A 57,671-nucleotide genomic window follows, 5' to 3' on the forward strand; every position below is an offset into this window, starting at 1 on the left:
GGGTTCTCCGACGTTTGGTCAATGGGTCGGTGAAGAACTGAGTTTTGAAAATGGACGCATGCTACTCGTCCCGGCTGGATTTGCCCATGGGTTTATGACGTTGGAGCCGGACACCGAAATTGTGTATAAGTGTTCAGACACTTATGCGCCAGAAACCGAGGGGGCTGTTCACTGGAGCGACCCCGAAATCGGCATTGAATGGCCGCTAACATCAACCGAAACAAAGCTATCTGAAAAAGACGCGGCTGCGCTGCGCCTGTCAGAACAAGAATCCCCCTTTACTTTTGAGGACACCAAATGAAACTTTTGGTCACTGGAGGCGCCGGTTTTATTGGGTCTGCCGTTGTTCGTCGTGCCGTTGCCCAAGGTCATTCGGTAGTCAACGTAGATGCGTTGACGTATGCAGCTTGCCTCGACAATGTTGCGGTAGCGGCTGATGCGCCAGGCTATGCTTTCGAACACGCAGATATTCGTGACGCTTCGGCGATGGAGGCTGTGCTCAGGAAACATAAGCCTGACGCGATCATGCATCTGGCCGCCGAAAGCCATGTAGACCGCTCAATCGATGGTCCAGCTGCCTTTATCGACACCAATGTCACGGGCACTTACGTTCTACTAGAGGCCGCGCGCGCCTATTGGACCGACGCAGGCAAACCCGCAGACTTCCGTTTTCACCATATTTCGACCGATGAGGTCTTCGGATCTCTGGGGGAGACCGGTTTTTTCACCGAAGATAGCCCCTATCAACCAAACTCGCCCTATTCAGCATCAAAGGCGAGTTCGGACCACCTTGTACGCGCGTGGCACGAAACCTATGGCCTGCCGATCATTCTGACAAATTGCTCAAACAACTATGGTCCATATCAGTTTCCCGAAAAACTGATACCGGTCGTAGTCTTCAAGGCATTGTCCGGGCAGTCGATACCGATTTACGGCAACGGCGATAACATCCGCGACTGGCTGCATGTCGAGGACCATGCAGAGGCGCTGCTGCTTGTTCTGGAAAAAGCGGCCGTCGGTGCAAGCTACAACATTGGTGGCGAAAACGAGATGACAAATCTTGAACTCGTCAAAATGCTCTGCAGTATTCTGGACCGGCTTCGTCCGGCAGAGAAACCTTACTCAGAACAGATCACATTCGTAACTGATCGCCCGGGTCACGACCGCCGCTATGCGATTGATCCAACTCGAATTGTCGAAGACCTTGGCTGGCATCCGAACTATACTCCTGAGACAGGATTGGAACAGACCGTCCAGTGGTATCTGGACAACGAAGCCTGGCTGAATGCACTTCTAGCGCGGGATGGTGTTGGCGATCGCCTTGGTGTTGCCAAATGAAAATACTTGTCTTCGGTCGAAGCGGGCAGGTCGCCACAGAGTTGCGAGCGCAAGCGCCTGCGCGCGGCATCATAATAGAGGCGTTGGGGCGCGAGGACGCGGACCTTTCACACCCGAAAACATGCGCAGACCACATAAGCAAAACCAACGCGGATGTGGTTATCAACGCCGCTGCTTACACTGCGGTCGATAAGGCTGAAGACGAGAAAGATATCGCTCGGCGCGTTAACACTGATGCGCCCGGTTCTATGGCCCAAGCGGCGGCCGAACGTGGCATTCCGTTCATTCACATCTCGACGGATTATGTCTTTGATGGATCAGGGACGCTCGCACGAACTACAAACGACCCGACTAGCCCGCTTGGCGTATACGGTAGTACTAAACTGGAAGGCGAAGATAAGGTCGCGGCGGCCGGAGGCTGGCATGGAATTCTCCGTACAAGTTGGGTGTTCTCGGCGCATGGAAACAATTTCGTCAAGTCGATGCTTCGATTGGCGGAAACACGAAACCACGTAACCATAGTTGCCGATCAGGTTGGGGGCCCCACACCTGCAGCGGACATCGCAGCTACATTGCTTAGAATGGCCGAGGCAGGGTCCAGTGTGGAGGGTGGCCTGTTTCATTATGCAGGAAGCCCAGACGCAAGCTGGGCAGATTTCGCACGCGAGATTTTTTTACAGGCAGGCTTAGATATTTCGGTTGAAGATATCCCGACCAGCGCTTACCCGACGCCTGCCGCCCGCCCAAAAAATTCGCGGCTGGACTGTTCCCGGCTTGAAAAAACTTATGGGCTTCTTCGCCCTGACTGGAAAGCCGGGCTAACCAAGGTACTGAGGCAATTAGGTCAGACCCCAAAAGGCCAATTTTGAAAGGTTAACGCATGCAACGTAAGGGAATTATTCTTGCCGGAGGCTCTGGAACGCGGCTTTACCCGATTACGATGGCCGTGTCCAAACAGCTGCTACCAGTTTACGATAAGCCAATGATTTTCTACCCACTCAGTGTATTGATGTTGGCGCAGATCCGCGAAGTTGCAATCATCACAACACCACAGGACCAGGAGCAGTTCATTCGCCTCTTTGGTGATGGCAGTCAATATGGACTGTCACTGACGTGGATCGTGCAAGACTCTCCTGACGGGTTGGCGCAAGCTTATACACTGGCGGAAGATTTCCTCGCCGGCGCTCCTTCGGCATTGATCTTGGGAGACAATATCTTCTTCGGCCACGGTCTTCCAAGTCTGCTGGCCCAGGCAGATGCCAACAAGCAAGGCGGTACGGTTTTTGCATATCGCGTCGCCGACCCAGAGCGGTATGGCGTTGTTGCTTTTGAGGACCAAAAGGTTCGTCAGATTGTTGAAAAACCACAAAACCCGCCGTCAAACTACGCAGTCACCGGCCTTTACTTTCTTGATGGTGACGCGCCGGCGCGGGCTAAAGAAATCCAACCGTCTGAGCGCGGCGAGCTTGAGATTACTTCGCTTTTGCAAATGTACTTGGACGAAAACCTGCTCGATGTTCAGACTATGGGTCGGGGCTTCGCTTGGCTGGATACTGGGACACACGGCACTCTGCTGGAGGCAGGAAGCTTTGTAAGAACGCTGACAGAACGTCAGGGTATGCAAACCGGTAGCCTTGATGAGATCGCCTGGAGCAATGGATGGATCGATGATGCCGCTCTCGAGAAGCGCGCAAAACTGTTCGCAAAATCGACTTATGGCGCCTACCTTCATTCGCTTCTGAGCGATTAAAGCTAGCACCGAGTAAGTGCGCCTGACGATCCGGAATAAATTGCATCCAAGCTAGGGCCGTCACAAAGACATTCCGTCCGATCAGCCAGAACGTGAATCGAGTAAGCACTGGACCGAAACGGCCCGGCGCTCGCGCCTAAACTGGCGCGGTATAAAATGGTTTCAGGGCTTGTTTCGCTTCGAACGCGGCTAAAAAAACGCGCGCTGTGTCGAGGGCTTCGCGGATCGTGACGTCCATATCCAGATAACGGTAAGTACCCAAACGGCCAACAAAAGTTACCTTCTCTGTCTTGTCGGCCAGCGCAACATACTCACTCAGCAATGCTTTTTCTTTTACCTGACGGATCGGGTAATAGGGAATGTCATCCGGACCCGCCGCGCGGGAAAACTCGCGATAACAGACCGAGCCTTCGTGCGACTCCCACGGTGCAAAGTGCTTGTGCTCGGTGATCCGGGTAAAGGGCACCTCTTCCTCGCCATAGTTCATCACGGCGCAACCCTGATAGTCGCCGTCATAGGTGAACCGTTCGAAATCAAGGGTGCGGTATCCCAGGCGTCCAAGCTCATAGTCGAAATAGCCATCCAGCGGGCCTGAGTAGAACACATGATCGAAGCCATCCGCCATGTTGCGATCGAACATGGTGTTCAGCTTCACTGTGATCCCCGGGTGATCGAGGATGCCACCAATCATGTCGGTGTACCCGTTCTCGGGCATGCCTTGGAATTTATGGAAAAAGTAGTTGTCGTCGTAGTTGAACCGCACCGGCAAGCGTTTCAGGATCGACGCCGGCAGCTCGGACGGGTGGCAGCCCCATTGCTTGATCGTGTAGCCCTTGAAAAACGCCTCATACAGATCACGACCGACGAACCGCATCGCTTGTTCCTCGAAACTCTGCGGGTCGGCGATGGATGTATCAGCCTGTTCTTCGGTGATAAACGCGCGGGCCTCGTCCGGGCGCATGGTCTTGCCAAAGAACTGGTTGATCGTGTGCAGGTTCACCGGCAGCGAATAGACCTGCCCCCGCGAGGTGGTTTTGACCCGGTTCTTATAGGGCAGGAAGTTGGCGTATTGGTTCACATACTGCCAAACCTCTTCGTCATCCGTATGGAAGATATGTGGCCCGTACACATGGACCATGACGTCGGTATCGGCATCCCGTTCTGTGTGGCAATTTCCACCGATATGGTCACGGCTGTCGACCACGGTGACATCATGCCCTTGTTCCGCAAGTTGGCGACCGATCACAGCCCCAGACAATCCGGCCCCAACCATCAAAAACTGCATATCAGGGGCTTTCCTGTTTCATCGAAATCGTCGTCATGTCGAGCGGTTTGATCAGCTGACGGCGGGCAATCTTGAATATACCCGACCGCGCCTCGCTGGCACTGCGGAATTTCGGCAGGACCGACATCCATGCCCGGCACATATGCCACCCCAGCTGCAGACGACCCGAGATGGGTTGCCCTCCCTGCAGGATCGCGGCAAAGACGACCGGAACGGTACGCCGCGACAGATCAAACATCTGCTTCAGAACGGCTTCTTCCTCTTCCGAGCTGAGGTTGTTCGACTCGGCCATCGCAGCTTTCAGGTTCTTTCCGATCGGCCGCGTGTGGTGCATCGCGATCTCGTCCAGAATGGCAGTTCGAAACGCGCCAGCCTCGGCCCATCTGCACCAGATATAATCCAGGCCGTAGCCGCTCATGGTGCCCTGGAAAAGCGGCAGTGCTTTCTTCAGGATATCCTTGTGCAGGCACGGGGCCATGATCTCGATATAGTTCGTGTAGCGCAGTACGAAGCCCGGGCATTGGCTGAACACAAAATGCGAGAAATAGCTTTCGGGGGTCAGCGACGGTTGCGCAATACGCAGGCCGTGAACCTGCATGGCATCAAACAGCGCATTTACCGCCGTGGCGCTGATGTCCAGATCATCATCCGGCAGCCAATAGTAGTCATATTGATCCAGGTCACGATCCGCCAGGGTTTTGAACAACCCGTCCCATTTGCCGCCTTTTACCAGCACGGCCTCAACACCGGGTTCAGGTTCGAATGCCGCAAAAGCCTCGTCCGAGAAATAGCTGATCAGAAGATCGTAGCTACGATCTTCATAGGGGATTTCCTGCCACCGATGGTGCAATGACTTGTTGCCCGCACGGACAACCACAAGGCTATTCTTCATGCGCGGTTCCGAACCCGATTGCCGGCCTGCATCAGGGGGCCGAGCCCTTCGATCATGTCCGGGTTCAGCGGGTGGCTCAACCGTCCGTACGTGTACTTTGTCTGGTACATTAAGTTTCGAACGAACCTGGCCATGGGCGAGCCGGGTTTCATTTTACTGCGGCAGTGATCGATCGTGCTGTCTATCTCTTTGCGCTCTGCGACCATCTGCTCGGCAAGGGTGAGGATGGGCACATTGTGTTCCCAATAGAATTTTAGGTCGATGTCGATGGGACGCGCAATCGGGGCCTCAATCGCCAAAAGCCGAGCGGCAGCACGTCGGCCGATGATATAGCCCGTGGTTCTGGGTGGCAGACGGTCCGACAAGACAAGATCCTGATCTGCAATGGACTTAATGACCTGTCCGTTGTTTCCCGACACGCCGTCGATTTTGATCATGACGTCTTCGAAACATTCGCCACATTCAGCCAGTTCTTTGAAAAACGGCCTGGGATCTTGCACGAACGTCGCGTCATCTTCCAAAACAAGGCTGACGCAGTCGGAGGAGTCAGCAATATCCTGCCATATCTGACGATGTCCAAGGGTGCAGGCGACCTCGTTGCGGCTGAGCGGGCGTTTGAATTTAATCCGGTTCATGTCTGCGTCATACAGATGATGCAATTCGGAGTTGTTTAGCTGATCTCCGGCAATGGCGTCGCAAAATTCATGATTCAAGCCAAAGCGGGCAAATTCGCTTTCGCAGAAACGTCGCCGTTCAACATCTTTCGGCAAACTCAGAATGACAGCTTTAATCGACACTGTTCCATTACCAATAATACGTGCTTCGCGTTACTATGGGCCATATATACCAAGCACAAGGACAAAAAATCTATCCTTTTCCCCTGACGCGTCAAGGATTTCCTGCGGCAAAAAACCGCTGAATTTCAATCGTTACTCTCACGCTACAGTACTCAGCCCCAAAATATCAGCGGTTCCATTTTTCAAGCATATACATATCACAATGAAACCAAAAAGAAAAACGTTTGACCTGATCACTAGAGGTAACGCAAAAATCTGCCAGCACCTCAATCTATTCGTCAGAATTCGGGGATCACTCGTGACAAGAGGTATACACAAGACGCTATAAAGTTGTGCGGGCAACTTCGGGTTTTGACCTAAAAAACGCCACGTAGAGGCCAGGGCTCGGAAGCCCACGATACAACGCGTCACCTTGTCAAAAGAGAACATCAAAACCTTGCACATCGCAACGCTAACCCTTATCTGACGAGGCCCCTGCGCAACCTTGTGATTGGGCAACTCTGTCGCGTCAATTGATCTGCCCTTTAGGCAGGAATGATTATAGGTTATCTGAGCGAGCGCATGATTTCATGATCTGGAGAATGTAATGATTAAGCGTGCCTGGACCGAATGGCGATCAGGCTATATGGGCCGTCTCATTGGTGAGAGCTTTTTTGCCCAAGGTCATCTTTACGCCATTGCCATCGTCGCAATGATAGCTGTTGCTGCGACCACTGCAGGCTCTGCATTCATGATGGAGTACATCGTTGATGCGATGACCAGTCCGGAAATGCGCGACTGGGCTATTGCGATCGCGCTCGGAGTTGTTCTGCTATTTCTGTCCAAGGCGCTCGCATCCTACATCCAGTCTATATACCTGGCGCGCGCGGGCAACCGGATCGTTGCGATGCAACAAGACCGGGTTTATCGTAAACTACTGAGGCACGGTGTTTCGTTTTTTGCCGAGAATGAGTCTTCGGACCTGCTGATGCAAACGACAATGGGTGCTCAATCTGCCCGAACTCTTATTGACGTAATCGTCACCGGCTTCGTCCGAGACGCCTTGACCCTGGTGGGTCTTGTGATTGTCATGGTGTACCAGCAGCCCGTGCTGTCCATCATGTTTTTTGTTGTCGGACCCGTGGCCTTGCTAGGCGTGCGCTACCTGCTGAAAAGCGTGCGCTCGATCATGCAGCAAGAGTTCAAGTCGTTAGCAGAGATTATTCGTGTGCTGCAGGAAACCTCGGCCGGCATCAAAGTCATCAAAGTATTCTCTCTTGAGGATCGGATGATCAATCGTATGGAAACGGCCATCCTTAAAGTCGAAGAACGCTCGAATGATATTGCGCGGCTGCAGTCGATCGCCAGCCCGCTGATGGAGTTTCTGGCCGGGTTGGCTATAGCCGGCGTTCTGATCGTTAGCACTCTCGGGATTGCGGGTAGCGAACAGCCAACAGCTGGTCAGCTGATGTCCTTCATCACAGCACTGTTAATGGCCTATGAACCTGCAAAACGTTTGTCGAAAATGCGCGTTCAGATTGAAGCTGCTATGGTCGGTGTTGGCATGCTTTTCGGATTACTGGACCAAGAAGACACAATGCAAGAAGACCCTGATGCACGTGACCTGCTTGACGGGCCGGGTGAAATCGCACTCCGCGATGTAACCTTCGGGTACAAAGGATCGATTCCGGTAATCGAAAACATGAATGTAACATTCGAAGCAGGGAAAACCACTGCGCTGGTCGGCCAGTCAGGTGGGGGCAAGTCGACGATATTCGGCCTGATTATGCGATTCTATGACCCCGACGGTGGGAGTGTCGAAATCGACGGGCAGAATCTGAAGAACGCTAGCTATTCTTCGCTTAGGCGAAAGATCTCATATGTTGGCCAAGACACCTTCTTGTTTTCCGCAACTGTGATGGAAAACCTGCGTTGCACGGCGCCGGATGCAACGGACGAGCAGGTTATCGAAGCAGCGAAAGCTGCACATGCGCATGACTTCATCTGCGGGTTATCGGGTGGCTATGATACGCATGTCGGCGAGAACGGAACGTTCCTGTCAGGCGGCCAGAAACAACGCATAGCCATAGCCCGTGCAATTTTGCGCGATGCCGAGATTTTGTTGCTGGACGAAGCCACTAGCGCATTGGACGCTGAATCTGAGGCGCTGGTGAAGGCGGCGCTGGACACGCTGACACAGAACACGACCGTTATCGTGATTGCTCACCGCCTGTCGACAGTCCTTGAGGCTGACAAGATTATGGTTGTTCAGGATGGTGCCGTGGTCGAACAAGGAAACCTAGACGAACTGATGCAACTAGATGGTCAGTTCAAGAACCTTTTTAATCAGCAATTCAAGAAACGTAATGTTGATACCAAGGTGGCAGAATGACGAGACCATTTCCTATTTCTTTCTACCGCGGGGATTCTCATGATCGAGATGGGCGGCGTTCTTACTTGGCTTAGAGATAGTAAACAACTTTGCTCACCGGCAGGCTACGGTCAGGGCGCTTTGATATAGAACAGTCAGTACGATTCACGGTTTGAAAACGAGCAGTGAATATGTCTGACCGCTTCTGATTAACGGATGCGCAGATAGCGCTTCAAACCTTTCCTTTCTGAATCGCACGGAAAACATCGTGTCGATGATCGGCCCGTGTTAAGTGGAATTGTGTTTGTCAATCGCAATGGCTTAGGCTGCTGCGATGCGCCCGCCGCTTACTTGGCGCCGAAGGAATCGGAGTTGTCGCCACACGAGTAGGCCGATACGTTCACCGCTCAAGAGCGCTAACTTTTGTTGGAAACTACGATATATCGCACGCTCAATCCCATGACCTGATCACCAGCCCGCCCTTTATTTTTTAGGTCGTCGATGAGTTCCAGCACAAAACGAAAGCGATCAACCAAGTTTGGCAGACGGGCTTCACCTACATCCAGGTTCTGGACTGAGGCTGGTTCTATCTTAGTACGGTTCTAGACAAATACGACCGTTACATCGTTTATTGTCAGCTGTACACGAACATGCGTGCTGACGATGTCACCGACACGCAGGGCATGGCGTTAAAGGCATCCGACTGTGATCAAATCCACGTCGACCACAAGCCACGCACGTTCAGCGACAACGGCACAAGCTATGTCTCGGGGGATTTAGCAGAATGGCTGGAAGACAATAGCATTGGGCAATCTCGCTGCGCACCGTACGATCCGCAAACACAGGGCAAGATCGAACGATGGCATCAAACCTCAAAGAACCGCAACTTGCCGAAAAACTACTTCCTGCCGGGTGATCTTGAAGCGCAGATCAATACCTTCTTCGATCATTACAACCGCCAGCGCTTTAGCGAGAGCATTAACAACGTCACAACTGCCGACGTCTGCTTTGGGAGGGACAAAACTATTCTACTACAGCGGGAATGGATCAAAAAAGACAATTGAAACAAGGCGCTTGCATCACAGCCAAAGCGCCGATGATGTGGGCGAACTCCCGCAAGATGTATTTTTGGATCGTCATTATGTGGAGACGCAGGACGGCAGCCCACCATTGATTTTGGACCCTCGTTTGGGTCTTCTGTCAGCGCAGTGAAGGATCGAATCCAACCACGGTTGTGGAATGACGGCTCATTTCACCGGCATTGTGAAGTGCCGAAGAACTGCCGGGCGCGTTATTGAGTTGGCGCTAAACACAAACGCGACAAGCGTAGAATTTCCTTGGCCTTCGATGCTCTCGCCGTGTAAACGAGAAACCGCGGCAGCAACTAACCACGACAGGTCCAAATGAAAAATGATTCGCTTTACAACCTATACCTCGGACATGAGGGGAAGGTGAGCGACAAGTGGCATTCCTATCTCGATATCTATGAAGATCAGTTTGCGTCGCTTCGTGAGTCCCCTGTTCGTCTGCTTGAAATCGGAATTCAGAATGGCGGTTCACTTGAGATCTGGTCCCGTTATTTTTCAAACGGTTCGCTGTTCGTTGGATGTGATATCGATCCGAAATGCGCCGGTCTTCGTTACGATGACGATCGAATTCATGTGATCATTGGTGACGCGAATTCGGAAAAAACGCAGAACGAGATCCGCCAGATCTCGGATATGTACGATTTGATCGCGGATGACGGGTCACACAGATCGTCCGACATAATCACCACATTCTCCCGATATTTCGGCATGGTTCAACCCGGGGGGATCTATGTGATAGAAGACCTTCATTGCTCCTACTGGGAGACATGGCAGGGTGGTTTGAACTCGCCATATTCGGCGATGTCGTTTCTTCGGAGGCTGGCCGACGTGGTTAACGCGGAGCATTGGGGAGATGGTGGAGATATCCGGTCGCAACTGAAAGGGTTTGAACGCCAATGGAATCTGACGCTGGATGTGAACCACATCGCCCAGATCCAATCCGTTTCATTCTACAATTCCGTTTGCATCATTCGAAAAAGTGCCAGCGGACCGCCGCAGGTAGGCTCGCGTGTTGTGGCAGGCCAGGACCGTATGGTGGCGGACGACCCGCTCCTCCGATCTGGACAAGAGGTTGGCGCGATCAAACTTGATTTGGATAAGAAGCTTCTGGGCGAAGCTGCGGTGGTTGATCGGCCGCCATCATCCATGGGCGAGGGTGCCAATCCGTGGGGAGCCGGAGCAGAGCCGATGGAAGAGGTGGCTTCGGCAATAGGTGAGCTGCGGCTGGCTGGGCACGACCCTTTCACAACATCAGATTTGGTTTCAGCGATCATGGATGTGCGTGCACTCTACCCTGAAACGCAGAATCCGATTCCCCGCCTTCTCAATGACGTAACGATGCTACGGGAGCGTACCGAAGTTCAGGCAACGAAAATATCCGAACAACAACAGGTCCAGGATGAGTTAGTTGGTGATGCGAGCAAACTACGGGAGCTTGCCGAAGCTCAAAACAAGAAAATATCCGAATTGAGTCGGTCATTCGAGCGGATTGCCCGCAATCCATTGCTTGGCTTTTTTCTCTGGCTGAAATTCATAATTCTCTCAATTCTGACCCGCATTCCTTTCCTCTCAAGTTCGTTCCGTGAGAAAATGGGCAGGTCAGCCAAAAAAATAGCACCCCAACGCTTCAGGGCATACACAGAGACTGCAAACCAAGAATAAAAGAAAGTAATCAAGGCAAGGGTTGGAGTAACCGTCTTTAAGTGGAACCGACCGTGTAGTTTGAAGTCGTAGTCAACTTTTTCTTGAGGCTTTCTACAAGTCATTACGTTATCGGGTCTACATTGAAACTCTGATTGGCTAGGGCGATCGAGCTCAAGTACATCGACAAGTGCTATGGCTCGTTCCTTGCGCACAAGGATTTCGAATCTGACTGTTCGACGGGGCAAACGGATCGTGGTCGCGGGTCCCTCGGGTTCCCGCAAGTCTACGCTGATCCGCCCTATTAACCGGCTGGAGAAATTTCAGAAAGGGCAGATCTTCGTTGGCGGGGTCGAGCTGACGGATGACACCAAGTATTTCGTTTAGATCCGATTTGAGTTTGGAATGTGCTTTCCGCACCATAAACTGACTCCATACCTAACTATTCTGGAATACTAGACGCTGACTTCCATGTGGTCGCGCAGGGTCTAGCGCTCAGAGCGCTGTAGAAGTCGTCGTGCATTTTCTCAACAAAGTTCGCATCCCGGATCAGGCTGGCAAACATCCTGGCCAGTTGTCCAGTGACCAGCAACAACGCGCCGCCAAGGTACGTGCCTTGCGAATGAAACTCGTATCATGCTGCTTAACGAGCCCACTTGGCAACTTGACCTCGAAATGATCAAGGACGTGCTCAACACCGTGGTTGAACCGTCCAAGGAGCCCCCCCTGAAATCCGGACACTGATGTGTCAGATCCATGAGCAGTTCTCGGACCCTCCGTTCTTCGGGGTTCGGCAGGTGACCTGGCGGTTGATGCGCCTTATGGGACTGATGCCGATCTATTGGAAACCCAACACAGTAAGGCAACGAGGGGACATAAGGCCTATCCTTACTTGCTCCGCGGTATGCAGATGACCCTATCCAATCATGTTTGGGCGGCTGACATCACCTGTCTGCCAATGGGTATGGGGTTCTTGTATCAGCTCGCGATCATGGGCTAGCGCACCTACGAGTTGTAAGGCTGGCGCATCTCGAACACGTTGGAAGCTGACTTCTGCGTCTTGGCACTGAACGAGGCCATCCGAAGCGAAAATCAATTGACCCAGTGGCTTAGTCGGGCGGTATCGTCGAAAAATGGTAAGCCTATTGGAAAAAGTCAGCTAACATGATCTTTCAAGGCGAGGCGTTTTGGGCAAGTACAGCTCTCGACGCGTTTTTTGGGACACTTCTGGACTCTTGAGTTTTTGAACTAGAAGAGTGGTTATTTGAAAAAGTTAGCAGCACATCACGATCCTCTTGGTAGTTAGGCGGACTAAGGAGTGATACTATGACACCGGAGTATTTGGCAGTTCTAGAGCGGAAGCGCGGACGACTATTCTCAGACTGGAGTCCACTCGGTAAGCGTGGAGCAGAGATCGGACCACTCAATCGTCCAATCGTTAGGCGATCTGACAGCGATGTAATCTATGTCGATCACTGTTCGACAGATGAACTGCGCAAAAAATACTACAAAGAGGAAGATACCAAAGACTTGGAACATATCGACTTAGTTTGGCGTGATCAGCCTTTGAGGCAGATGCTTGGAGGTCGCCAACCTCTGGATTTCATCGTGGCCTCGCATGTGATAGAGCATGTTCCTGACCTCTGTGGCTGGCTTCATGAAATGCATGATTGCCTGGAAGTTGGGGGGGCGCTGTTACTGATAGTTCCAGATAAGCGCTTTACGTTCGACGTACATAGAGCCGTTTCCAATCCTCAAGAAGTAAGGGAAGCATATAAGGAACGGCGCAGGCGGCCAAGTAAGCGTTTGATTGCTGACCACTTTGCAAATGTGGTGAATGCAGACACATGGGGTCTCTGGGATGATTACACAAGCATAGATAGTCTGGAATATTGCCACCCTCCAGAATTCATCGACGAGGGCCTTAGGGCTTTTGAAAGGGGACAATATGTTGATGTCCACTGCTGGGTATTCACCCCTTGGCACTTTATGCGTTTGATGGGTCTCATTGTAAGTGAAACAGGCTTGTGTTTTGACTTACGCTACTTCCTGACTACGCAGGAGCACGATCTTGAGTTCTACGTTCAATTGGAGCGTACGAAGTCACCGACTACGAACTGGAGTTTTGAGGCAACTAGAGCAAGACGCGATGCGCTATGGCCCTCACAACCCAATGCCAGTCCACAACGCTTTCGAACTCCAAGATTCCTTCGTAGTCTACGAGCTTAAAAACGCGCCAACCGCTCTCATCGACAAATGGATGTACAGAGCTCTCCCCCTTGAAATACGGAAGCTGACGAAAGCTACAATTCGTTGTCTGCTGAACTTCGACAAAAAGGAGATCAGAGATGTCGAAACGGAAGAACCATTTGCCGGAATTCGAAGCGAAGGTTGCGCTTGAGACGCTGAAAGGTGAACAGACGTTTGCCGAGCTGGCGAGCCGGTTCATCGAGCGCGCCCGGGTGATCGTATTGCGTGGGCCGTTGAAGCCGCAAACTACCGAAACCAACAAACACAATATGCCCCAAAGCTGTTCCCAGTTGTCGTTCGACTGTCTGTATGCAGTGCGGCTTGTGCCAACCGCATAGCAAAGTAGATCCAGTGCCAAACTCTCTAGTTCACGGTTCGAAGGGAGCGGGCGACCTCCGCCGGGTCGAACTCAGGAACATTCGATGCGGGACGGATGATTTCTGATGGTGCCACGATCTTGCCGATCGGAGCGGACGCAGTCGCATGGTCCAATGCGTCAGCTATGCGATCAGGCGCGATAGAAGGCAAGCTGATGATGTTCGAATTACGTTCCGACATTGTCTTGTGGTCGTAGTCATTCGTGATCACCCGTGCACCGGCAATCGCCAGCTCAAGAGGGGGGTAACTCGGATGCGGGCTCATCATCAGTGACAGTCCAACGCCTGTTTCGCTCAGCAGAGCGGCGTAGTCCTCCAAGCTAAGTTTGCCGACGCAGGAGGCATTCTCCAGTTCGTCGATCATTTGCGGGGGAAACGGTTCGCCCGCAAAGACGATTCGCCAAGCGCAATTGGCACCCGGATCGCGTGCCTGCCAAATGCGCAGGCCCTCAACGAGAGCTGCAAAACAGTTTCGCGGCGTATTGGGGCGGCCATAAGCAAAAATCGTTTTGCTTTTCGGGATAGGCGTGAGACGAGAGGCGATCGCCTGATTAATCTCAAATGGCAGGCGTGAAACCGATGAAAAGCGATACTTTTCAGTCATGAAATTCGCAAGCTCTTCAGAGTTGATGATTGCGATCGTTTCTTCGCCTCGACCATAGGTCGCTTCAGCGCCGGCAAATGTGTCTCCCCACTGATAAAAGCCAGGTTCGTAGTCTTGTATCAGATAGACGAGCGGGGAACATTTTCCGAACATGCGACGTTGATCTGCCATCAGTCGAAAGGCGAGATCTGCGGTCCACCAGGCAGTTGAAAAAAAATAGTCGTTTTTCCGCAGCCTGATCGCATCATAGCGATCATTGCTGGTGGATATTACGGTGGCTCCCGAGGCAATATCGCTTGCCCGTACTCTTGGTACCGGACAGTCAACCAGTCCAGCGGCCGTTTCCAAAGAGGCTTTGTCGATTTCGGCTGAAGTGACGACGAAACGTATGTCTGCATCGTCCAATTCCTTATAGATCCGCATTGCCACCTTAAGCGCCGTCGAAATCCCGCCAAATGTATGCTCGGGTTTTAACGATGGAATCAGCACATTTAGCCTCGGGCGATCTGTTTGGTCCGGGACTGTCGCGGCAGGATAAACCTCCGGTACGGCATTAAAGTACTTTGATCCCTGTCGTTTGCTCCGGAGATTGAGCTTGGATATACGTTTCAGGAGTACGGAGAGTTCTGATGGGCGAACTGACATGGCGATTCCCGAAGCTAGGTCTGTTTTGTTTTCTGCTACAACCGGCACACTTGTGTATCCGAGACTTTCGGCGACATAAGTGAACGAACGCTCGATAGCGTGTGCAAGTGTTCCGTCCTCCTGACCCGCCTCGGTTGGAAAGTCATTTGGGCAAAAACCAAGATCCACTAGCGGACGCAAAACCTCCGATCGAGCCCAAAACATTGTGCCGGCTGGGAAATCTAGGACCTGGTCCGCAGTAATGCGAACGCCGATCTTTTCAAGCTGGTCGCGCGCAGCCGGAAAGTTGAATCCCCAGTTTAACCGACCTGCAATAGTCGTCGTATGAGCTGGATGAACGAGGCCGACGCCGTCTTGCCCCAGGATGGCAAGGTTGGATGCAATGATCTCTGCTGAGCCAACAAGGCTTTCGAAAAGGTATTCTCCCCAGTTGCTGAGTTCATGATCATGAGGGGATTTTTTTGTATGTAGGTGCAAAACGAAGTCAGCATGATCGAGATGCCGCGCGCAAGCGGCCAGAAACGGCATAACATCGCGCCCGCGGTTCTCATGAAGCTCTACGACGACGTTCATTCCTTCGCGGTCGGCAATGTCCGCTAATTGATCCACCTTTTGCTGCGTATCGGTGGTAAGCACAATTCGTGAATCGGTACCCAAAGGTTTCAATCTTTTGAGTAACTCCTTAGCAACGTCCACATAGAAACAGTGGACGATTGCAAGGACACGGGCTTGCGAGGACTCTGGAATGGCCGTATCTCCCAGCTCATGCGCCAAGGGCACTTTGAGAATGCCGCAGGTGCTCGGATGATGATTCCATGAAACCTGAACACCGTGCATGTCAAGCAACCCTGCGTGGGGCGACGTTGGTGTGGGCGGGACATTTCGCCTCAGTTCACTATCGTTGTTGGAACAACGGCGGCTTTCAATGTGTTTTTCAAGAAGACCGAGCACATCAATTGAAAGTACGCGCTTCAGGCGCGGGTCGTCGAAATCCAGGCCGCCCTCTGTAACAAGGGTCGCCTTCACGAACGGGAAACCGCGTTCGACCAGTTCTTCGAATCTGTGAACTGTAACGTTGCTCGGGTCATCAAGAAGATCCTGATCGTCAAAAACGGCTCCGACAGTCAGACCAAGCGCCGCAAAGTGGTCGGATAGGTGAATCTCGACCTCGTTAATCAAATCCCATTTCGAAGTGTATTCGGTCATGTCCGAAAGCAGATCGAACGCAGAGCCTTCCAATGCCCGGTTTCTAAGCGTGAAAAAGTAGCTTTGTTTATGCGGGCGCAACTCATTATTGTTTGTCATGAACAGCACGTCGTCAGCCCGTCCGTCAGACCGCACCAACAAATCACGTAACGCGTCAGCCGAGGTCGGAATGATGGAGTCGTTGGTAAAGCTCACTTCTTTGCAATTGCTCAATCCACCGATGGAGCGGACGGCGCAGGACCATGCTCCGAAATCGAACCCCCGATTCGGACGCGACAAAATGCAGACAAAACGGCTCAAATCTTGCTCGGTGCATTTGAACTCACCATCGGAGTTGGCAACAAGAACGACCGAGAAACCAGCCTCCCGATAACAGTCCACCTGGTAGCGATGGAGTTCAGAAAGGCGACTTTCAGCCGCGTACACCACGTAAATCAAAAGGCGCGCCTGTTTTGGGAACGGCTCTGCGTGAATCACATGATAGTCTGTATTGCTTGGCACAAGCGGTTCCGTGCTCTGTAAGCTGTCGAATACTCCCTCGATAAATGGCGCAAAGCGGGCCCGCGGCTTTCCTGATTTATGAAAAACCAAGCGCTTCGCGTACGGGCGTGCAGTTCTGCCATCAAAGAGCAGACTACGAACCCAGCCGCGTGGCTTGCCACTGGCATGAAATGCAAATCCAGACATGGTGACGAGACTTCTAAGGTTTAAATGAGATATGCATGTAAGAGGGTCGCGCGTGAACAATCGACAGCGCGAAAGTAGTATAAGCCGCCAGGGAACTCAACCCCACGATAACGTCCGAAGGGGCTACTATTTTAATCGCCAGGTTCGGCTACATTTGAGTTTTGAGGTTGCCATTGGGCAGTTGAAGCCTTTTTGCACCCAGTTAGTCTATTGGCTACCAATCGAAATTGCATTGCTCCGAATGACGATGATATGAACGGGCGCAATGTTCCAACACACTTGGGTCAGAAAAACCAATTAATCGCTGCGCACAAAAACTAACGAACGTTAGATTTGGACCTGATCCGCTGCTCACCATCCCAGCCTGCATCTCCGGTCGAAAGCAAAACAAGACGCCGGTCAAATACGACATGCGTAAAAGTATGCGGCGACACCGAATTGAGGTCATTTCCGCAGGCTGAAAACCTAGCGGCGAGTTACAACCCGATATGACAAGTACCCGAAGGGCATCCTGCCAGCAATCGCACTGGTCAATCTCGCAATTTACTGGGTATAAGTCCGGAACTTAGATCATTTTATATTGGAATGAAGCATATGGACACTAACTCAGGTAATGGCGAAACATCAGTCGACCAATCTCTGACATTCGACTATCATGGCTATGACGTGCCCATCAAATTGGCCGAGATGACGGGTGGGGGACCTGACACCTTTCCGCCGATCGCCGAGCATCATCAAAGACTTCTACGTCGCTGGATTAAACTCGTGCCCTCGGATCGGGTCTTGGAGTTAGGTTGTGGAATTGGTCGCGATGCTATTCCATTGGAAGAATACCTGACCACCGGAAGTTATACCGGGGTGGATGTTATCGCACCGTCTATCGAATGGCTGAACACTAACGTCGCGCCGCAGAATCCAAGGTTTACATTCCATCATTCAAACGTATCAGACGACCTTCACAACCCCGCAGGTAGCGAGACGGCAGAGAACATTAAGCTTCCGGCGAAAAACAACTCGATTGATAAGATTTTTTTATTTTCCGTTTTCACCCACATGTTTAAAAACGAAATCGAGCACTACTTAAGTGAGTTTCGTCGTATTCTGGCTCCCGGTGGTATGGTCTTCGCAACCGGTTTTACCTATACACCAGCCGTTTTAAATAAGGCACGCCAAACTGACCTCACCCCATGGCGTCTTGCGTTCGAACACGAAGTCGAAGACGGAGTCCGCATTAATTCGCCAGAGTCGCCACGCGGTGCAGTTGCCTTTAGAAACGACGTTTGGCGAGGCATCATGGAGTCGTCCGGGCTCGAGGTACAAGCTCATTTGAATGGCGGATGGTCAGGGTATTTTGACGACGCCGTTGACGGGCAGGACGTTGTTGTGCTTCGGATGCCACGCCGTTCCCTGGCAGAACGGATATTTCAACGAAAACGGCGAAAGTAGATCCGACGCAGAATTTAACCGACTAGATGAATAGTCTACTATCTCGGTTCACGCGTCCTTTTCTTCCATATCGACTGACGACGGGCAGAAGCTCTTGGCACTCGTCAGCCTTAAGGAACCCATCACGCTCCATCCTTTCGACGGTGTTACCTTGAACTTGACGCAGCTCATCCTGTCCCAGCCCGTGGTTGTAAATCTCGCTGGCGCGGCGTTCATCCTTAGACCAACCGCCCAGCTGCACGGCGTCCTCGTCATCAATGCCCGCCCTGTGTGCAATCGTACGCCAAGTGTACCTGATTGAAAATATGTCCAGCATTACGTTGTCTGTGGCCGGCCCAGAAAATCATCGCTAAGGCGGCTATCCCAACGATACTTCTCGAGGTCTCGGAGAAACGGAAACCTATCGAGCACTCTTGTTGTGTTTGCGCAATCGCCAGTTTTCGGAAGCCTTCCCAATCCGACTATGTGATTAACAACGCCCTTCACTTCTTCTCGATCCATTCCGTCGATAGCGTAGAGGTCTGCATCGGCTTCAATCTCTAGTCCAAATAAACCATGCAGCGTTGTCAACTGACATGCAGAGATGTCAATCTGAACGGTATCTTCGCCGTTAATCTGAATGGCATTTCTGACCTTCTTTGGAAGCCCTAGGTAGCCCCCTTTGCCCGTCTGAAACCTCCCCCTCGGTCCCATTCATAGCCGTCTTTCTTCCCGTCATTAAAAACACGGTACAGCACAGGAGGCGCACAATGGCTGTATTCCCATTCAGCCAAGAATCGATTTATTTCCCTGACCTTCTGTTCCAGCTGATCTGTGTACGGAGTCTCAGTGTACTTAATGCGGTCTCCCCTTGACTGCCTCATCAGCTTCGACGCCCTAAGATGAATTGGCTCTTCAGTTTTCCAATCCCTTCTGAAATGCAGTGCCATGCTTTCTGGAGTGATCCCACTTTCGGCAAGTTCTTTCAGAAGAAGCGGTGTAGCTCTAAGGCGTGATGCCCTAGCTTTGGTTGCTTTCTTTGAACGGTATGGCTGACCATCAAAGTCCTCCAGAACACTGTAGCCTTTAGCCACATCCATCAAACCCATTCGCGGCCAATAACTGTACAATGTTTCGTAGTGCCGACTCGTGGCCCTTGTGTTCCCGAAGCCCCGTCTATCGCTCAGACGCCAACACCAGCCCTCAGCATCTTGGTTCAATGACGCTTCCAAAAGGTCACCAACCAAAGCTGCTACCGTAGACCTTAGAGACTCCCTAGCCGCAGCTGTGGGCCTTCTACTCTTGGGCTCTTGGGCTTTCCCAAAATTAACTGTTTGCTCCAAAAGATCATCTACAGCCTCGGACACTGCCTCAAAATTCGGGATCAACCTTAAGGATACCATGTGGGCAGAATTGAGAACATTGAAGTTAAGTTCTGGTTTGGTCTCGGTCATTTTTTTCATTCCGCTCTACGTTTTTGCGGCGCGGGTCATTGGTACATGCATTTAGTCGTGCATCTTGTCAGGTGTTGTATTGGTAGACGTTGTGGATTGCCGTCTTTCTGCTTCCCTTTGAAGCATCTTCGACAGATGGTCATGCAGACCAGACAACTCATGTCCAAGACCGTACCCTTCGCCCACTCCATCACGTTTCCAGCCGCCTATTCGGTCAACAACGTCAGGTGGACAGTTGGTGTTTCTTAGGCGATCTCGCATAGAGTGCCGAAGACTGTGCAGAGTTTGTTTTTCACCTCTGAGGTTCTGGTCTTTGAGCCATTTGTTCAAAGTCGCGGACACAGAGTTGCTATTGAAGTCTCCGTTTTTGACAACTTTGGGAAAGACAAATTTGCCGTCTGCAGCGGCCACGGCCCGCCTGATTGCCCATAACGACACGCCACTTAGCGGAACCGCTCTTTTCGATGCCTTTGTCTTTAACCCCCTAACACTGTTGGGAGTGAGTTTTATATGCGGAGTTTCGGCTTCAAGGAAAACATCGTCGCGCAATAACCCAGCGATCTCCGCCAGCCTAGCAGCTGTGTCGCTGAGTGCAGCGATAACCCATCGTCGCTCGTCATCCACTTCCATGCAACGTTGCTGAATTGCCTACACTTCTTCCAGCGAAAAGGGTAACCTAGTTGGCTCCCTATCAGAGTCTATTTCAGGGATAACCAGATCTGAGAGTGGATTCTCCATACGAACTTTGAGCTCTCTGATCGCCGTATTGAATATTGGCCTAATCTGGTTCAGGTATCGCTTCACTGTGGCGGGTTTGACCGTCTTCAGCAATTCCTCCACGAAAGCATTACCGTGATCCCTGTCGTATCGGTTGATGGGGAGTTCACCGTTTATTTCAATGAACAACGCTACAGACCTATCAAACTGACTGTCTTCCGCGCGTTTAGGGTAGAAATACAGATGCTTGTCCTTGACCTCAGAAAAGTAAGGAGCTGATAAATCGTGCAGTTCCTCTGAGTCAGCATGATACAGTTCTGCTGCCATCCTTAGAGCGGGCGGAAGCCGTTCCGCTACGATACCCGGTGCGTATCCATCTTGGTCGCGAGACTCTTGAACAAGCTCATCAATAAAAACGGTCTGGCTCAAGGTCATACTTGGCATACTCGGCAGCTTGTCCCGGTTTCAAATCATGCTTTCGAAGGATTGCCATCGCTTCTTCTCGAAGCGCAAGTTCCCCACCCTCGTCTGACTTCAAGAAGCCCCATTCACGGTCTAACCTTTTTGTAATCTGTTGCGCCTTCCTTGCGGCCTCTGCTGGTTCCTTAGTTCCAAGGGACTCGAAATAAAATTCCTTCCCATTGTAATGAACCTGTAAGTCCCTTGGTATTCTGCGCCGGTAGTTCGCTCTACCTCCACGCCATTCAACATGTTTGATAGTCATTCTTATTGGACCGTATCTGAACCAGTTCTTCGACATGTGTCACCTATCGGGGTACAGGAAGCTTCTAAGGTATGGAAAGCACATACTTTTTTAGAATAGTCTGGCGACCCCGGCAGGATTCGAACCTGCAACCTGCCCCTTAGGAGGGGGCTGCTCTATCCAGTTGAGCCACGGGGCCGCGCAAGGCTCTCTGTAGCCGGGTTTTTCGGCCTTGTCATGGCCTTTGCGCGATGGTTGTAAATCTTACTCTGTTCACGCTACCATCGGGCAAAACAACATCGCAGGTGCCCCAGTGACAACAGAAACCAAACGCCCGCTTACCCTTCGTGATGTTTCGGAAGCGTCCGGAGTATCGGAAATGACGGTCAGTCGGGTTCTACGGAACAGGGGCGATGTTTCGGACGCCACGCGCACCCGCGTCTTGGCCGCCGCGAAAGAGCTGGGGTATGTGCCAAACAAAATCGCGGGCGCATTGGCATCCAGCCGGGTTAATCTGGTGGCGGTGATCATCCCCTCGCTGTCGAACATGGTCTTCCCCGAGGTTCTGACCGGCATTAACCAGGTGCTGGAAGACACCGAGCTGCAACCGGTTGTGGGCGTCACCGACTATATGCCGGAAAAAGAGGAAAAAGTACTGTACGAGATGCTCTCGTGGCGGCCGTCCGGAGTCATCATTGCAGGCCTGGAACACACCGAGGCCGCGCGCGCCATGCTGGATTCCGCGGGGATTCCGGTGGTCGAGATCATGGATACAGACGGCAAACCTGTGGACGCGATGGTCGGGATCTCTCATCGTCGTGCCGGGCGCGAAATGGCGCAGGCGATCCTGAAGGCGGGCTATGAGCATATCGGGTTCATGGGCACCAAAATGCCGCTGGATCACAGGGCGCGCAAACGGTTCGAAGGCTTCACCGAAGTTCTGGGCAAACACGGGGTCGAGATCGAGGATCGCGAATTCTACTCTGGCGGATCAGCTCTGGCCAAAGGGCGTGAGATGACTCAGACCATGCTGGAACGGTCGCCCGATCTGGATTTCCTCTATTACTCCAATGACATGATCGGTGCGGGTGGGCTGCTGTATCTGCTGGATCAGGGTATTGATGTGCCGGGGCAGATCGGCCTGGCCGGGTTCAATAACGTTGAACTTTTGCAAGGCCTGCCGCGCAAGCTGGCCACAATGGACGCCTGCAGGTTGGAGATCGGACGCACAGCCGCAGAGATCATCGCGGCGCAATTGGCTGATCCCAATGCCGAGGTCGACACACGTGTAACCCTGACCCCCAAGATCAGCTTTGGCGACACCCTAAAGCGGCGCTGAACACGTGGCGCTGCAACGGCTGGGCAACCGAACAGCTCGCGCGCTGTTCATGGATCGTCATGCATTGGCCGAGCCGCCATCGGGCGGCGCAAAAGGCGCGGAATTGCTGGACCTGATCCATCGTCTTGGCTTTGTGCAATTGGACAGCATCAACACGGTTGCGCGCGCCCATGACATGATCCTGTTTTCGCGGCGCCCATCCTATCGCGCAGGCAATCTCAAACGCTTGTACGAAAGCGACAGGGCACTGTTTGAACACTGGACCCATGACGCCGCTGTCATTCCGATGGCGTTTTATCCGCACTGGCATTTGCGGTTTCAGCGCGATGCAGATCTGCTGAAGTCCCGATGGAAAAACTGGCGCCGCGACGGGTTCGAGCAGCGATTTGCAACCGTTCTGCAACATATACGGGATCACGGGCCAGTATCCTCGTCCGATGTTGGCAAGGACGAGAAAAAGGGGTCCGGCGGCTGGTGGGACTGGCATCCGTCAAAAACGGCGCTGGAGTTTCTTTGGCGCTCGGGCGCACTGACGGTCATAGGGCGGCAAGGATTTCAAAAGCGCTATGATCTGACAGAGCGTGTGATCGAAACGAATCTTTGCCCGGGCAATATGCCCTGTGATGCCGAGGAGACAGTGGATTGGCTGTGCAACGCGGCGCTTGATCGGTTAGGGTTTGCAACCTCGGGCGAATTGGCTGCGTTTTGGGACACTGTCACGACAAGCGAGGCAAAATCTTGGTATGAACAGGGTCTAATCCAGGGAAAATTGGAAGAAATCGAGGTGATCTGCGCGGACGGCAAGCTGCGCAAAGTGATCGCTCGACCAACCATTTCCAAGGATGCAGGGGCTGCACCCCGTCCCCCAGGCCGCATTCGGATCCTTAGCCCATTTGATCCCATGCTGCGCGACCGCAACCGGGCCGAACGGTTGTTCGGCTTCCACTATCGCATCGAGGTTTTTGTACCCGCTGCAAAGCGCACCTACGGTTACTATGTGTTCCCGCTGCTTGAGGGCGACCGATTGATCGGGCGGATTGACATGAAAGCCAACCGGGATCGCGGGGTGTTACAAGTCAGCGCCTTATGGCCGGAACGATCCGTGCGCTGGTCCGATGCCAGAACCAAAAGGTTGCAGTCAGAGCTCGACCGAGTCCGACGATTTACCGGGCTGGACAACGTAGAATTTGCCTGCGATTGGTTGAAAGACCCTAAATAGGGTCTTTTTTCAGATCAAACTCAGGCTGATAGGCTGTAATCCGTCAATCCCGCCTTCCAGGACATCGCCCGCCAACACCGGGCCAACCCCAGCCGGTGTGCCAGTCAGGATCAGATCACCGGGCCGCAGGTGATAGTATCCAGACAAATGGCAAATGACCTCATCTATCTTCCAGATCAGCTCTTCCAGCGTCGCGTCCTGCCGCGTTTCCCCGTTCACGTTAAGATAAATGCGTTTATTGTCGTCCGGCGACCAATCTGCCGCGCGGGTCAACGGGGCCAGCACGGTGCCGTTTTCCAGATCCTTGCCCAGATCCCACGGGCGCTGTTTATTCCGTTCGCGGATTTGCAGGTCACGGCGCGTCATGTCCAGCGCACAACCGTAGCCATAAACCGCATCCAACGCCTCGGCACGCGTTGCACGGAAAACGGGTTTGCCGATCGCAACCGCCAGCTCCATCTCATGGTGAAAATTCTCTGTTCCCGGCGGATAAGGCACGGTTGCACCTGACAGAACCGCGTTCGGGGCAGATTTCGTAAAGTAGAAAGGCGCCTCACGATCGACCTCATTTCCCATTTCGGCCGCATGGGCCGCATAATTGCGGCCGACACAGAAAATGCGTCCCACTGGATACGTCGACAATTCACCCTCAACCGGGATCGAAATCGGGTCGGGTAAGGAAAACAGGTTGTCCGGCATCAAAGCCCCCTAACTGCAACTGGCAGCTTGTTTCTAAGTTGGCAGGGCCAGTTGAACAAGCCATGCAGGATCGCGCTGGACCTCACCTTCATGCGATCTGGACCTGTCGTCGGCTGTTCACAATTCAAAGTTTCGCCTTGGAAAGCTTTGGGCACGCGCTACCTTTGGTTGTATCATGGATCGCGCCAACATCGTTTAGACACTCATTCCCTGGCGAGAACCGAAATCCACCCGTCGCTGATCAGGCGATTTGCCTGCAGGCGGGTGCAACTGAATCAGAGAGCGACGGCCAAAAACCTGTACCCCCACACGGTCTTTGTGTCCGGATGTCCGCCTATTTTCAGGTGGCTGTTTCTCTGAGGTGTGAGCCGGATAAAGCCATCCGGCCACAGGCCAGACACGCAGTCCAGTCAAAGTCTGGCCACCCCGCCGGAGGATACCCATACTTCTCTGGCGGGGACAAAAGCCTTTGCATGCGCGACGTGCGATCAGGTCTTCAGATCATGCAGATCATTCAGCAGGTCCAGCAGCGCTTCGTGCCGATCCGGGCCTAGCTGGGTCTTGATCTCTTCAGCCAGGCGTAGTGTCACCTGCATGTTGTCCTGGATGATCTTTTGGCCTTTGGCCGTGATATCGATGATCTGACGACGCTTATCCTCGGGATGGACCCGGCGCCGGATCAAATCCTTGGCTTCCAGTTTTTGCAGAATGCGCGTCAGACTGGGCAGCAAAAGGCACGATCGATCCGCGATATGCGTTGGCTCTTGGGTGCCTTCTTCTTTCAGAACACGTAGAACGCGCCATTGCTGTTCCGTAACACCCGCATCAGCCAGCATATTTCGAATGGGCCCCATGACCCTTTCGCGCGCCCGCAGCAGTGCAATCGGCAATGAGCGGGACGTATTAGGCAGGTCTCTGGTCATAGTGGAATTTTTGCCCAAATCGAATCAAACTGCAACTGGCAAAGCATTTTATATATGATATCAAAGATTTAACTGTTTAGTATTCGACCTTTTTAGGCACAGCGCAGCATCTAGGCGCATCTCAAAATTAGTAAACAAAGCAATTAATATTGACGTTTTCTTCAGAATGACGATCACTGGACGCGCAAAGAAACTAAGTCCCGGTCCGATCCCGGGGTTGGCAGAAATCTGAGGGTTAAGATGAAGTGGGATGAGTTTTCGGATTGGGGCAAACGAATTGCCGAGTGGACGCAGGATTACCACCTGACTGTAGGTGACAAGCCCGTCCGCGCTCGGACTGAGCCGGGGGATATCCTCAACGCCCTGCCCGCGCGGCCACCCGAGCACGCACAGCCACTGGAGGACGTGTTTCAGGATTTCGAACAGATCGTGATGCCAGGGATCACTCACTGGCAACACCCAAGGTTCTTTGCCTATTTCAACTCGAACGCCTCAGCCCCATCGGTCCTGGCCGAATTTCTGGCCAGCGCCATCGCACCGCAATGTATGTTGTGGCAGACCTCACCAGCCGCGACCGAGATGGAAACGCGGATGATGGACTGGTTGCGCCACGCGCTGGATCTGCCCGAGGGTTTCGCTGGCGTTATTCAAGACTCCGCCTCGTCAGCGACATTGGCTGCTGTGCTAACGATGCGCGAGAAGGCGTTGAAATGGCAGGGAAATCAACAGGGTCTGTTTGGGCAAAAACCTCTGCGCGTCTATTGCTCGGCCGAAGTGCACACGTCGGTCGATCGTGCCATTTGGGTTGCGGGGATCGGGCAAGACAATCTGGTGCGGATTCCGATCAAGGGAGATTGGCGCGGGATGGATCCCGCAGCACTGGAGGCAGCGATCCAGGCCGATTTAGACTCTGGTTTACATCCGGCGGGCGTTATCCTTTGCGTTGGCGGAACAGGAACGGGTGCAACCGATCCTGTGGATGAATGTCTGAAGATCGCCCAGAAATACGGTCTTTATTCCCACGTGGATGCGGCCTGGGCCGGATCGGCCATGATTTGCCCGGAATACCGCCACTACTGGCCCGGCGTGGATCAGGCCGACAGCATCGTGTTCAACCCGCATAAGTGGCTGGGTGTGCAATTTGATTGCTGCGCGCATTTTCTGAAAGACCCCGATGATCTGGTGCAGACGCTGGCGATCAGCCCCGAATTCCTCAAGACCCACGGCAAGGATGGCATCATCAACTATTCGGAATGGTCGGTGCCTCTGGGTCGCCGGTTCCGGGCGCTCAAGCTATGGTTCGTGATCCGGGCATATGGGCTGGAAGGGTTGCGCCAACGGCTGCGCAACCACGTGAACTGGTCCGTGGCGCTGCATGACCGGTTGGCGGCAGAGGCGGATTTCGAAATCGTAACTCAGCCTATGTGGTCTTTGTGGACGTTCCGCTATGCGCCGGAAGGTCATGCGGATCTGGACGACTTGAACCTGCGTTTGGTAAACGCCATCAATGACGACGGCCGCATCTATTTGACGCAAACCCGCGTGGATGGCGATCTGGTGATCCGGTTCCAGGCCGGTCAGTTCGAAACCACCGAAGACGATGTCCGAATGGCCTATGACGTCATAACCGAAATCGCCCGCTCACTGACATAGACAGGAGGTCCGGCCATGCCAGTCCAGAAAAACAGTTTCAAACAGGCTCTAATACAGGGTGAACTGCAGATCGGCTGCTGGATGAGCTTTGCCGAATCCGTCACTGCAGAAATCATGGGCACCGCCGGGTTTGACTGGCTGGTCATTGACGGAGAACATGCGCCGAACGATATCCGATCAATACGTGATCAGCTGATGGCGTTGGCGGCCTGCGCCTCGCACCCGGTGGTGCGGGTTCCGGTTGGCGAAACCGCTTTGATCAAGATGGTGCTGGATGCCGGGGCGCAAACTGTTCTGGTACCGATGGTCGAAACTGCCGATCAGGCGCGACAGTTGGTTCGGGACTGCCGTTATCCCCCAACAGGTGTGCGCGGCGTAGGGGCCGGTGCGGCTCGGGCGACAATGTACGGCTCGATCCCGGAGTACATTCAATCTGCGGACGATCAAATCTGCCTTCTGGTGCAAGTGGAAAACCGCGCCGGGATGGCCGCACTGGATGATATCCTAAAGGTCGAAGGCGTCGACGGGGTGTTTATCGGCCCAGCGGATCTGTCCACCGACATGGGATATCAAGGAAACAGCGCAGCGCCGGAAGTGCGCGCTGTCATTGCGGACGCCATCACAAAGATCAGAGCCGCGGGCAAAGCCCCCGGCATACTGGGCACCAATGACGAGGCCAGCCAAGCCTATTATGAAATGGGCGCACAGTTTCTTGCGGTCGGCATTGATGTGATGTTGCTGGCGCAGGCATCCCGCGCGTTGGCGGCGAAATGGAAGGCGAAATAGCGCGTCAGGCGTACATGGTGGCGGCGGCCTGCGCATAGCCGCCCGAAGCCCCATCCACAAAGTGAACATGATCGTCGCGCGTCGCCGAGGGGACGATACATGTCATCATCGCCTCGTCCTGCGCATGCAGCCCATAACGGATCTTGCCCTGTCCGCGCGCCTGTTCGAGCATCATCCGGATTTGCGTCAACGTGGCAGCGTCACAATCCAGCGTCATTTTCAGCCCATCATCGAATTTTCGGTAATCGGCGTTGCGGCTGACCATGCGTTTGTAATGTTCAGGTTCAAACTTGCCCAACCGTTTTCCCGATGCGAACAACAAGGCAATCAAAAGATTCTGGCCCAGCAATTTCACCCGCTGCATCAACAAATTGCGCCCTGCCCGCGATACGCGGGCGTCCAGACCCACATCCGGCGGCGGCCAACTGATCGGTGGACCATTTTCTGGCACCGGATGCCCCGAACGCTCCAATTCTTCTGACGCCGACAGGACCGAACGGGCCAGATCCGCAAAGTCACTCTCGGTCGCATTTGCTGTGGGCTGAACCACGACCGAGACGATCTGACCATTGCGAGCCCTGCTGTTGGACCAACGGCAGGACAACCCGGTCAGGTCGGGCTGTGCCCCAGGGTCGGCAGGCGGCACAGTAAAGGTACCAGCCTTCATCTGTGCTTCGGCCCAGGCCAACCCGCCACCCGAAAACATGGCGTAATCCACCCCATCAGACGGCGCATAACGCGCGACCCGCAGGTCCTTTCCTGCCTTACGAATTTCGGCAACCGGAACCAACGCCGCGCGTAGCGAGATCGAGAATTCTTCTTCCGCCCAGCGCCTGAGGTCCGCCAATACCGTTTTGGCGGTGTCGATCTCACTTGCGGGCACGGCGAATCCGGCACCGTCGCCGCCAAAAACATAAGGGAACTCCTTGCCGTGAAGCGCGTTGATCATGGCCGAGATCACCGCCGCGCCGACCATATTCACCGTCTTGTAGCGCCCTTTTGCAATCTCACCGGTGGAGTCGACGATATCTGCCACGCCCAACGCCCAATCGCCCGGAACGGCAGAGAAACGCGCCGGGTCCACCAAACGGGTAAAGTCCCGCAACAGGGGAAGACTGTCATAGAACGCGGCCTGGGCGTCTTTCATTGGCACCTCGGATATTCGGTAAGGACAAGGATAGCCCGAATGTGATCACTGTCCGGCAAAATCAGTATAGCACACGCGCTTGTGTGTGGCACCGTGACGTGCCAAGCATTTCTTCGCCGGTTTGGGGGAGAGGGTTTTCATGAAGGCAGGTCTGGTGGTGTTGTGCCTGGGCTATGTGCTCAGCCAGTTCTTTCGCGCCTTTCTCGCGGTTCTCAGTGTTGATCTGGGGCGCGATATCGGGGCCACGCCCGAGGATCTGGCCTTTGCGTCAGGTCTTTGGTTTCTGATCTTTGCCGCCATGCAGTTGCCCGTAGGCTGGGCACTGGACCGAGTTGGACCGCGCCTGACGGCGGCGGTCTTGCTGCTGGTCGGTGGTGCCGGCGGAGCGGCATTGTTTGCCCTATCCAGCTCCCCTTTTCACATCGCCATCGCCATGGGGTTGATCGGGGTCGGCTGCTCACCGGTTTTGATGGCGTCTTACTATATCTTCGCCCGCGAATTCCCACCTGCCCGCTTCGCCACTTTGGCGGCTGTCATGCTGGGTGTCGGATCGGTCGGCAATCTGGTTGCCTCGTACCCTACTGCGCTGGCGGTCGAGTTGATGGGATGGCGCGCCACGATGGGAATGCTGGCCGTTTTTTCCGCCGCGATCGCGTTGGGCATCTGGTTCAGCGTACATGATCCCAAACGTGTCGAGACCGAACACAGGGGATCGGTGCTAGACCTGCTGAAAGAACCCGCCCTGTGGGCGATCTTGCCGCTGATGCTGGTGGCCTATGCCCCGTCGGCGGCAACGCGCGGCCTTTGGGCCGGGCCATACCTCAGCGATATCTTCGGCCTTAGCACCACCCAGATCGGGACAGCGACCTTGATCATGGGGGCGGCGATGATTGCAGGTACCTTTGCGTATGGGCCGCTCGATCGAATGCTGGGAACGCGAAAATGGGTGATCTTTGGCGGCAACGCGCTGGGCACAGTGGGGCTGGTTCTGATGTGCCTTTGGGTCGACAACGCAGTTTGGCTGGCGGTTGTCCTGATGGCAGCGATCGGGTTTCTGGGGGCCAGCTTCCCGGTCATCATGGCTCATGGCCGGGCATTTGTGCCGCCGCATCTGGTTGGGCGCGGCATGACCCTCCTGAACCTCTTCGGCATTGGCGGTGTAGGACTGGCGCAATTTGTTACCGGCCGCATCCACGCTGCCACGGTGGACATCAGCCCGACCGCGCCCTACACAGCGATATTCGGCTTTTTTGCGCTCACGCTGGCCATCGGCTGCGTGATCTATTTGTTCAGCCGCGACAGCGTCGACTAACGCTGGAACTGCCAGGAGTGTCCATGTCCGACCCGCGCGTCATTGCCCCCAACCTCAAACGCAGACTTTCGGGTGTGACCGCGACGATTGCCCGGTTGGTGCCGCTGCAAGTGCAATGGATCGACATCGCGGCCACCGGGCCGGGTCTGCCGGATGACATCCCACATATCCCGCTGGGCCGCCTGCCCTTTTTGTCGCGCAAAACACTGCGCGTCTGGCACGCGCGTCGCAATACCGAGATGCTGCTGGGCCTGATCCTGCGAAACGTTCTGCGGCTGCGGTTGAAGCTGCTGTTCACCAGCGCCTCGCAACGTGCGCATTCGGGTTACACCAAATGGCTGATCGACAAAATGGACGCGGTCGTCGCGACTTCGCGCAAAACCGCCGGGTATCTGGAGAGAGATGCGCAAGTCATCATGCATGGCATCAACTTGCAGGATTTCACACCGCCCGAAGACAAAGCTGCAGTTCGGGCGCGACTGGGGTTGCCAGATGGTCTATTGCTGGGCTGCTATGGCCGCATTCGTCACCAGAAGGGCACCGATGCCTTTGTCGACGCAATGATCGACCTGTGCGGCCGCTTCGACGACGTCCATGGCATCGTCATGGGCCGCGCCACGGAAAAGCACACGAGCTTCCTGACCGAATTGAAAGACAAGGTCGCCAAGGCGGGCCTGTCCGACCGCATTCTGTTCATGCCCGAGGTGACCGTCGATCAGATCGCCGAATGGTATCAGGTGCTGGACCTGTTCATTGCTCCGCAAAGGTGGGAAGGGTTCGGCCTGACGCCGCTGGAAGCAATGGCTTGCGGCGTGCCGGTTGTTGCCACGGATGTAGGCGCGTTCTCCGAGATCGTCACTGACCCGTCGCTGGGCCGCGTGGTCCAACCCGGTGATATACCCGCGCTTGCCGAAGCCGCCGCCGAAATGCTGTCCGACCTCGAATCCCTTGCCCGTTCCAGTATCACAGCCCGCACCCATGTCGAGCAGAATTTCGACATCAATGGTGAGGCAAAGACGCTTGTCGCGCTCTATGAACGCCTTTTGACCGACACCTGAGGCGATGCGCCACGTCAAATCGGTGTCATTGCGCGAAATAAACCCCGAAAACTCTTTTTTCTTTGCTGCAACGCGGCTATGAACGCGCGTCCTTAACATTGGAGACATGAAATGGGCTATCGCGTCGTAGTCGTCGGCGCCACGGGTAACGTGGGCCGCGAAATGCTGAACATTCTGGCTGAACGCCAGTTCCCCGTCGATGAACTTGCTGTTCTGGCAAGCCGTCGTTCGCTGGGCACCGAAGTAAGCTTTGGCGACACGACACTCACTACCAAGGATCTGGACACGTTCGATTTCACCGGCTGGGACATGGCGCTGTTTGCCGTGGGGTCCGAGGCGACCAAGGTCTACGCCCCCAAAGCGGCCAAAGCTGGCTGCGTGGTGATCGATAACTCGTCGCTCTATCGTTATGACCCGGACATTCCGCTGATCGTGCCGGAATGTAACCCGCAGGCGATCCACGACTACAAAAACAAGAACATCATCGCCAACCCCAACTGCTCGACCGCGCAGATGGTTGTCGCGCTGAAGCCGCTGCATGACCGCGCGCGCATCAAGCGCGTCGTCGTGTCGACCTATCAGTCGGTGTCTGGCGCCGGTAAGGAAGGCATGGACGAGCTGTGGGATCAGACCAAAGCGGTCTACAATCCCACCACGGACGTTCCGCCAAACAAGTTCCAGAAGCAGATCGCCTTCAACGTCATTCCGCAGATCGACGTGTTCATGGAAGACGGCTCGACCAAGGAAGAGTGGAAGATGGTTGTGGAAACCAAAAAGATCGTCGATCCGTCGATCAAGGTCACAGCCACCTGCGTCCGCGTTCCGGTCTTCGTCGGCCACTCTGAGGCCGTGAACATCGAGTTCGAGGAATTTCTGGACGAAGACGAAGCGCGCGACATCCTGCGCGAGGCCCCAGGCATCATGGTGATCGACAAGCGCGAACCCGGTGGCTACGTCTCGCCGATCGAATGCGCGGGCGATTTCGCAACATTCATCAGCCGCATTCGTCAGGACTCGACCATTGAGAACGGCATCAACCTGTGGTGCGTCTCGGACAACCTGCGCAAAGGTGCAGCGCTGAACGCAGTACAAATCGCCGAATTGCTGGGCCGTGAGGTTCTGAAAAAGGGCTAAGTTCCTTTTCAGCATTTAGCGAACAGAGAATTTAAGCCTCGCCTTTCCCGGCGGGGCTTTTTTTGTCTGATGTCGTGCGACAATTGTTTGCCTACTTTCTGCAGTCCTTTGCCATTTACTTGGCCAAATCTGCAGCCCACTTTGCAATCAAGCTTGATATGCAGTAAAATTACTGCATATTGATTTCGATGACAGATAATCACCTCGATCTTATTTTCAAAGCTCTCTCCGACAGCACGCGCCGCCGCATCATCGACCATCTGAGCAAACAAACGGCTCAGTCATTGTTCGAGGTATGCGCGGCATCGGTTGCAGACGACGGCATCGCTTTGTCCCGCCAGACGGTTTCCCAGCATCTCACCGTTTTGGAGAAGGCTGGTTTGATCGAGACCACATGGAGGGGGCGGACGAAAGCCCATTCGCTAATCGTCAACGAAGATCATATCGCCGCGGCATCATGGCTCATGAAATACAAACAGAAGGGATAGAAAAATGAAAATCTATGTGACCAACGTTTTTGTCGACGACCAAGACAAGGCAGAAAAATTCTATACTGATACTCTCGGCTTCACAGTTAAGAACAATATCCCGTTGGGTGAAAATCGTTGGCTGACAGTGGTGTCAAGCGAAGAACCCGAAGGAACAGAGTTGTTGCTTGAACCAAGCGACCACCCTGCTGTGAAACCTTATAAAGAAGCACTTGTGTCTGACGGTATCCCTGCACATTCGTTTCAGGTGGAAGACCTGGATGAAGAAAGGAAAAGACTGGGCGATCTTGGCGTAGAGTTCACTGTTGAGCCAATGGATGCCGGACCGGTTCGCATGGCGATTTTTGACGATACCTGTGGGAACCTCATTCAATTGATCCAGATGATGGACGCTGCCCAATAATAAACGTCAAATTTGTCACCATGATCTCCTTCCGAACGGCATCTAAAAGCCGTTCGGTTAAATCGCAGTATCCGGCAGAATCGACTCGAACAAAAATAAGAGCTTCTGCCAATCACCCCTGCTGCTCAACCAATGCCTTGAGGTTTGTCAGACCGCGCTCGTAATCTCCGCCGACCCAGCTATCCATCATCAGACCCATCCAGCGCGACATTGGGTTCATGCCAAGATCGGACTCGAACCCCCATATCACCTGAGTCTGATCACCCTCGGGCGTCAGGTCGAAAGAGGCCGATGCTTGCCCCATCGGACCAAAATCCAGCGCCGTTTTAACCGTCTGGTCCTGAACGCTTTCGACGATTTCTTGCGAACCGGTGCCCACCTGCGGGTTCTCTGATGTCCAGTTCAGAGTATTGCCGACACCTGCCTCGGGGCCTGAATAAGACAGCTGGGTTTCCGGATCGCGCGACAGCCAGGGCGACCATTGTTCGGTTTCCTGCATCGAGTTTACGTAAGGAAAGATCGCGCTGGCGGGTGCGTCGATCGTGATGCTGCGGGACAGTTCGGCCTTGCCGGGCAAAAGGTAAGATACGCCAACCAGAACCAGAATGAGAACAAGCAGAATGACAAGAATACGTTTGATGAATCGCATGGCGCGCTCCTGATCCGAAAAATTTGTGTCAATCATAACAAAAAATGGCGCGAAATCAGAGACCTGATCCGCGCCATTCGAATTCTTCAGATGTCGGGTCGCTTAGACAACCACGAATTTCTTCTCGGCAGGGTCATAACATTGCAACCCACCTTCACCGATGTCGGTCCACAGCCCATGCAAGCTCAGCGAGCCGTCATCTACCGCAGAGGAAACGAAGGGAAAGGTCATCAAGTTCTCCAGCGATGCCACGACTGCCTGCCGTTCAAACTGCCGCGCCTGATCGACGCTGTCTTCAACATCGGCAACCAATTCATATCTCGGTTTCAGGATATCCATCCAGCGGCCAACGAAGCTTTCTTTTGCTTCCAGTTGCGGGGCTTTGCCCTTGCACATGTCGATGCAGCCCTGAACGCCGCCGCATTGCGAGTGGCCCAGAACGATCAGGTGCGCGACTTTCAGCGCCGTAACCGCGTATTCGATTGCCGCACTGGTGCCGTGGTGATCGCCATCAGGGGCGTAAGGCGGCACAAGGTTGGCGATGTTGCGGTGAATAAAGAACTCGCCCTGATCAGCGCCGAAGATCGATGTTACGTGAACCCGGCTGTCACAGCATGAAATCACCATCGCACGCGGGCGCTGTCCCTCGGTCGCCAGGCGGCGATACCAGACCTGATTTTCTGAATAGGTGGTGGCTTTCCATCCGTGATACCGCTTGACCAGATAGGTCGGCAGAGGTTTGGCTAAGTCCATTCTCATGTCCCCGTTCTTGTATCTGCCGGCTGCTGTAACCTGAATTCGCAGAAAATTCGACCCATTTTCCAGCATCGACGCAAGGTTTTGCAAAGGATTCTACCGTCAATGTCCAGCTATGCCGTGGGGGCGTAGAGAATTGGGGTAGATGTGGTGGATAAAATAGTCACGCTTGAACAAAAGGAAACCGTTCGGCTGGATACGGACCGCTTGAACGGGCTGTATCACCAATTGGGCGACAAGAATGCATTGGATGTTTTGTGCCGTACGGTCGAGGAATTGGCCGTGCGCCTGTCAAACTGCGAGCGATTTTGGCGTCAGCGCGACTGGGCCGGGCTGCGCAAATGCGCCCGGTCACTGGTGGCCATTGCCGAACAGATTGGCATGACGGCGCTGGCCCGAGTCGCCGGTGATGTGGCGCAATCGGTGGATGTTGGGGATGCGGTCGCGACGGGGGCCACCCTGTCGCGCCTGATCCGTGTAGGTGAGAAATCGCTGACCGTAATCTGGGATCAGCAGGATCTTTCCCTCTGACGGGGCTTGCGGACGGATTGTGGGCGGCTAGGCTGGGCACAAATCGAACCAGCCGAGATGTCCATGACCCTGTCCTTCGCTTCGCCGTCCGAACCCTCTGTACCGCTGCATGTCATTTCGCAACCCGATCTTGACGATTGGTTGAAAGACCAGCCAAGCCACATCGCATCGTGGGTCGAGGCCAATGGATTCACCGGGGCCATGGGACAGGCACTGCTGATCCCGCAATCAGATGGTGCGCCCGAAATGGCATTGGCGGGTTACGGAAATAGCAGCAAGCGCGCGCGCAAACGGTTCCCGTTGGCAGCGGCGGCCGAAGCCTTACGGAAGGGAACCTATCACATCGCATCAGGTGTGCCCGCTGATGCGATAAGCAACGAGTGCCTTGGTTGGTTGCTCACAGGATATGCCTTTAACCGTTACGCCAATCAATCACCTGCCAAGGCGCGACTCATTGCACCCGAAGGTGTTGATGCCGCGCGGATTGAGGCGCTAGCCAGTGCCGAGGCGCTGACCCGCGATTTGGTCAACACACCGGCCTCGGACATGGGACCGGATCAGCTGCAGGCCGCGGCCGAGGATTTGACGCAGGAATTCGGCGCGTCCTGTTCGGTAATCAAAGGCGACGCCCTGCTGGACCAGAATTTCCCGCTGATTCACACGGTCGGACGCGCCGCCGCGCAAACACCGCGCTTGATCGAGATGACATGGGGCAACACCGGGCCCAAACTGACCCTTGTCGGCAAAGGTGTGTGCTTTGACACTGGCGGACTGAATCTGAAGCCAGGGAATTCGATGTCCCTGATGAAAAAGGACATGGGCGGCGCGGCCAATGTGCTGGGACTGGCGCGGATGATCATGGCACTAAAGCTGCCTGTACAACTGCGCGTGCTGATCCCGGCGGTCGAGAACTCGGTGTCCGGCAACGCGTTCCGGCCGGGCGACATCCTGACCTCGCGCAAAGGTCTGACGGTGGAGATTAACAACACCGACGCCGAAGGGCGGCTGGTTCTGGCCGACGCATTGGCGCTGGCGGATGAGGGTGAACCTGACCTGATCATCTCGATGGCGACGTTGACCGGTGCCGCGCGCGTGGCGGTTGGTCCCGATCTGGCGCCCTTTTACACCGATGACGATGGCGCGGCAGACGCGCTGGCCAACGCTGGTCGGCAATCGGCCGACCCTGTCTGGCGGATGCCTTTCCATGAACCCTATGAGGCGATGATCGAACCCGGCATTGCTGATTTGGACAATGCTCCATTAGGTGGGTTCGCAGGCTCGATCACCGCGGCCCTGTTCCTGCGCCGCTTTGTGGGTGACAGCCGCTATATGCATTTCGACATCTATTCCTGGCAGCCCAGCAAAGCCCCCGGACGCAGCAAGGGCGGTCTGGGCCAAGGGCCGCGTGCCGTGCTGACCGCCCTGCCCGAGATTCTGAACCTATGACCCGCCTGCGCGTCATAAAGCCGGTTGTTGATTTGTTGCGCAGCCCGAATGGCCCAAGGGATCGGCAGCTGTTGTTTGGCGACCCGGTAGATGTTGTTGACGATACCGATGGGTGGAGCCGGATCACCTCGGTCAAGGATGGCTATCCCGGTTGGGTCAGGTCCGATCAACTGGGGCCTGAGGCGCAACAGACCCACTGGGTCACCGCGCCCGCGACACATGCCTATCAACAGCCCGACATGAAAAGCCAGGACCGCGTATCGCTGAGTTTTGGCAGCAAATTATGCGTGCTGTCGGAACAGAATAGATTTCTGGAAACTGAACTGGGGTTCATTCCAGCGATTCACGCCAAACTCAGAGCAACGCACCTGACCGACCCCGTAGCGGTGGCCGAGCTATTTCTGGGCACGCCCTATCTTTGGGGGGGAAACAGTTGCTTCGGTATTGATTGTTCTGGGTTGGTTCAGGCCGGTTTACTGGCCTGCGGCATACCCTGCCCCGGTGATAGCAGTGATCAGGAACGCGAACTGGGTACGGCGCTGCCCGCCGGGACTGAACCAAAGCGCGGGGATCTGTTGTTCTGGAAAGGCCACGTGGCATGGGTCTATGGCGAGAACATGCTGCTTCACGCCAACGCCTACCACATGGATGTGACGTTCGAGCCGATGGATCAAGCAATCACACGGATTCTGGAGCAGGGCGACGGGCCAGTAACAGCCCACAAAAGGCTCTAATCAAGGTCGACAGATCGGATCAGCTTGCGTTCTAACACGCGCAGCACGGTGCGCAGGTCATGGCCTCGCTTCAGGATCCGCCCGTCCATGCCGATCACTGAATACATCCCCTGTTTGGATCGCAGACGAGGGTGTTTTTCAACCCGGTAGATCGGATGCTCTGCCGTGCGTCTGAAAATGGAAAAAACCGCCATATCGCGCAGGTTGGAAATACCATAGTCGCGCCATTCTCCGGCGGCGACCATCTTGCCATAGACGGACAGGATATGTGACATCTCGCGCCGGTCGAACGCGACGGGCATCTGGGCCGAGTTTGCAGAAAACCGGCTGGGAGGCTGCATGTTCATACCCTCAGCCTTGCCGGAAAACGCATTTGAATCAAGTCCGGTGCCAACAGGTGTGGTAATTTTGAATCGTTTCGCCTTACCGTCGCCCAACTTGTCGACAGATTAGAATCACCGGCAAAAGCCCAACGGCCAGGATCACAAGCGAGGGTACCGCTGCCCCCTCCAACCGTTCGTCCGAGGCCAGACGATAGGCCTGGACCGCAAGCGTATCAAAGTTGAATGGGCGCATGATCAGGGTCGCGGGCAGCTCTTTCATCACGTCCACAAACACGATCAACAAGGCCGTCAGCAATGAGGGTGTCAGGATTGGCAAATGCACACGGCGCAAGGTGCCCAGCGGCGATTGGCCCAAAGACCGGGACGCAGCATCCATATTGGCGTGCACTGTGCTCTGCCCACCCTCATACGCGCTGAGCGCTGCCGCCAGAAAGCGCACCATGTAAGCTGCCACCAGCAACCAGATCGAACCCGTCACCAGCAGGCCGGTCGAGACGTCGAACGTCTGGCGCATCCACGAATCCAGCGCGTTGTCGAATCTGGCGAAGGGTACCATCAGGCCAACAGCGATCACGCCGCCGGGCACCGCATAGCCCAACCGCGCCAGATAGCCTGTGGTCGATGATCCTCGACCCGGACGAAGGCGCTGAAAGAACCCAACACAGATCGCGGCGCAGACCGTAACTACGGCGGCCACTCCTGCAAGTGTCAGCGAGTTTTGAATGAACCCGATATATCGCCGAGACAGCAGGTTTTGTTCCGAGGTCAGGCCCATCTGGATCAAGATAAATACCGGCAGCAAGAACCCCAGTACCACCGGAATAGCGCACAAGGTTATGGCTGCTGCGGATTGCCAGCCCTTAAGCTGCGCCGAAGGCAGGGACGCATGGCTTTTGCCTGCCTGATAGTACTTTGCCTTGCCGCGCTGCGTCCGCTCGGCCACGGCCATGACCAGCGCAAAGCCCAGCAGGCACAAGGCCAACTGCGCCGCAGCCGCTCGGTCGCCGATCGAGAACCAGCTTGTGTAGATGCCCGTGGCGAATGTCTGAACGCCGAAATAGGCGACCGTGCCGAAATCAGCGATGGTTTCCATGATGGCCAGCAGGACACCCCCGGCAATGGCTGGACGAGCCATCGGCAGCGAGACATGCCAGAATGCCAACCACGGGCTTTTGCCCAGCGCACGGGCGGCCAGAAAAGCGGTGGCACTTTGCTGCAGAAACGCGGCCCGCGCCAGCAGATAGACATAAGGGTAGAGCACTAGGATCAGCATCACCGCCGCGCCCTCGGTCGAGCGGATTTCCGGGAACCAATAGTCGCGCGGCCCCCAACCTGTCACGTCGCGCAGCGTGGTCTGCACGATACCGGGGTGATCCAGAATGAACGTATAGGCATAAGCCAGAACATAGGCCGGAAAAGCCAACGGCAGCACCAGTGCAATTTCCAGAAAACGCACACCGGGAAAGCGTGTCATCGTCACCAGCCACGCCGCGCCTACCCCGATAGAGAACGTGCCGATAGCCACCAAAACGACAAGGATCACGGTTGTCAGTGCATACCCGGGTAAAACCGTCTCGAACAGATGTGAGACCGTATCCGTACCCCCCGTCACCGCCGCCAGAACAACCGCAACCATCGGCAGAAGACAAGCGGCTGCTACCATATAGGCCACAGTGGCCACCAACCGGGTGCCCAGCGCGCCGCGATTGCGTTTCCCGTGTTCTGAATAGTCGATTTCGGCCATGGACCCGGATTGTGACTGGCGTTGGCTATTGATCAGCCTTTAATCGACCAAAAAGCTAAGAAACACCAGTGCAGGAAAAACAAATCTGCGGCACATACTGCCGCAGACATGGCTCGGGGTTATTCGTAAACGCGCTGATCCTCGATCACCAACCCGTCCTTCGGCAGTGATCCGGGGGTTACAACCTCGATTGCGCCTTTCAGTTTCAGCACCTCGACCACGGACTTGGCATAGGCCATGTCGTCTCCGCTTGCGCTTTCGATCTGAACGGTCATCGTGTCCATCTCACCCTGACGGGCGGCGATGACGCGGGCTTTGACGATTTCCTCGTGCTTATCGACCAATGCTGCCACCTGTTCTGGGCGGACGAACATGCCCTTGATCTTGGTGGTCTGGTCCGCGCGACCCATCCAACCCTTGATCCGAAGGTTGGTCCGCCCACAGGGTGAAACACCCGGCATGATCGCGGACAGATCACCCGTGGCAAAGCGGATCAGCGGGTAATCGGGGTTCAAAGAGGTCACCACAACCTCACCCACCTCACCCGGCTCTACCGGTGTTCCGGTGCCAGGGGTGACAACCTCGATGATGACATGTTCGTCGATGATCATCCCTTCCATCGCGGCGCTTTCATAGGCGATGTTGCCCAGATCGGCCGTGGCATAGCATTGCAGGCAGGAAATCCCCCGATCGGCATAGTCCTGACGCAACGATGGGAACAGCGCGCCGCCGCCCACGACAGCCTTTGAGAAGTTCAAGGCCACGCCCATCTCATCCGCCTTGTCCAGAATGACCTTCAGATAGTCCGGTGTGCCCGCATAGGACGTGCAGCCTACATCGCGCGCTGCTGTCACCTGCAATTCGGTCTGGCCAGTACCGGCTGGCAGCACAGCTGCCCCTACTGCGCGTGCGCCGCTTTCAAAAATCATACCCGCTGGCGTCAGGTGATAGCCGAAACAGTTCTGAACGATATCGCCGGGCCCAACTCCGGCGGCGTTCAGGAAACGCCCCATGCGCCACCAATCATGATCCGTGCTGCCAGGTTCATAGATTGGACCAGGAGACTGGAACACATGATGGAAATGCCGGGCCGGTTTGACGGTAAATCCGCCGAATGGCGGACGCGACGCCTGTGCTTGCGCCAGATCGGATTTTCGCAATACCGGCAGTTTCACCAGATCATCGGCTGAAATCACCGCGCTGGTATCCGCATCCGCCAGATGCGCAGCAAAGCCCGGTGCGGACAAGGCGCGGTCAATCTGAGTACGCAGCGCCTGCGCCTGATCAGCGGAGCGTTCATCGGCTGATCGGGTTTCGAGAGCGTCGAAATAGGTCATCGCCAGATCCTCCATTCGCTTACAACCACCTCTTGCGGCGGCGGTAAGACCGCACGTCACGGAAGCTTTTGCGGCCTTCGTCGGACATGCCCAGATAGAATTCTTTCACGTCCGGATTTTCACGCAGATCGGCGGCGGGGCCGTCCATCACAACACGCCCGGATTCCAGAATATAGCCGTAATGCGCAAACCTTAGAGCCACATTGGTGTTCTGTTCGGCCAACAGGAAAGAAACACCTTCTTTCTCGTTCAGGTCCTTCACGATACCGAAAATCTCTTCGACCAGCTGCGGCGCCAGACCCATCGAGGGTTCGTCCAGCAGGATCGTCTCGGGCCGCGACATCAAAGCCCGACCCATTGCAACCATCTGTTGCTCACCACCCGAGGTGTAGCCTGCCTGCGACCGGCGGCGTTCCTTCAGACGGGGAAAATATGTGTAGACCAGTTCAAGGTCCTGCTGGATGGCGGCCTTGCCATCCTTGCGGGTATAGGCCCCGGTCAGCAGGTTTTCTTCAACCGTCAGGTGTTCAAAACAATGGCGGCCTTCCATCACCTGGATGACGCCCTTTTCCACCAGATCGGCAGGATCGCTTTCATGCACGCTGGAGCCGCGATATTCGATCGTACCTTTAGTGACTTCACCGCGTTCCGAATGCAAAAGGTTCGACACCGCCTTGAGCGTTGTCGTCTTACCCGCGCCATTGCCGCCCAGCAGGGCCGTGATACCGCCCTTGGGCACAGTCAGGCTGACGCCTTTCAGAACGAGGATCACGTGATTATAGATCACCTCGATATTGTTGACCTCAAGCAGGGTTTCCGACTTGGTGTCAGTGGTTTGTGCCGCATCCAGCATCTGCGCGTGTCCTTAAGCGAGTGTGGGGTTCGGGACGGCGGTCTGCCGCCGCCCCGGGTTGTTCAAAGCGCTGTATCAGCAACGCCCTTCAATGTTGTTTTCTGCTGCATAAGCCGCAGAATCTTCATCGATTAGCGCGCCGATCACTTCACCATCGGTCTGCTTGAAGTCCGAGATCAGCGTCCAGGTCTTGTTTGCTGCATCCCACTGCGTCACACCCACAAGGGCGTCACCGCCATGGTTTTCGCAGGAGACCGAGAAGGTCGGACCGAAGTTTGCCAGGCCCAGTTCGGCCATCTTCTCTTCGGTCATCTCCAGTGCTTCCATACCGGCACGCATCTCAGACGGGGTGATTTCCGCATTGCCGGAGATTTCCTGGGCTTTCTTGATGGCTTCGGCAGCCAGAACAGCCGCATAGAGACCACGGTTATACAGAACAGTGCCTACCTGATCACCCGCACCAGCAGCCTTACCCGCATCGACAACGTGTTTCTGTAGATCGTCAAAGACCGGGAAATCCGTGCCAACGTTGTGGAAGGTAAGTGCCTTATAGCCATTGGCGGCTTCGCCCGCTGGCAGCACATCGTTCTCCGAACCGGACCACCAGATACCGATGAAGTTTTCCATTGGGAACCGGATATTGGCGGCCTCTTGTACCGCAACCTGGTTCATCACGCCCCAGCCCCACATCAGGACATAGTCGGGACGATCACGGCGGATTTGCAGCCACTGCGACTTCTGTTCCTGACCCGGGTGATCGACCGGCAGGGCGACCAGTTCAAAACCGTGCTTCTTGGACAGCTCTTCCAGTGTGCGGATCGGCTCCTTACCATAGGCCGAGTTGTGGTAGACCAGCGCGATTTTCTTGCCGCTCAGATCACCACCGTTCTCCTCAAGCAGATAGTTTACCGCACCCGAGGCCCCGTCCCAGTAGTTGGCGGGATAGTTGAAGGTGTGGCTAAACACATCGCCATTCTTGGCCGAGGTCCGGCCATAACCCATCGTGTGCAGCGGAATGTCGTCTGCGGTGACTTTTGGGATCAGCTGATAGGTGATGCCAGTCGACAGCGGTTGATACACCAAAGCGCCTTCGCCCTTGGTGGCTTCATAGCATTCCACACCTTTTTCGGTGTTGTAGCCGGTTTCGCATTCGACCATCCGGATCGGAACACCGCCGATGCCGCCATCGCGCTCGTTCAGCAGGGTGAAATAGTCGTTATAGCCATCCGAGAACGGAATGCCGCCAGCGGCGTAAGGCCCGGTACGATAGCTCAGATCGGGGATCACAAGATCCGCCAGAGCGGGTCCTGCAGCCATCAGGGCGCTCAGCGCCGCGGTTGCCAGTTTCAATTTCATCGGGTGTCTCCTCCCTTGGTTAGTCCGATGTTGCGTTCGGGCTTGTGCCGCCCGTTTTTTCATTGGGCCGACCCCTTAGTGCGGGAACGGCCATAGTCTCAGTTTCTCTTTCGCCACGCGCCACAGTTGTGCCAGCCCGTGCGGTTCCAAGATCAGGAACATGATGATCAGCGCGCCGACGATCACCAGCTGCAGATGTGCCACGATATCCGTGGGCCAGCCCAGAACGTCGACGCCCACCACTTTCAGGACCACCGGCAGCAGAACAAGGAAAGCGGCACCGGCGAACGATCCGAAAATGGACCCTAACCCTCCGATAATAATCATGAACAGGACTAGGAACGATTTCTGGATACCGAATACTTCGCCGACCTCGACCGCACCAAGATAGACAGCAAAGAATAGCGCGCCCGCGATGCCGATAAAGAACGAGCTGACGGCAAAGGCGCTCATCTTGGCCTTTAGCGGGTTCACCCCAATGATCTCGGCCGCGATGTCCATGTCACGGATCGCCATCCATGTCCGGCCCGTCGTGCCGCGCGTCAAGTTGCGCGCGATCAGGGCGCTGACGGCCAGGAAAATCAGGCAGAACAGATAGGTGGCCCATGCCGGTGCATTCGGGCCTGTGATGATGATGCCGAACACATCCCTTTCCGGCGCGTTGATCTGACCCGAGGCCGAATAGTTGTAGAACCAAGGCACCCGGTTAAAGAGCCACACAAGGAAGAACTGCGCCGCCAGCGTGGCCACGGCGAGATAGAACCCCTTGATCCGCAGGCTCGGCAGGCCAAACAGCACCCCGACAATGGCCGTTATGCCGCCGGCAAGAATGACATGAATGAACATGCTGACATCCGGGAAAGAGGTCATAAGCTTGTAGCAGGCATAGGCACCCACAGCCATGAAGCCACCGGTACCCAAGGATACCTGCCCGCAATACCCCACAAGAATGTTCAACCCGATCGCCGCAATGGCATAAATCAAAAAGGGCAGTAACAGCGCATTGGCCCAGTAGTCATTGATGACGAACGGGATGATCCCAAACGCCACCGCCAAAACCACATAATACCGATACCGGTCGAACTTGATCGGAAAGGTCTGGCTGTCATCTGTGTAGGAGGTTTTGAAATCCCCGGCCTCACGATAAAACATGTCTTACTTTCCCCATTCTTCTTGCGCCCGGTTGCGGGCCTCGGCGTTCAGCTGCTTGGAGCCTTTTGCATATCCGCTCGCCTCTGAGGCGCGCACCAGTTTCATGTAAGCCAGGATGCCCATGGCGAGCCCGGCAAAAGCCAGAATTGCTGCAATCACCAACTGACCTTCGGTTAAATCATCCGAAGTGAGCGCGATGTAGCCAAAAGCCCAGAACCCGGCCCACGCGATCACGTTGATGATGGCGATCAGCTTGGTCACGTCCTACACCCTCTCAATGATCTTCTCACCGAACAGGCCCTGCGGCCGGAACACGAGGAAGATCAGCGCCAGAACATAAGCGAACCAGTTCTCGGTCGCGCCGCCGACCAGCGGGCCGATCGCGAACTCGAACAGCTTCTCGCCCACACCGATGATCAGCCCGCCAACAATGGCCCCGGGGATCGAAGTAAATCCGCCCAGCATCAGCACCGGCAGCGCCTTGAGCGCGATCAGGGACAGCGAGAACTGAACGCCCGATTTGGTGCCCCACATGATGCCTGCAACAAGTGCGACAAAGCCCGCAACCGACCACACCATGATCCAGATGAAGTTCAGCGAAATTCCGACAGACAGCGCCGCCTGATGGTCATCGGCCACCGCGCGCATCGCCCGGCCCTGCTTGGTGTATTGGCTGAACGCGACCAGTGCGGTCACCAGCAGTGCGGCAATCACCGTCGCCACAATGTCCAGGTTGTCGATAAAGAAGCCGTAGCCAAAGATGTTGAACGTGGTCTCATCGATCCACAGGTTGATGCCCTGCGGCAGGCCGACATCCAACGTCTTGATCTCGGATCCCCACATCAGGTCAGCCACGCCCTCAAGGAAATAGGCCAGACCGATGGTCGCCATGAATAGGATAATCGGCTCTTGCCCGACCAAATGCCGCATCACAAAGCGTTGCACCGCCCAGGCCAGCAGAACCATGACACCCATCGTCAGGATAATCGCCACAAACGCAGGCACATTCCATCCGAACTTGTGGATATGCGTTCCGAATGTCGCGTTGATCAGATGGGCAAACGGGACCTGCCCGTTCATGATCCCCACCAGAGTCATGGCAGCGAAAAGGGCCATAACCCCTTGAGCATAATTGAAGATTCCGGACGCCTTGTAGATCAGCACAAAGCCCAGTGCGACCAGGGCGTACAGAACACCTGCCATAAGGCCGTTGAGGAAAACCTCCATCGCGAAAATCAGCTGATCAGGCATGTGCGCCCCCTCTCATGTCTGTCAGTTGCTCAGTCATGGCTCACCCCCAGATAGGCGTCGATGACTTCCTGATTGCTGCGCACCTCATCCGGGGTGCCGTCGCCGATCTTCTTGCCGTAATCCATCACGACCACCCGGTCGCTCAGATCCATCACAACACCCATGTCATGCTCGATCAGGGCGATGGTGGTGCCAAACTCGTCATTCACGTCGAGGATAAAGCGGCTCATGTCCTCTTTCTCTTCAACGTTCATGCCGGCCATCGGCTCGTCCAGCAGCAATAGCTTGGGCTCCGCCGCCAGCGCGCGGGCCAGTTCCACCCGCTTTTTTAGCCCGTAAGGCAGGCGTGACACCGGCGTCTTACGGATGTGCTGAATCTCAAGAAAGTCGATGATCTTCTCGACCGCTTCGCGGTTTTCGACCTCTTCCGCCTCAGCCTTGCCCTTCCACATGGCCTGCTGAAAGATGTTGGTCTTCATGTAGTTCAGGCGCCCGGTCATGACGTTGTCCAGCACGCTCATACCTTCGAATAGGGCGATGTTTTGAAACGTCCGGGCAATGCCTTGCCGCGCAACTTCGTAGGGGCGCATCTGCGGGCGCTTTGATCCATGGAACCAAACCTCACCCTCCTGCGGGATATAAAACCCTGAAATCACGTTCAGCATTGAGGATTTACCGGCCCCGTTCGGGCCGATGATGGCGCGGATCTCGCCCTCTCGGATATCGAACGAGATATCCTTGATCGCCACCACACCGCCAAAGCGCAGGGTGATGTTTTTCATCTCCATCACCACGCCGCCGATCTTGCGGCCGTCTTCGGTGACATATCCTTCGGAGTTATCCAGCATCAGTCACTCCCAGACTTGCGGAAATACGGGACGGCGGGCGGGGCGATGACCGCAGGTCGAGCGGCGCACGACCGGCCTTCATTCCGCCGCCACCTTGTGCTGCGCAACCGGTACAACCGGCGCATCGACAATCTCAAGCGTGGCACTGATGGACCCCTTGCGACCGTCTTCATAGGTCACTTCGGTTGTGGTCGAGACCTGCTTGGACCCATCATAAAGCGCATCGATGATGTCGCTGAACTTATCTTCGACAAACCCGCGACGCACTTTCCGGGTCCGGGTCATCTCACCGTCATCCGCATCCAGTTCCTTGTGCAGCACCACAAAGCGATGCACCTGGCAGCCCGACAACATTTCGTCAGCGGCCACAGACTTGTTCACCTCTTCCACGTGGCTTCGAATCGTCTCTAACACACGGGGATTTGCAGTCAGTTCCTGATAAGACGCATAGGCTACGTTGTTGCGTTCCGCCCAGTTGCCCACTGCTGTGAGGTCAATATTGATAAAGGCCACGCAGCGGTCCTTGCCGTTTCCGAACAAAACAACCTCAAGGATGTCGGGATAGAATTTCAACTTGTTCTCGACGTATTTCGGCGCAAACATCGACCCGTCGGCCATCTTGCCAACGTCCTTGGCGCGGTCAATTATCCGCAAATGTCCTGAGTTTTCTTCGATGAAACCGGCATCGCCAGTGGCAACCCATCCCTCGGCGTCCTTGGTCGAGGCCGTGGAATCCGGGTTGTTATAGTACTCGACAAACACACCGGGCGAGCGGTAGTGGATTTCGCCCTTGTCGTCGATCTTCAGCTCAACGTCCGGGGCGGGCACACCAACGGTATCCGCGCGCACCTCTCCATCGGGTTGAACCGTGATAAATACGGTCGCTTCGGTCTGACCATAAAGCTGTTTCAGGTTGATGCCCAAAGAGCGGTAAAAATCAAAAATCTCCGGCCCGATAGCTTCACCCGCAGTATAACCTACGCGGAAGCGGCCATAACCCAGTGTATCCTTGAGCGGCCCGTAAACCAGCAGGTTGCCCAGCGCGTATTTCACGCGGTCGCCGAACCCCACCGGCTTACCGTCCAGCAGCAGCCCGCCTACTTTCTTGGCATGCGCCATGAAGTGATGGAACATACGCTGCTTCAACTTGCCGGCGTCCTCCATCCGGATCATCACATTGGTCAGCTGAGTTTCAAACACTCGTGGTGGGGCGAAGAAATAAGTTGGCCCGATCTCGCGCAGGTCCGTCATCATCGTGTCGGCGCTTTCGGGGCAGTTCACGCAGAAACCACACCAATAGGCCTGACCGATGGAAAAGATGAAGTCGCCAACCCATGCCATTGGCAGGTAAGACAGGATGTCCTCATTCCGGGTCAGATGGTCAAATTCGGCCGAGTTCTTGGCACTTTCAATCACATTCCGGTTCGACAGCACCACACCCTTGGGTTTGCCTGTGGTACCCGATGTATACAGCATGACGCAGGTGCCGTCGTATTCGATCTCGGCAATCCGACGATCCAGTTCCTCGTCAAAGCGCGCGTGACCCGCGCTACCCTCAGCCATCAGGTCGTCCAGCGCGTTCATCTGGGAGTGATCGTATTTCCGCATCCCCCGCTTGTCGGTATAGAGGATGTGCTTGACCTGATGCAGGTTTTCCTGAATCTCGATGACCTTGTCGACCTGCTCCTGATCACCGCAAACGACGTATTTTGCGCCGCAATGATCCAGCACATAAGCCATCTCTTCGGCGACTGCGTCCTGATAAAGCGGCACCGGCACGGCACCCACCATTTGCGCTGCAACCATCGACCAGTAATGCGCAGGACGGTTACGTCCGATCACGGCGATATGGTCGCCTTTTTCTACGCCAAGTTCCAGAAAGCCCAAGGCAATCGCGCGGATTTCCCTGGCCGTTTCGGCCCAGGTCCAGCATTGCCAGATTCCGAATTCTTTTTCCCGGTAGGCCGGGGCGTCCCCGAACTGGGTCGCATTGCGGTGTAGCAGCGCCGGAAGAGAGTGCATCCCTTCAGCGCCCGACTGCGTCTGAGCCAATCTCTTTCTCCTCCCCATCCGACCCCTCCTCCGGGCCGGAAACGGCGGACCAGGGATCAACCCCGGACGCCAACGCCCCGATAAGGGACGCAGGAAAGATCAGCGTCAACTTTTTCCTGATGTTTTCTCAATTCTTACGAATTGTAACAGGGTTGAAGGAGTGATTTTCCCTACAGAAAAAGATGCATTCAAATCGGCCAAAAAGAGCAAATTTGGCTACGACTGTCATTTCCTCAATCGAAAGAGGAAAACCAATTGAACCAAAAAAACCGCGAGAAATACAGGAATCGTAAGAAAAGTGATCGGTAGGCAGATGAAGACTGGCCCATGTTGCCTCATCATGTCATCGCATTTTGCGAGTTCGAATGGCAAGTAACCGACCAAAGCTATAAGCACGACACCTGTTAGGATTGTAAAACGCTTGAGCATTCGAGACTAGTTCCTCTCAGACCGAAGTGGGCCCGCAAACGGGCTGCCTCTATAACCAATCTCGCAAAATCGGGATCAATGGCACATCCGCCGCAGGCATCGGATAGTTCCGCAACTCATTCGCGCGCGCCCATTTAAGCGCCTGCCCTTCCTTAGACTGCGGGATACCCTCCCACTTGCGGCAGGCAAACAGCGGCATCAACAGATGGAAATCGTCATAGCTGTGGCTGGCAAAGGTCAGCGGGGCGAGGCATGAGGCCCAGGTGTCTATACCCAGTTCCTCGTGCAATTCGCGGATCAGGGCGGCCTCGGGGGTTTCGCCGGGTTCGATTTTGCCACCGGGGAATTCCCAGAGACCGGCCATAGATTTACCCTCAGGTCGTTGGGCCAGTAGCACCCGGCCCTCAATGTCGATCAGGGCGACAGCAGACACCAGTAAAGTCTTCACGAGCGATAATCCGCGTTAATCTCGATATAGCCGTGGGTCAGATCGCAGGTCCAAACGGTGGATTTACCTTCGCCCAGCCCAAGATCGACCGCAATCACAAGGTCCTGACCTTTCATATAGGCGGCGGCGTCATCCTCACGGTAATCCGGGCTGACCCAGCCCTTTTCGGCAACCAGAATATCGCCGAAGGAAATGCTCAGCAGGTCGCGGTCAGCGGCGGCACCGGATTTACCGATAGCCATGACGATCCGGCCCCAGTTCGGGTCTTCACCAGCAATAGCCGTTTTAACCAGCGGTGAGTTGGCAATCGCCAGCCCATGCACCTTGGCGTCCGTATCCGACGCGGCACCGGTTACACGAATTTCCACAAATTTCGTAGCACCTTCACCGTCGCGCACCACCTGTTGCGCCAAGTCAAGCATCACGCCTTCCAGTGCCTCGGCAAACGCCGCATTGCCGGTTGCGTCCACACCCGAGGCCCCGGTTGCACAGAGCAACAGGCTGTCCGAGGTCGAGGTGTCACTGTCCACGGTGATGCAGTTGAATGTCCGGTCGGTCTGCGCGCCCAGCATGGCCTGCAAGGCGGGCTGTTCGACCTGTGCATCGGTAAAGATGTAGACCAGCATCGTCGCCATATCCGGCGCGATCATGCCTGACCCCTTGGCAATCCCTGCAATAGAGACTGTTTTTCCGTCAATCTCGACCTGCACACTGGACCCTTTTGGAAAGGTATCCGTGGTCATGATCGCCCGCGCCGCATCCTCGATGGCATGACGGCTGAGGCCCACCTTCAACGCCTCAAGCTGTGCCACGATGCGGTCATGGGGCAGCGGCTCACCAATCACGCCGGTGGAAGAGGTGAAGACGCGTTCGACTGCAACGCCGGTCGCTTTGGACACTGCATGCGTCACCTCGGCCACCGAGGTTTGGCCATAGTGACCGGTAAAGGCATTGGCATTGCCCGAGTTCACTAATATCGCCGCAGGCCCATCGCTAGCCCCGCCGATCTTGTCCTGACAGTCCAGCACAGGGGCTGCGCGTGTGGCCGATCGGGTGAACACCCCGGCCACAGATGTGCCCGGATCCAGAACCGCCAACATCACGTCGGTACGGCCCTGATAACGCACGCCAGCTTCGACGGTGGCAAAACGCACACCGTCAATCGCAGGCAGTTCGGGGAAGGCCGCTGGAGCCAGCGGCGAAACCTTGGTGATCGCGGCCACTGGAGTTACTCCTGAATCAGGTCGATCTGACGGATGACCTCGGGGCCCACACCGTCCAAAGCGGGACGTTCGATCTGCGACTGCTGCGTCAGCTCGTCGATCTTGGCTTGAATCGCGTCCTGCTGAAGGGACTGGGCCAGCTGTTCACGTACGGCATCAAGCCCCGGCGCTTCGGATTTTCGCGTGTCGTTGAGAATGATCAGGTGCCAGCCGAACTGTGTTTGCACCGGATCCGAAATCTGACCCTTTTCCAACGCAACAACGGCGTTTTCGAATTCCGGCACCATCTGGCCCTTGCCAAACCATCCCAATGACCCGCCATTCGGACCCGATGGGCCGGTCGACTTTTCCTTGGCCGTTTCGGCAAAATCGCCGCCGTCATCCAGCAGAGTTTTAATTTCCTTGGCTTCTTCTTCGGTGGCTACAAGAATATGGCTGGCGTCGAACTCATCTTCGCCTTCGAAGTTGCCGAATTCCGCGTCATAGGCTGCCTGAATTGACTCTTCGGTCACGACATCGCCCAGCAACGCATTTACTGTCTGCACCGCCCGCATGGAACGGCCTTCGTTTTCCAATCCCAACTGGTTCAGCCGGTTCAGATCGTCCTGCTGCTGCGCCAGCAATTGCTGCTGGATCAATTGCTCGATGACGAATTCGTACAGAACATCATCTTCGACCTCGGCGTAATTCGGAGGCAGGGCCGCGACAGATGCAATAACGTGACCCAGTGTGATTTCATCCCCGTTCACATTGGCGACAACCGTATCCGCGTCCGGCTTGGTTTCGGCGGCAAGCGGCATCGCCATCACGGCAGCCAGAGCCAGCGATGGCAGAAAAGTGAGGCCTTTGGGCATGGAATCATCCTATTTCTTTGCCGCGACGGGGCGTGGCGTTGACACTCTGGGACCTGCCGCTTACATCGCTTTGAAGCCTTGGACAGGGCCGCCTTTCATCCCCCGTATCTATGGGTTGCAAGCAAGGTGGGCAAGCCTGTCGCAACCAAGACAAGAACAGATCCGCTGGAGTGAACATGCTGGGACTCGGAACGCTCGCCAAAAAGGTGTTCGGAACACCGAACGACCGCAAGATCAAGGCGACCCGTCCGCTGGTCGAAAAGATCAATGCGCTGGAACCTGAGTTCGAAAAGTTGTCCGATGAGGGCCTGATCGAAAAGACCGCCGAACTGCGCAAGCGTGCGCTGGATGGTGAGGCGCTGGACGACCTGCTGCCCGAAGCCTTTGCAAACGTCCGCGAAGGCGCCAAGCGCGCGCTGGGTCTGCGGGCCTTTGATGTGCAGTTGATGGGCGGTGCCTTCCTGCATCAGGGCAATATCTCGGAGATGAAGACCGGTGAGGGCAAGACGCTGGTTGCCACCTTCCCGGCCTATCTGAACGCTCTGACCGGCAAGGGCGTACACGTGGTCACGGTGAACGAATACCTGGCCAAGCGTGACGCCGAGTGGATGGGTAAAGTGTTCGGAGCCCTTGGTATGACCACCGGCGTAATCTGGTCGGGTCAGCCGGACGCCGACAAAAAAGCTGCCTACGCCTGTGACGTCACCTATGCCACCAACAACGAGTTGGGCTTTGATTATCTGCGCGATAACATGAAGGCGGAGCTGGATCAGATTTACCAAAAGTACCACAATTTCGCGATTGTGGACGAGGTCGACTCGATCCTGATCGACGAAGCGCGGACGCCATTGATCATCTCGGGCCCGTCCGAGGACCGCTCGGACCTGTATACCAGCATCGACGCCCTGATCCCCTCGCTAAGCGATGATCACTTTACGTTGGATGAAAAGTCCCGGAACGTGACCTTCACCGATGAGGGCAACGAGTTCCTGGAACAACAGCTGATTGCCAACGGTCTGATCCCCGAAGGCCATTCTCTGTATGACCCCGAAAGCACCACGGTGGTACACCACGTCAACCAGGGTCTGCGCGCACACAAGCTGTTTACACGTGACAAAGACTACATCGTCCGTGACGGCAACGTCGTTCTGATCGACGAATTCACTGGCCGGATGATGCCAGGTCGCCGTCTGTCCGAAGGTCTGCATCAGGCCATCGAAGCCAAGGAAGGCGTCCAAATTCAGCCTGAAAACGTGACGCTGGCCAGTGTGACCTTCCAGAACTACTTCCGTCTGTATGACAAGCTGGGTGGCATGACCGGCACCGCGCTGACCGAAGCCGAAGAATTCGCCGAAATCTACGGTCTCGGTGTGGTCGAGGTTCCGACCAACAGGCCGATTGCCCGTCTTGACGAAGACGATCAGGTCTATCGCACCGCCGGTGAGAAATACGGCGCGATGATTGACGAGACCAAGGAAGCGCAGGAAAAGGGCCAGCCGGTTCTTTTGGGCACAACCTCGATCGAGAAATCCGAACTGCTAAGCCAGCTGCTGCAAAAGGAAGGCATCGAACATAACGTTCTGAACGCCCGCCAGCACGAGCAAGAGGCACAAATCGTGGCCGATGCCGGCCGGTATGGTGCGGTGACCATTGCCACCAACATGGCTGGTCGCGGCACCGACATTCAGCTGGGCGGCAATGTCGAGATGAATGTGCTTCAGGCGCTGGCCGAAAACCCCGAGGCCGATCCTGCCGAGCTGCGCGCCAAGGAAGAGGCCCGCCACGCCGAGGAAAAGGAAAAGGTTCTGGCGGCCGGTGGTCTTTACGTCATGGCATCCGAACGGCACGAAAGCCGCCGGATCGACAACCAGCTGCGCGGTCGTTCGGGCCGTCAGGGTGACCCGGGCCGCACCGTGTTCTACCTGAGCCTCGAAGACGACCTGATGCGCATCTTTGGCTCGGAACGGCTCGACAAGGTTCTGACTACGCTGGGCATGAAAGAAGGCGAGGCAATTGTTCATCCTTGGGTGAACAAGTCGCTGGAACGCGCACAGTCCAAGGTCGAAGGCCGAAACTTTGACATGCGCAAGAACGTTCTGAAATTCGACGACGTGATGAATGACCAGCGTAAAGTGGTGTTCAGCCAGCGGCGCGAAATCATGTCGACCGATGACCTGTCCGAGATCGTCTCGGACATGCGCGAACAGGTGATTGACGATTTGATCGACGAATACATGCCGCCAAAAACCTATGCCGATCAGTGGGATACCGATGGCCTGCACGCGGCAATCAAGGAAAAGCTGACCATCGACGCGCCAGTACAGGACTGGGCCGCCGAGGAAGGCGTCGATGATGAACAGGTGCGCGAGCGTCTGGTCAATGCTGCCGATGAGATGATGGCGCAAAAGGCGGCAGCCTTCGGTCCCGAAAATATGCGCAACATCGAAAAGCAGGTTCTGCTGCAGACGATCGACAGCAAATGGCGCGAGCACTTGCTGACGCTGGAACATCTGCGCTCGGTCGTTGGATTCCGCGGTTACGCCCAGCGCGACCCGCTGAATGAATACAAGAACGAAAGCTTCCAGCTGTTCGAAGGGATGCTGGACAGTCTGCGCGAAACAGTGACTCAGCAATTGTCGCGCGTCCGTCCGCTGACCGAAGAGGAACAGCGCGAAATGCTGGCCCAGATGCAAGCTCAGCAAGCTCAGGCACAACGGGCGGTGGATCAAGCCACCGACAAGGCGGAAGCACTGGCCGAAGCCCAGGCTTCAGGCGATGCGCGCCCTGGCTTTGTCGAAGACGATCCCTCGACTTGGGGGAACCCGTCGCGCAACGATCTCTGCCCTTGTGGATCTGGCAAGAAATTCAAACACTGCCACGGCCGGCTGACCTAACGTCACCTTGATCAAAACACATTGAGTCCGTTTCACGGCCACATATTGGCCGTGATTCAACTTCAGGATGCGACTCGCTCCTTCAACTGGGGAGGGTGTTTTGTTTGTAATAAAGAATTACGTGACCACTGGCGGCACCGTCGCTTGTGCCTTAGCCATTGGTTACCTGATGCAAAATGGATCGCCAGCGCAATCGGATGGCGCGCAGGCTCCTGTAACTGTGGCTGCCGCCAATCAGTCCTCGGTGATTGCCGGGCTGGAAGGAATTGTTCTGACCTCCTCGCTTCCGGCCGCTGATGCAACCACCGACATCAAAGCATCCCGGCGCGCCCTGCAACCCACCCGATCGACCCCCTCTGATCAGGAAAGCTGCACTCTCAGTGCCCGCGCAAAATCCGTCCCCGGCGCTGCGGCGCGCCTGACCGTCAAAGCCCCCTGCCACGGCAATGAACGGATCGAAATCCATCACAGCGGACTAACAGTTACCCAACGAACGGACAAAAACGGCGCTTTGGATCTGACGATCCCGGCCCTGTCGGAATATGCGATCTTTCTGATCTCAGTAGATGATCAGACCGGAACCGTAGCCACCACTCACATCCCCGACCTGGCCAACTACAACCGCATCGCCCTGCAATGGCAGGGTGAGACAGACCTGCAGATCCATGCGCTGGAATTTGGGGCCAGCTATGGCACAGCGGGACATGTATCGTCGGACCCTGACGCGAAAGGTGCGGGTAAAGTCGTACATCTGGGACAACAGGCATTCGGCGACGCGCAGAATATCGAAATCTATTCTTTCCCTGCAGGCGAAACCAGCCAGACCGGTTCGATCGAACTGACGGTCGAGGCCGAAGTGACCGAGGCAAATTGCGGCCGGGATTTGGCCGTTCAATCACTCGAGCTGCGTGGCGATCGCCGCCTGCGGTCGCGCGATTTGACGCTGCCCATGCCGGATTGCACGCGGGCCGGTGATTTTCTGGTATTGAATAATCTGCTCCAAGACCTGACAATCGCGGCAAATTAAACCGCAGGCAGGCTCGACTTTCTTATGACATTTTTTCGTGTGGCAGTGGCCACACTGATTTCGGTGACTCTGGCGCCCTATGTACACGCACAGGATATCACGCTGACCTCGCAAGACGGCAAGGTCGAGGTCACAGGCAACCTGCTGAGCTTTGATGGCGAGTTCTATCGCGTGGATACGCAGTTCGGTGAGCTGACAGTGGATGGGTCGGGTGTTACCTGCGAAGGACCCGCCTGCCCCAACCTTACGGATTTCGTGGCCGAGGTTCGGTTCTCCGGTTCCTCCGTCATGGCGGAAAAGGTACTGCCGGCCCTGATCGTTGGTTTCGCCCAGCAAGAGGGGATGTCGGCGACGCCGCAGCGTTTGGATTCGGGCGCATTCACCTATGAGCTTCACCAGACCGGGCGCGGTGCTCCTTTGGGACGGTTCTATTTCGCCCCCAACAACACAGGTGGCGGCTTTGCGGACCTGATCGCCGATGAGACCGATATCGTCATGGCATTGCGTGAAATTCGCCCATCGGAACAGGAGGCTGCGCAGACCGCTGGTCTGGGTGATCTGGCAGATGCAAGGCGATCCCGGGTCATCGCGCTGGACGCGCTGGTCCCAATTGTGGCCCGGGAAAACCCGGCGCGGCAAATTTCGCCAGCAGAACTGGTGCGCGTGTTTTCCGGCGAGATCCAAAACTGGGCTGAATTAGGAGGACCTGATGCGCCCGTTTCCCTGCACTTACCAGACGCCGGTTCCGGTTTGGCGCAAGGGGTTGAGGATCGGTTGCTGACCCCTGCTCAGTCAACGTTGGCCGAGGGAATAATACGTCACACCCGTAGCAGCGATCTGGTGCGCGCTGTCGCTGATGACCCCTTTGCCATCGGTATCGCCAGCCATGCCGAGGTCGGGCCTGCCCGGGGCCTGCCTTTGACCGGCGGTTGCGGTCACGCGCTGACCGCCACGCGGCAATCCATCAAGACCGAAGACTATCCGCTGACATCGCCGATGTTCCTGTATCTGCCGGAAATCCGCCTGCCCCGCATTGCGCGGCAATTCCTGGCCTATTCGCAAAGCGCCGAGGCACAGATGGCGATCCGCGATGCCGGATTTGTGGATCAAGAACCCGAAACCATGCGGATCGGGTTGCAAGGTGATCGTCTGGCCAATGCGGTGGTTTCAGGTGGTGCCGAGGTTGGGTTGGAAGAGTTGCAGCGCATGATCGACACGCTGCGCCCGCAATCGCGCCTGTCGCTGTCGTTCCGGTTCGAGGCAGGTTCCTCCAGACCCGACGCGCAGTCACGTTCCAACATCCGGCAGTTGGCCCACGCCCTCGAAACCGGGACCATCGACGCTCGTAAACTGACCTTTGTGGGCTTTAGCGACGGCGAAGGCTCGGCCACAGCCAATGCAAGGATCGCATTGCTGCGGGCAAAGACCGTGCGCAACGCAGTGCTGTCGGCGGTAGAAACAGCCATTCCGGAGAGTGTCGAGATCGCCGTGGACGCATTTGGCGAAGCAATGCCCATGGCCTGTGATGACACGGACTGGGGCCGCAAAGTCAATCGCAGGGTCGAGGTCTGGGTTCAGTAACCCTTACAAATAGCCCTCGGACCGAAAGCTCAACTCATTCGATTTGCCAATAATCAGATGGTCATGCAGCGTCAGGCCCAGCGCGACGCAGGCATCCTGAATTCGGTTGGTCATATCGATATCCGATTGCGACGGTGTCGGATCGCCCGATGGGTGATTGTGTACCAAGATTAGCGCCGAGGCATTCAGCTCAAGCGCGCGTTTGGCTACCTCACGCGGATACACGGGAACGTGGTCGACAGTGCCTTTGGCCTGTTCTTCATCCGCAATCAGAACGTTCTTTCGGTCAAGGTAGAATACGCGAAACTGCTCAGTCTCGCGATGGGCCATCGTCGTATGGCAATAATCCAGCAATGCGTCCCAGCCTGATACGACGTGCCGTTGCATGACCCGCGCGCGGGTCATCCGATGTGCACACGCCTCAAGGATTTTCAGGTCGGTGATCACCGTATCGCCTACGCCTTTGATTTGCCGCAGCCGTTCTTCGGGTGCGGTCAGCACGCGGTTAAAGTCGCCAAACGTATCCATCAGCGCTCGGGCCAGGGGTTTGACATCCTGCCGTGGGATCGAGCGGAACAGGGCAAGTTCCAACAATTCGTAATCCGGCATTGCCGCCGACCCACCAGACATAAACCGTTCGCGCAATCGTTTGCGGTGATCTTTGATATACGACGGCAAGCGACCCGTCGGCAGCGGCTGCACGGGGGCTTCGTCGGTTTCAAACAGCATCGGGGCTTCGGTAAAGGCGTCCTGATTCATGGGACCACCGTGCCGCAGAATCGGTTTCTGAAT

Annotated in this window: 53 protein-coding genes, 1 tRNA gene and 3 pseudogenes (1 of these 57 only partly in view); 28 read left to right on the plus strand and 29 right to left on the minus strand. The window is 55.5% G+C overall.

The window, feature by feature from the left end; translation table 11 throughout:
- The 4 genes in view from rfbC to rfbA are tightly spaced (at most 11 nt apart) and all read left to right on the plus strand, a layout consistent with a single transcriptional unit that may run on beyond the window.
- A protein-coding gene (gene rfbC / locus AC2FJF_RS15540) for a dTDP-4-dehydrorhamnose 3,5-epimerase (RefSeq protein WP_496726192.1) crosses the window boundary here: on the plus strand, positions 1-301 show its 3' portion. Its footprint begins 269 nt before the window's first position; the window shows 301 of its 570 coding nt (coding positions 270-570); its start codon lies beyond the left edge, outside the window; its stop codon occupies positions 299-301.
- Entirely contained in the window at positions 298-1,338 is a 1,041-nt protein-coding gene (gene rfbB / locus AC2FJF_RS15545) for a dTDP-glucose 4,6-dehydratase (RefSeq protein WP_496726193.1), read from the plus strand. The genes rfbC and rfbB overlap by 4 nt, the downstream gene beginning before the upstream one ends.
- A complete protein-coding gene (gene rfbD, locus AC2FJF_RS15550) occupies positions 1,335-2,207 on the plus strand; it encodes a dTDP-4-dehydrorhamnose reductase (RefSeq protein ID WP_496726194.1) in 873 nt (290 codons plus the stop codon). Before rfbB ends, rfbD begins: the two co-directional genes overlap by 4 nt.
- Before the next feature lie 11 nt (positions 2,208-2,218).
- Positions 2,219-3,088, plus strand: a complete 870-nt coding sequence (gene rfbA / locus AC2FJF_RS15555) for a glucose-1-phosphate thymidylyltransferase RfbA (protein WP_496726195.1) — start codon at positions 2,219-2,221, stop codon at positions 3,086-3,088.
- A 136-nt stretch (positions 3,089-3,224) separates the two neighbouring features.
- Here the strand turns inward: rfbA and glf are convergent, their stop codons facing one another.
- From glf to AC2FJF_RS15570, 3 genes are read right to left on the minus strand one after another with little or no spacing between them, the layout of a single operon-like run.
- Positions 3,225-4,373, minus strand: a complete 1,149-nt coding sequence (gene glf, locus AC2FJF_RS15560) for a UDP-galactopyranose mutase (RefSeq protein WP_496726196.1) — start codon at positions 4,371-4,373, stop codon at positions 3,225-3,227.
- Position 4,374: 1 nt separating this feature from the next.
- On the minus strand, positions 4,375-5,265 hold the full coding sequence (locus tag AC2FJF_RS15565; RefSeq protein ID WP_496726197.1) for a hypothetical protein: 891 nt from the start codon (positions 5,263-5,265) through the stop codon (positions 4,375-4,377).
- Positions 5,262-6,062 carry a glycosyltransferase family 25 protein gene (locus AC2FJF_RS15570; protein WP_496726198.1) on the minus strand — a complete coding sequence of 267 codons (801 nt, stop codon included), beginning with the start codon at positions 6,060-6,062 and terminating at the stop codon, positions 5,262-5,264. The genes AC2FJF_RS15565 and AC2FJF_RS15570 overlap by 4 nt, the downstream gene beginning before the upstream one ends.
- A 586-nt stretch (positions 6,063-6,648) precedes the next feature.
- Between AC2FJF_RS15570 and AC2FJF_RS15575 the strand changes: the two genes are divergently transcribed.
- From AC2FJF_RS15575 to AC2FJF_RS15605, 7 genes and pseudogenes are all read left to right on the plus strand, one after another.
- Entirely contained in the window at positions 6,649-8,433 is a 1,785-nt protein-coding gene (locus tag AC2FJF_RS15575; RefSeq protein WP_496726199.1) for an ABC transporter ATP-binding protein, read from the plus strand.
- 203 nt (positions 8,434-8,636) lie between these two features.
- Positions 8,637-8,763 (plus strand): annotated as a pseudogene (locus tag AC2FJF_RS15580) (IS5/IS1182 family transposase); the annotation flags it as partial.
- Between the two features lie 239 nt (positions 8,764-9,002).
- Positions 9,003-9,476 (plus strand): annotated as a pseudogene (locus AC2FJF_RS15585) (DDE-type integrase/transposase/recombinase); the annotation flags it as partial.
- A gap of 339 nt (positions 9,477-9,815) precedes the next feature.
- Complete coding sequence (locus AC2FJF_RS15590) at positions 9,816-11,162, plus strand: class I SAM-dependent methyltransferase (RefSeq protein WP_496726200.1); 1,347 nt, start codon at positions 9,816-9,818, stop codon at positions 11,160-11,162.
- A gap of 174 nt (positions 11,163-11,336) precedes the next feature.
- Entirely contained in the window at positions 11,337-11,528 is a 192-nt protein-coding gene (locus AC2FJF_RS15595) for an ATP-binding cassette domain-containing protein (protein ID WP_496726201.1), read from the plus strand.
- A 939-nt stretch (positions 11,529-12,467) separates the two neighbouring features.
- A complete protein-coding gene (locus AC2FJF_RS15600; RefSeq protein WP_496726202.1) occupies positions 12,468-13,370 on the plus strand; it encodes a class I SAM-dependent methyltransferase in 903 nt (300 codons plus the stop codon).
- Positions 13,371-13,489: 119 nt separating this feature from the next.
- Positions 13,490-13,729, plus strand: a complete 240-nt coding sequence (locus AC2FJF_RS15605; protein ID WP_496726320.1) for a hypothetical protein — start codon at positions 13,490-13,492, stop codon at positions 13,727-13,729.
- Positions 13,730-13,754: 25 nt separating this feature from the next.
- Here AC2FJF_RS15605 and AC2FJF_RS15610 read toward each other — a convergent pair whose 3' ends face one another.
- Positions 13,755-16,910, minus strand: coding sequence for a rhamnosyltransferase WsaF family glycosyltransferase (locus tag AC2FJF_RS15610; protein ID WP_496726203.1), 3,156 nt, complete (start codon positions 16,908-16,910; stop codon positions 13,755-13,757).
- A 356-nt stretch (positions 16,911-17,266) separates the two neighbouring features.
- On the opposite strand from AC2FJF_RS15610, the pseudogene AC2FJF_RS15615 reads away from it, so the two are divergent.
- A pseudogene (locus tag AC2FJF_RS15615) lies at positions 17,267-17,466 on the plus strand (IS5/IS1182 family transposase); the annotation flags it as partial.
- 29 nt (positions 17,467-17,495) lie between these two features.
- Complete coding sequence (locus tag AC2FJF_RS15620; RefSeq protein WP_496726204.1) at positions 17,496-18,356, plus strand: class I SAM-dependent methyltransferase; 861 nt, start codon at positions 17,496-17,498, stop codon at positions 18,354-18,356.
- Positions 18,357-18,378: 22 nt separating this feature from the next.
- Here AC2FJF_RS15620 and AC2FJF_RS15625 read toward each other — a convergent pair whose 3' ends face one another.
- The 6 genes from AC2FJF_RS15625 to AC2FJF_RS15650 form a co-directional block, all read right to left on the minus strand.
- The gene (locus AC2FJF_RS15625) at positions 18,379-18,672 is read right to left on the minus strand and encodes a hypothetical protein (RefSeq protein ID WP_496726205.1); all 294 of its coding nucleotides are present in this window, start codon (positions 18,670-18,672) and stop codon (positions 18,379-18,381) included.
- A 331-nt stretch (positions 18,673-19,003) separates the two neighbouring features.
- Positions 19,004-19,789 (minus strand): hypothetical protein, encoded by a 786-nt coding sequence (locus AC2FJF_RS15630; protein WP_496726206.1) that lies wholly within the window; start codon positions 19,787-19,789, stop codon positions 19,004-19,006.
- Between the two features lie 51 nt (positions 19,790-19,840).
- Positions 19,841-20,419 carry a tyrosine-type recombinase/integrase gene (locus AC2FJF_RS15635; RefSeq protein WP_496726207.1) on the minus strand — a complete coding sequence of 193 codons (579 nt, stop codon included), beginning with the start codon at positions 20,417-20,419 and terminating at the stop codon, positions 19,841-19,843.
- 18 nt (positions 20,420-20,437) lie between these two features.
- Complete coding sequence (locus AC2FJF_RS15640) at positions 20,438-20,935, minus strand: hypothetical protein (protein WP_496726208.1); 498 nt, start codon at positions 20,933-20,935, stop codon at positions 20,438-20,440.
- Positions 20,913-21,266, minus strand: coding sequence for a DUF6538 domain-containing protein (locus tag AC2FJF_RS15645; RefSeq protein ID WP_496726209.1), 354 nt, complete (start codon positions 21,264-21,266; stop codon positions 20,913-20,915). The genes AC2FJF_RS15640 and AC2FJF_RS15645 overlap by 23 nt, the downstream gene beginning before the upstream one ends.
- 65 nt (positions 21,267-21,331) lie before the next feature.
- Positions 21,332-21,408: transfer RNA gene (locus AC2FJF_RS15650), tRNA-Arg, on the minus strand.
- Positions 21,409-21,522: 114 nt separating this feature from the next.
- On the opposite strand from AC2FJF_RS15650, the gene AC2FJF_RS15655 reads away from it, so the two are divergent.
- Together AC2FJF_RS15655 and AC2FJF_RS15660 are read left to right on the plus strand one after the other, a co-directional pair.
- Complete coding sequence (locus tag AC2FJF_RS15655; protein WP_108860587.1) at positions 21,523-22,548, plus strand: LacI family DNA-binding transcriptional regulator; 1,026 nt, start codon at positions 21,523-21,525, stop codon at positions 22,546-22,548.
- Between the two features lie 4 nt (positions 22,549-22,552).
- Positions 22,553-23,767, plus strand: coding sequence for a winged helix-turn-helix domain-containing protein (locus AC2FJF_RS15660; protein WP_496726210.1), 1,215 nt, complete (start codon positions 22,553-22,555; stop codon positions 23,765-23,767).
- A gap of 9 nt (positions 23,768-23,776) precedes the next feature.
- Here the strand turns inward: AC2FJF_RS15660 and AC2FJF_RS15665 are convergent, their stop codons facing one another.
- Positions 23,777-24,466: a fumarylacetoacetate hydrolase family protein gene (locus AC2FJF_RS15665; protein ID WP_496726211.1), complete on the minus strand. Its 690-nt coding sequence runs from the start codon at positions 24,464-24,466 to the stop codon at positions 23,777-23,779.
- 488 nt (positions 24,467-24,954) lie between these two features.
- Positions 24,955-25,389, minus strand: coding sequence for a homoprotocatechuate degradation operon regulator HpaR (hpaR, locus tag AC2FJF_RS15670; protein ID WP_496726212.1), 435 nt, complete (start codon positions 25,387-25,389; stop codon positions 24,955-24,957).
- 240 nt (positions 25,390-25,629) lie between these two features.
- On the opposite strand from hpaR, the gene AC2FJF_RS15675 reads away from it, so the two are divergent.
- Positions 25,630-27,042, plus strand: coding sequence for a pyridoxal phosphate-dependent decarboxylase family protein (locus tag AC2FJF_RS15675; RefSeq protein WP_496726213.1), 1,413 nt, complete (start codon positions 25,630-25,632; stop codon positions 27,040-27,042).
- A gap of 15 nt (positions 27,043-27,057) precedes the next feature.
- Positions 27,058-27,828, plus strand: coding sequence for an HpcH/HpaI aldolase family protein (locus AC2FJF_RS15680; protein WP_496726215.1), 771 nt, complete (start codon positions 27,058-27,060; stop codon positions 27,826-27,828).
- A 4-nt stretch (positions 27,829-27,832) separates the two neighbouring features.
- Here AC2FJF_RS15680 and AC2FJF_RS15685 read toward each other — a convergent pair whose 3' ends face one another.
- The gene (locus tag AC2FJF_RS15685) at positions 27,833-28,975 is read right to left on the minus strand and encodes a DUF3095 domain-containing protein (RefSeq protein ID WP_496726216.1); all 1,143 of its coding nucleotides are present in this window, start codon (positions 28,973-28,975) and stop codon (positions 27,833-27,835) included.
- A gap of 139 nt (positions 28,976-29,114) precedes the next feature.
- On the opposite strand from AC2FJF_RS15685, the gene AC2FJF_RS15690 reads away from it, so the two are divergent.
- The 5 genes from AC2FJF_RS15690 to AC2FJF_RS15710 all read left to right on the plus strand — a co-directional run bounded on the left by AC2FJF_RS15690 (position 29,115) and on the right by AC2FJF_RS15710 (position 33,370).
- On the plus strand, positions 29,115-30,287 hold the full coding sequence (locus AC2FJF_RS15690; RefSeq protein ID WP_496726217.1) for an MFS transporter: 1,173 nt from the start codon (positions 29,115-29,117) through the stop codon (positions 30,285-30,287).
- Between the two features lie 23 nt (positions 30,288-30,310).
- Entirely contained in the window at positions 30,311-31,345 is a 1,035-nt protein-coding gene (locus AC2FJF_RS15695) for a glycosyltransferase family 4 protein (RefSeq protein ID WP_496726218.1), read from the plus strand.
- A gap of 111 nt (positions 31,346-31,456) precedes the next feature.
- Entirely contained in the window at positions 31,457-32,479 is a 1,023-nt protein-coding gene (locus AC2FJF_RS15700) for an aspartate-semialdehyde dehydrogenase (protein WP_496726219.1), read from the plus strand.
- 188 nt (positions 32,480-32,667) lie between these two features.
- A complete protein-coding gene (locus tag AC2FJF_RS15705; protein WP_496726220.1) occupies positions 32,668-32,967 on the plus strand; it encodes an ArsR/SmtB family transcription factor in 300 nt (99 codons plus the stop codon).
- A 4-nt stretch (positions 32,968-32,971) separates the two neighbouring features.
- The gene (locus AC2FJF_RS15710; RefSeq protein WP_496726221.1) at positions 32,972-33,370 is read left to right on the plus strand and encodes a VOC family protein; all 399 of its coding nucleotides are present in this window, start codon (positions 32,972-32,974) and stop codon (positions 33,368-33,370) included.
- A 112-nt stretch (positions 33,371-33,482) separates the two neighbouring features.
- Here AC2FJF_RS15710 and AC2FJF_RS15715 read toward each other — a convergent pair whose 3' ends face one another.
- Together AC2FJF_RS15715 and AC2FJF_RS15720 are read right to left on the minus strand one after the other, a co-directional pair.
- A complete protein-coding gene (locus tag AC2FJF_RS15715) occupies positions 33,483-34,019 on the minus strand; it encodes an SRPBCC family protein (RefSeq protein WP_496726222.1) in 537 nt (178 codons plus the stop codon).
- A 102-nt stretch (positions 34,020-34,121) separates the two neighbouring features.
- Positions 34,122-34,772 (minus strand): carbonic anhydrase, encoded by a 651-nt coding sequence (locus AC2FJF_RS15720; protein ID WP_496726223.1) that lies wholly within the window; start codon positions 34,770-34,772, stop codon positions 34,122-34,124.
- A 153-nt stretch (positions 34,773-34,925) separates the two neighbouring features.
- Between AC2FJF_RS15720 and AC2FJF_RS15725 the strand changes: the two genes are divergently transcribed.
- The 3 genes from AC2FJF_RS15725 (at position 34,926) to AC2FJF_RS15735 (ending at position 37,486) form a co-directional block, all read left to right on the plus strand.
- Positions 34,926-35,306, plus strand: a complete 381-nt coding sequence (locus AC2FJF_RS15725) for a hypothetical protein (RefSeq protein WP_058279209.1) — start codon at positions 34,926-34,928, stop codon at positions 35,304-35,306.
- A 63-nt stretch (positions 35,307-35,369) separates the two neighbouring features.
- The gene (locus AC2FJF_RS15730; protein ID WP_496726224.1) at positions 35,370-36,752 is read left to right on the plus strand and encodes a leucyl aminopeptidase family protein; all 1,383 of its coding nucleotides are present in this window, start codon (positions 35,370-35,372) and stop codon (positions 36,750-36,752) included.
- Complete coding sequence (locus AC2FJF_RS15735) at positions 36,749-37,486, plus strand: C40 family peptidase (RefSeq protein WP_496726225.1); 738 nt, start codon at positions 36,749-36,751, stop codon at positions 37,484-37,486. The genes AC2FJF_RS15730 and AC2FJF_RS15735 overlap by 4 nt, the downstream gene beginning before the upstream one ends.
- Here the strand turns inward: AC2FJF_RS15735 and AC2FJF_RS15740 are convergent.
- From AC2FJF_RS15740 to AC2FJF_RS15800, 13 genes are all read right to left on the minus strand, one after another.
- Positions 37,483-37,833 carry a DUF2794 domain-containing protein gene (locus AC2FJF_RS15740; RefSeq protein WP_058275250.1) on the minus strand — a complete coding sequence of 117 codons (351 nt, stop codon included), beginning with the start codon at positions 37,831-37,833 and terminating at the stop codon, positions 37,483-37,485. The genes AC2FJF_RS15735 and AC2FJF_RS15740 overlap by 4 nt on opposite strands.
- A gap of 76 nt (positions 37,834-37,909) precedes the next feature.
- Entirely contained in the window at positions 37,910-39,574 is a 1,665-nt protein-coding gene (locus AC2FJF_RS15745) for an ABC transporter permease (protein ID WP_496726226.1), read from the minus strand.
- Positions 39,575-39,693: 119 nt separating this feature from the next.
- A complete protein-coding gene (locus AC2FJF_RS15750) occupies positions 39,694-40,911 on the minus strand; it encodes a phenylacetate--CoA ligase family protein (RefSeq protein ID WP_496726227.1) in 1,218 nt (405 codons plus the stop codon).
- A gap of 19 nt (positions 40,912-40,930) precedes the next feature.
- The gene (locus AC2FJF_RS15755) at positions 40,931-41,764 is read right to left on the minus strand and encodes an ABC transporter ATP-binding protein (protein ID WP_496726228.1); all 834 of its coding nucleotides are present in this window, start codon (positions 41,762-41,764) and stop codon (positions 40,931-40,933) included.
- Positions 41,765-41,839: 75 nt separating this feature from the next.
- Positions 41,840-43,120, minus strand: a complete 1,281-nt coding sequence (locus tag AC2FJF_RS15760) for an ABC transporter substrate-binding protein (protein WP_058275084.1) — start codon at positions 43,118-43,120, stop codon at positions 41,840-41,842.
- Between the two features lie 75 nt (positions 43,121-43,195).
- Positions 43,196-44,272 (minus strand): branched-chain amino acid ABC transporter permease, encoded by a 1,077-nt coding sequence (locus tag AC2FJF_RS15765; RefSeq protein ID WP_058275085.1) that lies wholly within the window; start codon positions 44,270-44,272, stop codon positions 43,196-43,198.
- Positions 44,273-44,275: 3 nt separating this feature from the next.
- Entirely contained in the window at positions 44,276-44,533 is a 258-nt protein-coding gene (locus AC2FJF_RS15770) for a hypothetical protein (protein WP_058279215.1), read from the minus strand.
- A gap of 3 nt (positions 44,534-44,536) precedes the next feature.
- Positions 44,537-45,523, minus strand: a complete 987-nt coding sequence (locus AC2FJF_RS15775; protein WP_496726229.1) for a branched-chain amino acid ABC transporter permease — start codon at positions 45,521-45,523, stop codon at positions 44,537-44,539.
- Positions 45,524-45,552: 29 nt separating this feature from the next.
- Entirely contained in the window at positions 45,553-46,371 is an 819-nt protein-coding gene (locus AC2FJF_RS15780; RefSeq protein WP_496726230.1) for an ABC transporter ATP-binding protein, read from the minus strand.
- Positions 46,372-46,449: 78 nt separating this feature from the next.
- A complete protein-coding gene (locus AC2FJF_RS15785) occupies positions 46,450-48,393 on the minus strand; it encodes an AMP-binding protein (RefSeq protein ID WP_496726314.1) in 1,944 nt (647 codons plus the stop codon).
- A 508-nt stretch (positions 48,394-48,901) separates the two neighbouring features.
- On the minus strand, positions 48,902-49,300 hold the full coding sequence (mutT, locus tag AC2FJF_RS15790; RefSeq protein ID WP_058279219.1) for an 8-oxo-dGTP diphosphatase MutT: 399 nt from the start codon (positions 49,298-49,300) through the stop codon (positions 48,902-48,904).
- On the minus strand, positions 49,297-50,523 hold the full coding sequence (gene argJ, locus AC2FJF_RS15795) for a bifunctional glutamate N-acetyltransferase/amino-acid acetyltransferase ArgJ (RefSeq protein WP_496726231.1): 1,227 nt from the start codon (positions 50,521-50,523) through the stop codon (positions 49,297-49,299). Before argJ ends, mutT begins: the two co-directional genes overlap by 4 nt.
- A gap of 5 nt (positions 50,524-50,528) precedes the next feature.
- Complete coding sequence (locus tag AC2FJF_RS15800; RefSeq protein WP_496726232.1) at positions 50,529-51,377, minus strand: peptidylprolyl isomerase; 849 nt, start codon at positions 51,375-51,377, stop codon at positions 50,529-50,531.
- 176 nt (positions 51,378-51,553) lie between these two features.
- On the opposite strand from AC2FJF_RS15800, the gene secA reads away from it, so the two are divergent.
- The 3 genes from secA to AC2FJF_RS15815 all read left to right on the plus strand — a co-directional run bounded on the left by secA (position 51,554) and on the right by AC2FJF_RS15815 (position 56,879).
- Positions 51,554-54,271: a preprotein translocase subunit SecA gene (gene secA, locus AC2FJF_RS15805; protein ID WP_496726233.1), complete on the plus strand. Its 2,718-nt coding sequence runs from the start codon at positions 51,554-51,556 to the stop codon at positions 54,269-54,271.
- Between the two features lie 100 nt (positions 54,272-54,371).
- A complete protein-coding gene (locus AC2FJF_RS15810; protein WP_496726234.1) occupies positions 54,372-55,298 on the plus strand; it encodes a hypothetical protein in 927 nt (308 codons plus the stop codon).
- 24 nt (positions 55,299-55,322) lie between these two features.
- A complete protein-coding gene (locus tag AC2FJF_RS15815; RefSeq protein WP_496726236.1) occupies positions 55,323-56,879 on the plus strand; it encodes a phosphate ABC transporter substrate-binding/OmpA family protein in 1,557 nt (518 codons plus the stop codon).
- Positions 56,880-56,882: 3 nt separating this feature from the next.
- On the opposite strand, the gene radC is transcribed toward AC2FJF_RS15815, so the two are convergent.
- Positions 56,883-57,638 (minus strand): RadC family protein, encoded by a 756-nt coding sequence (gene radC / locus AC2FJF_RS15820; protein ID WP_496726237.1) that lies wholly within the window; start codon positions 57,636-57,638, stop codon positions 56,883-56,885.
- Positions 57,639-57,671: the final 33 nt, after the last annotated feature.

The sequence above is a fragment of the Ruegeria sp. CDSB013 genome (genome assembly GCF_059611165.1).

Excerpts from the sequence above, each read along its gene's own strand:
- AC2FJF_RS15800 (WP_496726232.1), bottom strand. The coding sequence starts at position 51,377 with ATGCCCAAAGGCCTCACTTTTCTGCCATCGCTGGCTCTGGCTGCCGTG.
- AC2FJF_RS15630 (WP_496726206.1), bottom strand. The coding sequence starts at position 19,789 with ATGACCGAGACCAAACCAGAACTTAACTTCAATGTTCTCAATTCTGCC.
- AC2FJF_RS15665 (WP_496726211.1), bottom strand. The coding sequence starts at position 24,466 with ATGCCGGACAACCTGTTTTCCTTACCCGACCCGATTTCGATCCCGGTT.
- AC2FJF_RS15720 (WP_496726223.1), bottom strand. The coding sequence starts at position 34,772 with ATGGACTTAGCCAAACCTCTGCCGACCTATCTGGTCAAGCGGTATCAC.
- AC2FJF_RS15700 (WP_496726219.1), top strand. The coding sequence starts at position 31,457 with ATGGGCTATCGCGTCGTAGTCGTCGGCGCCACGGGTAACGTGGGCCGC.
- AC2FJF_RS15635 (WP_496726207.1), bottom strand. The coding sequence starts at position 20,419 with ATGGAAGTGGATGACGAGCGACGATGGGTTATCGCTGCACTCAGCGAC.
- AC2FJF_RS15785 (WP_496726314.1), bottom strand. The coding sequence starts at position 48,393 with ATGCACTCTCTTCCGGCGCTGCTACACCGCAATGCGACCCAGTTCGGG.
- AC2FJF_RS15780 (WP_496726230.1), bottom strand. The coding sequence starts at position 46,371 with ATGCTGGATAACTCCGAAGGATATGTCACCGAAGACGGCCGCAAGATC.
- AC2FJF_RS15695 (WP_496726218.1), top strand. The coding sequence starts at position 30,311 with ATGTCCGACCCGCGCGTCATTGCCCCCAACCTCAAACGCAGACTTTCG.
- AC2FJF_RS15645 (WP_496726209.1), bottom strand. The coding sequence starts at position 21,266 with ATGTCGAAGAACTGGTTCAGATACGGTCCAATAAGAATGACTATCAAA.
- AC2FJF_RS15775 (WP_496726229.1), bottom strand. The coding sequence starts at position 45,523 with ATGCCTGATCAGCTGATTTTCGCGATGGAGGTTTTCCTCAACGGCCTT.
- AC2FJF_RS15690 (WP_496726217.1), top strand. The coding sequence starts at position 29,115 with ATGAAGGCAGGTCTGGTGGTGTTGTGCCTGGGCTATGTGCTCAGCCAG.
- AC2FJF_RS15715 (WP_496726222.1), bottom strand. The coding sequence starts at position 34,019 with ATGCGATTCATCAAACGTATTCTTGTCATTCTGCTTGTTCTCATTCTG.
- AC2FJF_RS15730 (WP_496726224.1), top strand. The coding sequence starts at position 35,370 with ATGACCCTGTCCTTCGCTTCGCCGTCCGAACCCTCTGTACCGCTGCAT.
- AC2FJF_RS15760 (WP_058275084.1), bottom strand. The coding sequence starts at position 43,120 with ATGAAATTGAAACTGGCAACCGCGGCGCTGAGCGCCCTGATGGCTGCA.
- rfbB (WP_496726193.1), top strand. The coding sequence starts at position 298 with ATGAAACTTTTGGTCACTGGAGGCGCCGGTTTTATTGGGTCTGCCGTT.
- AC2FJF_RS15575 (WP_496726199.1), top strand. The coding sequence starts at position 6,649 with ATGATTAAGCGTGCCTGGACCGAATGGCGATCAGGCTATATGGGCCGT.
- AC2FJF_RS15595 (WP_496726201.1), top strand. The coding sequence starts at position 11,337 with ATGGCTCGTTCCTTGCGCACAAGGATTTCGAATCTGACTGTTCGACGG.
- AC2FJF_RS15815 (WP_496726236.1), top strand. The coding sequence starts at position 55,323 with ATGACATTTTTTCGTGTGGCAGTGGCCACACTGATTTCGGTGACTCTG.
- AC2FJF_RS15605 (WP_496726320.1), top strand. The coding sequence starts at position 13,490 with ATGTCGAAACGGAAGAACCATTTGCCGGAATTCGAAGCGAAGGTTGCG.
- rfbD (WP_496726194.1), top strand. The coding sequence starts at position 1,335 with ATGAAAATACTTGTCTTCGGTCGAAGCGGGCAGGTCGCCACAGAGTTG.
- AC2FJF_RS15610 (WP_496726203.1), bottom strand. The coding sequence starts at position 16,910 with ATGTCTGGATTTGCATTTCATGCCAGTGGCAAGCCACGCGGCTGGGTT.
- radC (WP_496726237.1), bottom strand. The coding sequence starts at position 57,638 with ATGAATCAGGACGCCTTTACCGAAGCCCCGATGCTGTTTGAAACCGAC.
- AC2FJF_RS15740 (WP_058275250.1), bottom strand. The coding sequence starts at position 37,833 with ATGAACATGCAGCCTCCCAGCCGGTTTTCTGCAAACTCGGCCCAGATG.
- AC2FJF_RS15565 (WP_496726197.1), bottom strand. The coding sequence starts at position 5,265 with ATGAAGAATAGCCTTGTGGTTGTCCGTGCGGGCAACAAGTCATTGCAC.
- AC2FJF_RS15765 (WP_058275085.1), bottom strand. The coding sequence starts at position 44,272 with ATGTTTTATCGTGAGGCCGGGGATTTCAAAACCTCCTACACAGATGAC.
- AC2FJF_RS15755 (WP_496726228.1), bottom strand. The coding sequence starts at position 41,764 with ATGCTGGATGCGGCACAAACCACTGACACCAAGTCGGAAACCCTGCTT.
- AC2FJF_RS15625 (WP_496726205.1), bottom strand. The coding sequence starts at position 18,672 with ATGCTGGACATATTTTCAATCAGGTACACTTGGCGTACGATTGCACAC.
- AC2FJF_RS15685 (WP_496726216.1), bottom strand. The coding sequence starts at position 28,975 with ATGAAAGACGCCCAGGCCGCGTTCTATGACAGTCTTCCCCTGTTGCGG.
- glf (WP_496726196.1), bottom strand. The coding sequence starts at position 4,373 with ATGCAGTTTTTGATGGTTGGGGCCGGATTGTCTGGGGCTGTGATCGGT.
- AC2FJF_RS15710 (WP_496726221.1), top strand. The coding sequence starts at position 32,972 with ATGAAAATCTATGTGACCAACGTTTTTGTCGACGACCAAGACAAGGCA.
- AC2FJF_RS15600 (WP_496726202.1), top strand. The coding sequence starts at position 12,468 with ATGACACCGGAGTATTTGGCAGTTCTAGAGCGGAAGCGCGGACGACTA.
- AC2FJF_RS15680 (WP_496726215.1), top strand. The coding sequence starts at position 27,058 with ATGCCAGTCCAGAAAAACAGTTTCAAACAGGCTCTAATACAGGGTGAA.
- AC2FJF_RS15590 (WP_496726200.1), top strand. The coding sequence starts at position 9,816 with ATGAAAAATGATTCGCTTTACAACCTATACCTCGGACATGAGGGGAAG.
- secA (WP_496726233.1), top strand. The coding sequence starts at position 51,554 with ATGCTGGGACTCGGAACGCTCGCCAAAAAGGTGTTCGGAACACCGAAC.
- AC2FJF_RS15750 (WP_496726227.1), bottom strand. The coding sequence starts at position 40,911 with ATGACCTATTTCGACGCTCTCGAAACCCGATCAGCCGATGAACGCTCC.
- hpaR (WP_496726212.1), bottom strand. The coding sequence starts at position 25,389 with ATGACCAGAGACCTGCCTAATACGTCCCGCTCATTGCCGATTGCACTG.
- AC2FJF_RS15620 (WP_496726204.1), top strand. The coding sequence starts at position 17,496 with ATGAAGCATATGGACACTAACTCAGGTAATGGCGAAACATCAGTCGAC.
- rfbA (WP_496726195.1), top strand. The coding sequence starts at position 2,219 with ATGCAACGTAAGGGAATTATTCTTGCCGGAGGCTCTGGAACGCGGCTT.
- AC2FJF_RS15745 (WP_496726226.1), bottom strand. The coding sequence starts at position 39,574 with ATGGCCGAAATCGACTATTCAGAACACGGGAAACGCAATCGCGGCGCG.
- AC2FJF_RS15705 (WP_496726220.1), top strand. The coding sequence starts at position 32,668 with ATGACAGATAATCACCTCGATCTTATTTTCAAAGCTCTCTCCGACAGC.
- AC2FJF_RS15675 (WP_496726213.1), top strand. The coding sequence starts at position 25,630 with ATGAAGTGGGATGAGTTTTCGGATTGGGGCAAACGAATTGCCGAGTGG.
- AC2FJF_RS15735 (WP_496726225.1), top strand. The coding sequence starts at position 36,749 with ATGACCCGCCTGCGCGTCATAAAGCCGGTTGTTGATTTGTTGCGCAGC.